We start from the raw sequence: 57,671 nt of genomic DNA on the forward strand, positions 1-57,671 counted from the left end.
GCATTCGTTGGAATCGTCATAAAAACCTGTTGCATCTTCCAATCGTTCGTACCTACCAATTTCGGGGTTGAGGGACCATCTCCAACTTTGCTTGCATTATAAAATTGTGTTCGGAAGTATGCACCTGTACCTGTTACATTCTCCGTTTTCAACCACATTTTCAATCGATAGGATCTCCCCGCGGCCACTGATGTTACCGTCTGATTAATCGAAACTCTGCTTGTTGCAAAGGCATCTACCAATACGGACTTACTTCCCTCATGGGCTGTCGTGTTATCCAGGGTGACATTGACGGTTTTATTGGGCGCCTTCCCGCTTCCCGTAGGTATCCATAGCCCCCAACCCACAGGAGCACTCGCACTGCTCCAATTAGCATCCGTGGTCGTTGCCGCCTGTTCGAAGCTTCCGTTCGTCATCAGATTCACCGCAGCAGCTTCCGCCTTTTTGGTTGCGCTTTCATAAAATGGAGCAGATGAGGCAACTAGACTCCAAAGCAAATTAACAGCTAGCAGCATACTCACTTTCTTTTTGACCTTCTTCATCAATTCATCCTCCCGTGATCACATTCTTCTTGCACATATCCGATCGTACCTGACCGCTTCTGCAGTGACAATGACCAATTATTGCTTCGGAAATAGGAGAAGACAAATACAAGAGAACCCCGTTGTTACAGGCTTCTCTATCGATGCAATGCACTTTTTTTAACCTATCTCAATCCTTCATATCCTTTTAAGTGCCTGCTAGACTGCACGGGCGACACGTTAGCAAGCCTGCTTTGAAATCGTTATTGACTATAACGGCTAACCCGTATAATATAAATGTCAGTGACTACTGACATTTTGTTCGGAAGAGGGATAACGCTATGGACAACAGCAAGATGGGAAGCGGCGATAAACTGCTATTAGCAGCACTCCATTTGATCGCGGAAAAAGGCTATAACGGAGTAACGACGCTGGAAATTGCCACCGCGGCTGGCCTCAGCGAGAAGACCCTATTTCGCCATTTCGGCACGAAACAGAAGCTTCTTGAAGCGGCTTTCGACCGTTATCATTATGCGGAAGAGATGAAGAAACTGTTCGCCGAGAAGCTCGTCTGGGATTTAGAGAAGGATCTTCTTCTCGTGAGCACGACCTATCATGAGATCATGAATCGGAATCGGAAAATGATTCAAATCTCCCTCAAAGAGGATGAGGGGCAATTGCCCGGCTTTCGTGCTCGCACTCAGAAGCATCCGCAGCAGCTACTTGAGATATTAACCAACTATTTCATTGAGATGTCCCACAAAGGGAAAATCGTGACATCGAATCCTGAGCTGCAGGCATTTTCATTTATCATGATGCACTTCGGGGCGTTCATGAACGATCTCGATCAACATAAAAGCTATCCTGGCATCGGCTTAACACCTTTCGTACAAGAGAGCATCCAACTATTTGCTAGGGCTTTACGGCCTTAGTTTTTTTCTCACCACAATGTCAGTAAGTACTGACAGTCTTTTTTTGAAAGGAAGTGTCCTTTTATGGCAACCAAAATACCACTGCAAACCGCTGACAAATTAATGCGCGTTCTCATGTTCACCATGACCTTCTCCATGATGAGCGGCGTCATGTTCAACATTGCCCTGCCCAAGATCAGTAAGGAATTTGCGCTGACGATAGCCCAAGTGAGCTGGTTATCCTCTGCTTATATCATGATATACGCCATTGGCGCCGTCACATATGGAAAGCTCGCTGATCGTTACAGGTTAAAAGATATCGTTACTTTCGGACTCCTCTTATTCGCACTAGGCTCTGTCATCGGACTGACGTCGCAAACCTTTGGCATAGCGCTCGTCGGACGCTGCCTACAAGCTGCCGGTGCCGCGGTCATCCCTGCGATCTCCATGATTATCCCGTTACGCTACTTCGCTCCTGAACGACGAGGTGCCGCATTTGGTATGACGGCTGTCGGCTTAGCTTTTGGGAACGCGCTTGGGCCCGTCATTGCAGCCCTCATTATAAGCACACTTCACTGGCGTTGGTTATTCGCTGTTCCGCTCGTTGTACTGGCTGCACTTCCCTTTTACCGCACTTATTTAGGCAATGAGCAGCCTGGAAGATCCAGCAAGTTCGACTGGGGTGGCGGCGGATTGTTTGGCATCACCATTGCTTTACTACTGCTCAGCGTAACTAACGGCTTGTGGCTTTTGATCGGAGCGCTGCTCGTCCTAAGTTTATTCATGGTGCGAATTCGCACTGCGGGTGAGCCCTTTATTGCACCTAAACTATTCCAAAATCGAAAATATACACGGGGACTTACACTCTCTTTCCTTATCAGCAGCAGCTGTTGCTCACTCTATGTGCTTAGTCCCTTGTTGTTAACGGATGTTCAACAGCTTCCTTCCTTATGGATTGGCTTTGCCTTGGTTCCCGCTGCTGCTGCGTCTGCCATATTTGGCCGCAAAGGTGGCAAGCTTGCCGATGCCAAAGGTAACTCCTATGTCGCCTACATGGCTTCCGGCTTATTGCTCGCCTGTTTCCTTCTACTTGCAACGTTTGCGGGCAGCTCCCCCCTGTTCATTGCCGTTTTCCTTGTTCTTGGCAATGTAGGTCAGTCCTTCATCGTCATTGCGGTGAATAATTCTGTTTCGCGAACCCTGCCGGCAGATCAGATCGGTGTGGGTATGGGCATGCTCTCGATGGCCAATTTCATTGGGCAAGGCATCGCCATCAGTTTGTATAGCAAGGCCGTCGATCTGGGATCGGCTTCGATGAGTAACTGGAATCCCCTTTACAGTCATGGATCCGGTGTTATTTTTAGCAATATCTATGTCGTGCTTGCGGGTTCGCAGCTCTTGATTCTAGGAATTTATTATGTGTCGTTTGGCAGGCAAAAGCTACATCGCAAGGGAGTAGTGAAAGAGGCTACAACTGCTTCTTAGTGTAGACAAACCATTGGCTTACTCCTTCCCAACACCAAAAACACAAAAGACCGTCCCGAACAATTGCTTGTTCAGGACGGTCTTTTCACTCTACTCCGCTTCGCTACCCGCTGATGCTGCTTCGCGCATTGCGGACAGTGCCTCGTCGATGGAGTCGCCGTTACCGCCGCCAACCGCGCTCGTCATCTCCGCACTATACGCCCACCAGCGCACGCGCACATTGCCTTGCTCGCCGGATTGCTGCACTTTCACGCCGATACGGAATGTCCCCTTCTGCGGGTACGCGATCGTTCCGATCTTCACCTCAGGTGCATCTGGCTCAAACTCACTGCCTTTGAACACGTCGGAAGCACCGCCATATACGCGATCTCCGCTAGCAAGAATATCAGAGAAGGAGTCGCCGCTTCGCTCTTCTAAGCTCGTGATGATCAACACATTCCCCTCGCCAAGCCCGTGTACAATCTCTCCAGAATAGAAACTCTTCATCGCTCTTCCGAATGGAGATACAGCAATCTTCGTGAATGGTTCAATCGGGATATCCACATATCCACTTACAATGCCTGCAATTCCACTGCCACCACCAGCTGGAATCCCCAAATCGAAAGACAACTCACTAATCAAAGGGTTATAGTTGACGTTCAGCTCTGGTGTTTGGCCTGGTGCCAACGTTTTTACCTTCGACTTCGTTACGAATTGTCCTGCTGTTTCTTCGCGATACTGAGCTGCTTGCCCGAGTCGATACATCACGGACGTATTGTAGACATATTCACCGAACGGTACTTGCTCAACACTTTCAATGACATATGTAGGTCCAACTTGGATCAAGCATATTTTGGCCAAATAAATACATGGCTCCGATGGCGCCTCTAAGGACGCTTCCAAGGATTGCTTCACGAAATCCGACATTAACCGCTCTTTCACCGCTTCGGTTACGATGCTAATCTCACCAATGGATTGTGCTTGCAGCTCCAATTGTCGATCGTCAAGTTTCAAAGCCGCTGTACCAGCTTTCACACCGACTGTCGCTTTGACAGAAGCCGTGCTATCAGCGCGAAGCAGCACCTTCATTTCGTACTCACTCTCTTGCGCATCCTGCGGCTCTTGGAACACGATATTCGTTCCATTGATCGCCTCGACGCGGTTAGCATCCAGATCATACTTGAAGGACAATCTTCCTGCTTTCAACGTTTTCTCGAAGCGCAGTGTCATCTCGAACAACTGCCCTGGATTCACATACCGCGGAGTCGTTTGCAGGACACGTACTTGTTTATCCTGGTACAGGACAATCGTCTGATCTGACAACGTAGCCAGCGGCAATGAAGCCGGGTCCGGCGCATCCTCGCGAATAAATAGACGGTAGCTTTCTAACACACGATTATAATCATTAATTTCGTCCGAACGGACGGAAGAGTTCGCTACAGCGTGAACGGGTTCTTTTTCTTTTTCATCATAGGCAATGCACAAGTATACGTTCTTCGCGTACTGGTTGTTACTGAATCCATCCATCATGGACAGTTTCATTGTCATCGGAGATGGTACGACAATTTCACGTCCTAGGGCATCAATAGCAGCACCCATTTCGACCGAAACGGACTTCTCATCCACCGCTACAACTTGCAATCCTGTTAGAACGCCGGAACCATGCAGCAACCGATTCATCATGCGGCGCTTATCATTAAAATACTTCTGCTCAGACTCGAAATCTCTGACCGTCAGCAGCTTCCCATAGAAATACCGATTGCGTTCAAACGGGTAATAACGTGATTTTTTCATAGGGATACCCTCACCTTCTCTACCATTTATTATTCGATTTCGGAATCCAGTCCCAAGCGCGTATGTATATCCATCCGTTTATCACGATCCACATCGATCAACACCGTGTTATAAGGCATCGATGAGCGATGATCGAGGGTCAATAAGGTTGGCTCAGATAAGTACGTATTAATACCGAGGTACGTATGCATATCCGCATACATCCAAGGTTGCAACACAATTAGTTTGCCTTCCGTATAGGCTGGCTTCTGATCGTCGATAATTTGCTCAATCACTAAGCGCTGTTCATCCGTACGCACGCTTTCTGGCTTAAGGAGGACACAGAATGTATACGGATTATCACCATATAACTGGGTGAAAAGCTGTCGCAGCTCTGACGTCTCTTGCATTTGCTTGAACTGAAAGTACTCCAGTATGAATGGCTCTGCACCTGTGTAAATCTGAAGCATATTCATCAAGCCTTCACGCGTGCCCCGCAGCTTGTATAATTCAGGTGCTCGCTTAATGAGCTCTCTAAGCTTCTTCTCACCCCAAGCCTCGTGCTCCGTAATGGCTAGCCAACCGCCTAACCACTCCAAATACGGCCCCGACACAGCATCCGGATCAAAATGACCTGAAATCTGATCAATCGTATTCTCCATATCGTCAAAAAACGTAGAAAACATCGCTAGAAACCGCTCCAAGAATGGGCTATGCTCCTCATCCTGCTGGTACATCGGCGGTAAATAGGCAATCAACGAAGTCCGCGGGTAGTACACTCGCAGTTTGCGAATAAAAGGTGATTTCTGCTCGCTGCCGACCAGCTCAATCTTGAACCAGAGATAACGCCCCTTCGCATGCATCAGCAATGCATCCTTTGGATTCAAAATCGGTTCAGACCATAGGTCACGGCTCGCTCTTAGCTTTTCTTTGACCGAGATCGTCGGATCTGTGAAATAGTCAGTGAGATTGACATAATCCCCATCAACCATCCCTTCACTTTCATCCGAGGCAAAATACGAGAACCGAACCTGTGTCTCCTCTGGAATATCTGCTTCGAGCCGGATTTTGTGCCACGTCGTCTCCGTCTCCGTCGTATCCAAATCAGCAGAGAAGTACACCGCCTCTGGCAATTGGGTATCCTCCAGCAGCATCGTGCGCGCCCTAAGGTCTAACAAGCTGATCTGCCCACTTAACCGATCAAACACATACAGGCGATTGCGTCCATCCTGTACCAATTTATCTGTTCGTCCTCGAAAGCCCGTTACTTTATCCAAGGGGTCGCCATTGCCGCGATATTTTAAAATAAACCGCTCTGTCACACCTTCTTGTTGCGCGTAACCGCTATCCCCTATATAGAGATTATGATTCGTATCAATGGAAATTCCGGCAAATCGGCCCTCATGCTCCAACTTGAAATGAAACGGCTCTCGCCCATCTTCATGGAAAACCGTCACAGATCGTTGCTGATTATCCAGCAGAGCTATGGTTCCATCTGTGGCCGCCGTATAGTAACGCCCCTGCAGCTCCGCAATCGGAACCGCCTCCGTCATACGGTGTGCCTCATGTTCATACACATGCAGCATCTCTCCAGCTGAATTCCACTGTATAATGCCAATCCGCCCGTCTTTCGGGACTTCGGGACTTCCATTCATACCAACCGTAATGTCCAAAGGTACCGCTATATACAGCATATTCGTAGCTTGTAACTTCGTATTCAAGGAGAGCGGATATAAACTCAAACCTTCCCAGGACTGTATCGCCCACATGGTCTGACCGTTTGAGATGGAGTAGAGGGCAAGTCTTCTCTCTACCCCTTCGCTGGCATCCGCAATCACAAGAAGATCCGACATCGATGCCAGCATCGCTTGTGAGCTAAATAATTCATGGCCCTGACGAAATAGTAACTCTCTGTGTCGGCTTTCGTCGTCATAAATCCACACATTCGCTGTCTCGTCCAACAAGATTAGCTTTCGCCCAGGTCCCACCGTCATCTCATGAATCGGAGGAATACCTTCAAGCTCATCCGTACGAACGATGCGATGAATGCTGTACTTCTCCGTCTGCTGAATCGACAATCCCTGCTCCAACATATGAATATTAGCCTCAAAGCCCTCTTCCCAATCCATCCGCTTGTTTAGCGAAAAAAACGTTTGTCCATCCTGCATCGTTCGTCACCTCTTTTCTGTACTTCAACATCTACAACCACTGCTTCCCTCACATCACCAACCGACAGCCTCACCGGTACCTACAAATCCGTCTGACTAATCGTTTCGATTTCGTGAACGCCTGAATACACCAGCGCATACGGCGGGATATGAATGTCCCCAGCGCCATCCTTATGGAAGCCTGTTCCTTCAGCGTCCAGCCAAATGTCCTGCACATACACGACACCTTTAATTCGGGAAATGACGCCGTAAATATCTCCCTTATACACCGTACGCCCAAAACGCCAACCTTCCGCGCCTTGCCCATGATCCATGGGTTGAAGCAGATTTCGGAGCTCGATCGCGATCCGCCGCTGCTCGTTCTTATACTTCGGCTCCATCACCACAACTGCGTGTACGGTGATCTTGATATACTCCGCTGGAATGACATGCAGCTCCGTTGTCAAAAGGCGATGCCGATCCAGATGCTGCTTGATCGTCTGCAAGAAACCTTTGCCAGCCTTAGGCTTATCGCTCTCGCTGTAAGGCACAACCACCACGGTCATCTGCGCCGGCGCCGATACCCGAGGGAAATCCCGCATCCCCGGCTTATACAGCGGGATCGCCTTCACCCGCGCGACGCGAAGCCCCGGCGCCGCCTTCGCGATCGCCTCGTAGTCCTCGGCGGTCACCGCGCGCGTCGGCGCAGCCAGCTCGCGCTGCACGCGCAGCTTCGCTTGCGCGAGCGTCTCCGCCTCCAGGCCGCCTCGCGCCGGGAACGGATTCGTCACGCTCACGCCTGGCTCAGCCGCGAAGCCCAAGCCCGTCACGAGGCCGTCCTTCACGTTGCCTCGTACGCCCCCGCCTGCCTGCAAGGCCAGGAACCGAATGTTCGGTTCCCCGGACTTGCGCGGCACCAACCCCGCTTCGTTATTCCCGAAGCGGATCGTGCCTGCAGCGGCGTCGTAGACGTAGTGCCGGTCTGTGGACTTCGAGTTATCGAAGTCATCCACGGCCGTCCAGTCGTCCCAGACGACGCTATCTTCGCCGCGCGGACGATAACCAACCTGCAGCAGCATGCTGCTAGGTACATACACGCGTCCGCGACTGATCTCGAAGGTCTGCCCAGGCAGACCTTTGCTGCCTCCCACAAAGCGGCTGTAATCAAACTCAGCCGAGTAAGCAATCAGCCGCACCCGCTTCGCGCCCTGCGGCGGGATGCTGCCATGTACCCCGTCGCCGAAACGAAGACGGGTTGTCCGACGGGCCGAATCCTGCTGCAACTCGCAGCATAGCTCGTCAGGCCCGCAGGTACTTAAATCAGCGACAGTGTGCCAGTCGCGCCAACGCCCACGCTCGTCCAACACCTGGACGGTATGCAGTCCGTTATAGGCAAGATAAGAGCTCAGCTCGTAGCTTTGACCTGATTCGCCTGAGCTATTGAAACCAGTCACCTCGCTAAAGGTTTCCTGCTCCACAGCTCTTACCGTGTTCAGCGTAATCTTTTCAATCTTGGGAGCCAGCTCGTAGCCGTCCTCCTCCAGTGTACAGCAGATCCAATAGCGACTGCGGTCATCTGCCGGATACAAGGACATCGGCTTCATTTCGGAAGTGACGAGAAACTTGAGCTCACCACTTTGTGATAAATGAACGGTATTATCCACCGTTGGCTCAATCGGCAGCCAGCTCTCCGACTGTCCATCCGTGTCAGCACCGGCAAATGACCAAGTCACCTTGGCGGATGAGATCATCGGCGCTGTTTTCTCAGCATGATGGCTCACCCTCACAGGGTAACGATCAAATAAATTAAAATAGATCGAAATCTCCGTGTCCATTGGCAGTGCCCGATCGAATCCGAGATACAGATGCGCTCCCTTGCGCGCCTCAGCACCAAAGGCGTAGTAGGCAATTTTGGCCTGATTGTTAGAGGTATAATCGGCGGCTGCCGTTTCTGTACGCACCAGCACTTTCTCCAAAACAGCAGGAACAAACTGTATCGTTCCCTGTGTCTCGAAGCGTAGATCCATCGCGGTCAGCGGTGTCCCTTTAGGGAGCACAAGCTGCTGCGTAGCGCCTGTAAAGGTCACATCGCAAACGGCGGATACCGCATCGCGCGGACGAATCCCCAACAACTTCAGAAACTTGCGTTCACTGCGTTCTGTCACCCGATTTAAATAATACTGCTGCATCTCGGTCATCCAAGACATTAACTCTAGCAGTGTAATCCCTGGGTCATGCTCATTCTCATCTGTCCATTCTGGAAATAGCTTCGGAATCGACTTCCGCGCCTCCATCACCATCTGTTCGAACATCCGGTCATCTAAATTAGGTATAGGCAGCACTTGTGCTCACCTCCTTCGTTTATAGTACGTTCACAACAACCTTGTGCTTTCCACTCACAATCATGCCATGCGGCAGTGTCGGCAGACGATTGACATCCAACTCCACACGTTCGCCGTCTTCGATTTTGTAAACGGTCATGTACAGCTTCTCGACATGGCTGATTGCCCGAATCGATTTTAACAAGGCATAAAAGACAGAAGGATGAATTTGTTGACCGATCGCCCAGCCCTTGTTATCAAAATTGCCCGTTAACGGATCAAGGAATCGATTTAATTTCTCCAAAGCTTGAATTTCTGTCTGAACGACGGCGTCCATCCCCTCCACAGCAACAATCGCTGAGACGGAGATTTCCATATACACAGGCTCGATAACCTGCAAGCGCTCAGGAAAAGCAACCAAGCTTGAGGCACGTCCAAGAATGTATCGCTCGACTTGCTTTTTCAACTCTGGGAACGTCGAACTGCCTTGTTGTCCTTCTTTGGGCAAAATGACAAGCGTCATCGCTCCAATTTCTTTGTGCATGTACGCATTCCGATTCGGAATACACGTCACCTTCGCGATATTCGGATAGGCTTCTCTAGCCAGCCACTCGTAGTCTTTGGACGAAACCGCTCGATTACGATGCTTCAAAAGCTCCGGCCCCCGCGCTAGCGCGGACTCCAACTTCTCCGCCTGACACCCGCCCGATGCGGGCTCCGGGTTATAAACCTCCCCAACAAACGCAATCGAATCCTGCATCTGATTGATCTGTCGAGCGGCAACATTGCCAATTTTACCCATTGTCACTTGATACGTGACCTTCAATTGCTCCAATCCGCCCTTCGGCGGGTGCATTCCATGAACACCATCACCAACTCGGATACGACCGAAAGTATGATCAATGAGATAATGCCGATCTCGGTTACCCGATAGCGTTAAATCACGAACAGCCGTCCAACGAACCCACACCTGTAGAATGTTGCCTTCCGAATCGCGACGGATATCCATCAGTGGTGCTCCGGATACCTCGTACTCCGAGATCTCCTCTTCGGTTACAAAATCAGTTTCATCCACCCATACTTCCTCAGATACAATTCCTAGTCTGCTGAGTTGGTATTCCGTTTCGTCCAGCCCTTTGACATCAGGAACTTCACCAGTAATTGTCTCCTGCTGGAGGACATGTACCGTGTTCATATAGACGCCCTGAATGGTCGGAATCTGGACACGATCCGTCACATCATCGTAAATATCATCACGATTCGTTGCACGAATCCAGTAGCCATCCTGCCCGAACAGCGATACGCCTGCAAAATCGGATGGACCTACGAATTGTACGGTTCCACTCTGCGTCAGGCCATTCGTTTCATCAATAACCTTGAGTGCCACCCACTCTGGCGGAGTTCCCGGCAGCAATCCTGCTCGTAAGTATTCCCACTCCAGCATAGGAACGTCATGCTCCGAGAAGCGCTGCTGTTTGATGGATACGAATAGGGAGATCGGACCTCTCACCGGTGGTGTATCGAATGAAAAGCATAAAGCTGGATGGCTGCCTTCCAATGGCTGAAAAGGTTCAAAACCGCCTTGCAATTGACGACTATGCTTCGTCCGCTCTTCATAAACGGTATTATTAAAAGCTAAGCAGCGTTCCGCTTGATATAAACGATCCTCATATGCATACGTTAAAGCTACTTCATCTATCCAAGGTGACAAATACAACGCCTGCGCGATATACGCATTTTCGATATGCAAAATCCGTGCTCTAATCCAGCGATTCTCATTCCCGTTCACATACGTAGGCTGCAGGTCAGATGGGCATTTGAAATGGATCTCCTTATGAACCTTTTGCTCCACTGGGTAGTAGAAAAGCTTCTCGGCATCCTTCCCCACATCGAGCCTCACCCAAGTCGTACCATTCCAATATTCCCAAGCCACTTGAAGAACCGTTACATGCACGACAGGTGCTTTATCGAACTTGCTCTTCTTCATGACCATTTTCCAATCGATAGGATCCGTCTGTTCCGCCCCAAAACGATTCTCTCGCGCCTGCAATCCGAAGCTCAGCTTAATATCGCCATCGGTTTTCGTAAATACTTCCTGACTTCCAATATAAAAGGAGCCATACAGGGCGAATTGATCTCCGAATGGGTAAAAACCGGACGGGTCAGCATCAATGTCATTGTAGAACATTTGATCAGGCGGGATGCCGCCAGTCTCGAGTGTATCCACATAGTCTGTTTTGAAGGAGATGTGATCCATGGAAAGTCTGCTATCAGCCAGCGTTTTGCGATCGGTTACGTGTGGCTTTAATCGACATTGAATCCAACGCCCCGTGATGCCATTCACTTCTTTCGGAGCAAGTTCTTCACGCATACTTTTGAGCAAAATAACTCGATTATCCTTCGCCTCTACCTTGTCGAACAGTTTCCAACCATCCGCTGTAGCGTATAACCATTCGGTAAGATTAGGATCTGCGAGTTGACTAGACATCCCAAATTCTTCAAAACGTTTCGTCGAGTTACGGAATTCGATCTCAATCTGCGCCGGATGAGTGACGGTGAAAAGCGAGCTGTGCTCCAAATACAAGGCATGTTCCTGTAAATTATCGCCATCTTGCAGACGGAATAACTTCTTCGGCATCGATAAGCCTTGACGGCTGGCGGTTAAGAACTCATCCGCGACCCGAACGATAATGTCCTGCTTACGGCTCGTTACGTAGATGCTTGTAAGTACCGCTGGCGTTAACAGCGCACTTCGTGCCGTTTCATAAAGAACCGTATCCGCTAGAACAGCCGCTGCAATCTGTGTCCCTGCGGAAATATACACCGACTCTTTCGTTCCTTCATTCAGCGCGAACGTTAGATACCCGCTTGCTGGTCTAGCTGGTAACAACGTGACATCGAACATATTCAGAAATGATATCAAATTCTTCGTAGGCACGCGATTCAATCGCTTAATATTGTCATGAAACATATCGGCAAACATCAGGAATAGCGCTGAACCTGGATCCGGGTTCTCAGGCGTAAATCGCCACTCTGGCGTATAATACGGGGCCATTTCCTTCATTTGAGCGATCAGATCAGGTATGTCTCTGGGATCAATTTTGGGAGGCTGCACAGCTCCACCTCCTCTCTACACGTCTCGTCATCGCTTCCGCATCCTCTTTCTATTTCGAACCTTCCCATAAATAAAACGGATAAACTTGGTTAAACAAGTTGTTCGTTGTACGTACCTGATAGGCAATATGAATCATTACTTTAGCGGGATCATCTATTTCGGGTACAGCTTTCACTTCAACCTCATGAACCCGTGGCTCCCAGTTTCGGATGGCTTCTTCAATATTACTTTGCAGCAAATGCAGCGTTGTATCATCGGTTAAGCCAAATATAAATTCTTGAACTCCGCATCCAAAAGAGGGACGCATCACGCGCTCTCCTTGTGTCGTTCCCAAGATAACGCGAATCGCTTCTGCGATGTCTTCCTCATACTCGGACATTCGGATCCTTCCTGTTGCAGGATCAACCTGAATCGGGAATTTCCAGCCCCGTCCCAAAAATGCTTCCGACATCTCGCCACGCCCTCTCGTTAATTGATCATAACGTTAGTTAATTTTCACCATACTACCTTTGATATTAATGATGCCATCTGACTTCAGATCCAGCGTCGCCCCTGCCTTCAAAGCCATGGTAGCAGAAGCTTCTATATTAATTTGCGTAGATTTAATTTTGATTTCCTTCGTGCTTTCAATGCCGACTTCACCTTTGGCGTTCAATGTGATCTTAGATGTTTGGCTGACGACAGATATTTCATTCGCAGACCCGCCCTTGATCAGAATCTTATTGTTGCCACTGGAATCAGCAATTGAAATGCTTTGATCCTTATCTTTAAGTTCAATAATTTGACCTTTTTTAGTCTTCAAGGTGATGCTCTCGTCACCACTTTTATCATTAAAAGAGAGCTCATGACCAGAACGTGTCTTAATCATGCGCAAATCATTTTTCTCAGCAGGTGGAGGTGGCATATTCTTCGGATTCCACAGCATACCGATGACGAAAGGCATCCGTAGCTCGCCTAAATGGAAGGCAACTAACACTTCATCCCCTACTTCAGGGATAAAAAGACTGCCCATTTCCTTACCGCCCATCATTGTTGCGATGCGTACCCAATCGGTCTCCGTCTCCGTTTCTTGCATCGGAAGCTTGAGTTTTACTCGTCCCATTTTATCGGGATCCGCGTTATTCGTTACAACAGCCACCATGACGCCGCCAATCTTCTGGCTGGAAAAATCGGAGATGCCGCCAATTGTAATATCGGGAGTTTTGAACATTAGACTGCATTCCCTCCCAGTAAAAACCGAGTCGTGTAACCTTCGTCATCCAAAATGTGGGTTGCCCCTGTCACATAATAAGGCTGATCAAACGTCTTGCCTATACCGCTCAGCTTAATATAGCGCCCCGCGCGAATCTCTGGAATGCCAATGCATTCCCCGCTGCCGCTTACGAGCTTCATGGCTCGGCGATTCAGTATCGCATCCGCATAGCTTTTAGCTTCTTCAACGGAGCTTACATTTGTATACATATGCTCGACGAAATCGCCCTTTGAAGCTAAGATGTCCTTGCCCGTCTTGCTATTGGAACCAAGCTTCGTCACGCTGGCTGATTTGCCTTCGATGACCTTTAACTCTTTATTATCCCAAGCTCGAACGGTTACGCCCGTAATTTGCTCGGCCAAATTGTGATCGATCATTAAACTGCGGATTGTCTTTCCCATCTCCAGTGTCATCACAGCTGTCATTGCCGTTAATGGCTTACGGAAATATAAATTCTTCCCCACTATGAAAAAATCATAGTTAACTAAATTCGCTAAGTTTTGAATAAAATGATAATCATTGATCTGACTCTGCGAAAGTGCTGGAAATTCGGTTGTTGTTGCATCTATATGTGTCTTGAAGCCATATGTCTTGGCAATTTCTTCAACAACATCACTATATTTCTTCTTATTCCAAGAACGAGACTTCGTCCCCTTCATCATCAAATAAGAAATATCCATCCCGCGTACCACGAGACCAGGAGCACCGCCTTCTGGAAAATCCACAACCACGGAAGTAATTTGGCCTGAAAAGACGGCGGTGAATTTATCAACATATCCCAAACCAATATCAATGGCTTTACCTAGTGAGAAGATAGAAAGCCATTGAAATTCATTTTTCGTAATATCATAAGCATTGGCTATTCGAAAAGAAAAGGAGTCTGCTGTTCCATCAATCGATGTCTCCACCCGCAGGTTGTCCAGTGCGATATCATCCGATATCTTAGTGCCATCTACTTTAATATCATAGTAAGGGGCATAAAAGTCGCCGTACTTCTTGGCCAAATCGTCAAATGTAAATGAGCTTGTTTCTAGATCTAAGGCCATAGGCTTAATCCAACCTCGGAACTGAAATGCGGCGTCCCGTGGTCACTTTCATTGGATTATCGATACCATTTGCCTTCGCAATTTCGCGCCAAAGCGTAGGATCTTCGTACTCATTGGCAGCAATCGTCCACAGTTGATCGCCTTGGTTGAGCATCTTTAATTTCGTTCTATCTGCAGAATGGCGTGGGATTTGCTTCAACTGATCTTTCTTACTGAGCGTTGATTTAAAAGTCACTTTCAGCTTGGCACGCACGGGAACTCCCGTATCGAGAAACATAGTGAACTGTTGGTTGACTTTCTCGACGACTCCCTTGAAATCCAGTGAACCCCACACAAATCGACAAAGTGGCGGTGCATGAATCTCCTTTTCAACATCCAGAAGACCTGAAATCTTCGTCGTCAACTGACGAACATCCGTCCCTTTCTCATAGGTGTCAAAATAAAGATCCATCGTGAGTATCGATGTTCCTCCACTCACGAATTGTGCAATCGGCATGGACAGACCCGGCACTGTTTTCCAAGAATAGCTGTTGCCGGTGTCGAGCGTATACTCGCCCGGATTGAACATCACTTGCACATTTTCGGTTTTGCTGCCTTTATGAACAATAATCATCGCTTTCTTGAGCGCCATAGGTATCCGTCCTCTCTGCCATTATGTATATAATTAACGTTATTAACGATTCATATGATTACACATTATACACCACGCCGTTGCCGCTCGAACTTCATCTTTTTTTCAATTTCGCGGTAGACTTTCTCCGCAATCTTGGCGATGTCCAGCTGTGGAAGCTGCTTAACCAGCTCTTGCAGCTGCTCTTCGCTTAGCTCCGGTGGTGTCTGTTCAACCGGTGCTGCTGGCATTGATTCTTGATCCGCGACCGCTTTGGTTCGCAGCCAATCCATCTCCAGCGGTGTATCTGCAAGCTGACTAGTTATAGCTTGTTTATGCTCCAGCATGCTGATTGGCGAAGCCAGCTGCTCTTGCCCTGCAGCCGGCACGGACAGCCCCGTTGGCTGTATGCGCGACTGCATAGGCACGCTCCTCACAGGCGGGCTTGCCTGGCTCGCGCCGATTGGCGGCTGCGGCGTTCGCGCCTGCATGAGCATGCTCATTGCGGGCATGCCTTGGCTGCTGCTGTTCGTGAGGCTGGCGGCGCGCTGCACGCCAGCTGTTGGTGCTGCGGCTCTGCCGGAGGCAGCCGCTTGAATGAGACTGCCCATCCCGCGGGAGGGCAGTCGTTGTGCCGCTGCGGCGGGCGAAGCCGCAGCCATGCCCGCAGGAGCAGCGCGTAGCGCTCCTGCGCTGCTCGCCAGCACCGGCATGACACGTTGTGTCATGCTTGCGCTCTGGCGAGCCCTTGGCGCGCGTGCAACGCGCGTGCCTGTCACGACCTCTGCGGCAGGCGAAGCCGCCGCAGGTTCAAGGGCTTGTGCGCGCTCTTCCACTTGCGCGCTGATCATAGCCCTAATGGTTTGCTCCGCCGATTCCACTTGAAAGCGGTCCGCTTCCAAGTGGCTCTCCGAACCACGTTCCTCTCGCTTAGGCTCGCGCTCACGATCTTCGACGATGACTCGTCTCTGAACGTGTTCGGCTTGCGCCTTTGACCAAGTTACCGTACCGTTTCGTGAGGTTTCTGACACCTCAGATCTTGGGTTAGAACCTTGCCTACTATCACCTTGGGTTGCTCTATTCATTAACTGCCTAATTCTCGTCTCGCTAACTCGTTGAATAAGATTATTCGCGCTTTGCATGGTAGCTTTCTGACTTGGCAACTGACCTTGTGCTTGGATAACAGTTCGTCCTGCTTGAGCAGAGCTTGTCGTGCTTACTCCTGCAGATTCATTCACAGAGCCCGAAATGGCCTTCCTGGCTATCAAGTTACCAGACGATTGCTCTACGGAACTTCTTCGAAGGATATCACCTGATTGTTTGCGTTGGTCAAGAGTGTCAGCTGTTACTAGATTAGCTCTTCTTGCTTGAATACCACCGTTCTCGATGCCTAGGGAACGTTGAACGAGCGAGCCTTGTTCTATTCTCCGCATTCTCCTCAGCTGCAGAGAATGGCCTATACGATTATCTTCCGATTGCCTGCTACGATTCCCAAAATCAGAAGTCCGTTGTACACGCTGCCCACGTACAAGCTCTCTAGATGGTGGATTAAACTGCGCGTTCCTATCTCCATCTACACGATCAGCTTGTAAAGAATTAGCTAAATCTGAACGATGTTGTTCTGCTTCTACGTTTTCTTTATTTCCCTGGATCTGATTTGATAAAGAATTCTGTTGTATAGGATCGTTGGTTAGGGATTCCTGTGCCTGTCCTGATTGTAGATTTCTACTTTGGCTATCCTGCTCTTTATCCGTGGATCGTATCTCCTGCGCGCTTAATTCAGACACACTGGAAGTCTGTAAGGTTGGAGCATGTTGCTGCTGATCCACAGCACTTATTCGTCTAGTTACCGTGCCATCTTCTACTCGGCCTGCTCGAAGTGTTAACAGACTTCTCTCCCATGTTGGGGATGATCGGGTTACCGAGGTACTCTTCTCACCACTTAATACAGATGATGATTGCGTACCTATCGGTGACTTTTGTGAAGTAAACTGTCCTAAATCAATTTTACGCTGAATTGTAGCTTGCTGCTCTCTCACACGATTAACGCGAGACTGACTTCCAGCCCTTCTAACCATGTCCAGAGGTGAAAGTCTCGTTGATTTGCCATTCGTACGTGCACTAGTTGTCTCATGCAAGCTTGATTCGTTCACTGATTCGTTGACAAGCGATTGCGTCTGGCTTGAAGCAACAACACGACCACTTAACCTATTGGCACTCGACATCTCCGTTGAAACGTTCTTTATACCATCTTCGACTGAACTAGTTGGTCCGAGCAACCTGCGCTGAAGCTGACCTGTTCCTTCTCTAACCTTAGACTTATTACTCGAAGTCACATAAGTGATGCTGTTGCGTGCTGCCTTCGATGCAATTTCAGCAGCTAAAGTTTGTTGAACCGTCGTTCCTTGCGCTACTGATGGGAAATTAGTTTCAGTGGAGCCTGGCTGTGCCTGACCTGTTAATTGGCTAGTACCTGCTTCAGATTGGCGATGCGCAGAACGCAGCAAACGCACAACCTCTCGGCTAGTGTTAGTTTTACTTTCCCCCTGCTTAACTGACATTGGAACTAAGATTCCAATGGAGCGAATGCTTGCATCTGCAACTCTAGCTGCAATCTCTTTAGCTAATTCCCCAGCAGGTCGATTGTTCTTCCCAACTTGGGATTGATTAGGGAACTGCTGATTGTCTGGCTTAATGGTTTGCAGCCTGTCGTTATCAGCTTGCCTTCTAAACGTAACTTCTGAATGAAGGGTATCATCTGCTTGTGCCATAGGTCTCATCTGAACAACACTCGGAGCTGCTTCTTCCAATTGCTTTTGTTCTTGTTGGAGATGGGAGCCTCGGCTCACTTGATTTTCTTTTTGACGATTCTGACGATGCAGTGGCTGACTACCAAGCAACTGCTCATTTCTCTTGGCTGATTGACTTAGAATCTTCGGAGCCATTAGTGATTCTCTAAAGCTTTGTTGAATAAGCTTACCTGCTGATTTAGTTCGTATATCTGTGCCTTTACTAACACTATTTGTACTTCTAATGAAGAAATCATCAGAAGAGGGTTGTCTTTGTATGGTAATGAGTTGCTGCAACCAGCTCTCGTTGCTTTGTATTTTCTGTGATGCGCGCCTCTTCTCCATCCGAACAGGCTCTGTGTACACCTGACTTGGGTAGGCCGTCGCACTCTTAACTCGTTTGGAAGCTGCTGTGTCCTCTTCTGGCTCTTGATACGTTCCAGGTACAGGTACTGCATCTTCTGTTTGTAATCTTATATCCGGAAGACTAGCGATGGATTCATTAGTGACATTAAACGAAGTACTCGCCGCTTCTTGCGTCGTCGGAATGCCCCCGCTATTTTTACGTGGTCTTCCTCTCTTTTGCTTAACCGGTTGTTCCACGGGTTGCAACCTCACGAATTCTGTGAAGCCAACATCCTCATTCATTTCTTGCTGATCTAATTGCGCTTGATAAACCTCATTGCCTTGTGGCGATCCCACACTGTCCTTACTTGGTGTTTCTTGCTGTTCACTCTGTTCGTACAAACTACTTTTGGGTTGTAATTGCTGTCTTTCTTGTTCTATCTGATTTTCTTGCTGTATCCGCTGTTCTTGCTGTATCTGCTGTTCTTGCTGCATCTGATTTTCTTGCTGTATCTGTGTTACTCGTTGTTCCAGTTGTTCTTGCTGTTGCGCTAGACCTTGTCTGGCAGCCAATAATTCAATCTGCTCATTTAACTGTGAGGTTTGATGCTGCTCTTGTAACTGGTGCAGTCTCTGAACAACTTCCATTGTGCCAGAGCCCTGCTCTTGCCGTTCACTGGAAAATGCCTGTTGCTGCAAAGCTTCTTCTTGCCCAGTTATTTTGCGCCATACTCTTGTCGTACTGGAATCAAATTCTCTCATCCCGCTGCGACTAGGACTAGCCGTTCTGGTTGAGGCATGCATAGATCTAGGTAAACGCGAAGTTAAGCTCGCAGCATTAATTGCCAAGGGTTGTCCACTTGAGGAAAGAAAACCTTTTGCTAATGCTAATGAAGATCTATTACTACTTTTACGTGTAGCATCCTCAGTCTCAGCTTGTTCAAGATAAGCTTGCTTACTTGCTTGTGCTTCCTGCTCCTCGACGTGTTTAAGCAATAAACTGCGAATAAAACGCACGGCACTCGGAGATGATTTCCCCGAAAATGGACCCTCGCCAAGCTTCAACGACTTTCTTGTTTCAATTGGCGATATTTCCTCTGTAAAGCCTGTTTCTAGCACTTCAGCCTTACGCCTAATTGGCGAACCTGACGATGATGTTCCTCTATGCTGAATTGGCGTTTGTGTTACCTCTTGTAAAATAGCCTTAGCCATTCCCAAAAGCGATGCACTTGCCGGCAGACTTGCCTGCTCAGATCCGAGAGCACCATTGAATTTATCTTCGCTATGCCCCAAAATCAGTTTCCCCGATTGGAATTGTTCCAACCAATTGGACGTATTTCGTATCGCATCAACGTGATTAGCAACATTGGAATGATTGGACTTCTCTGCCTTCTTCTCATCACCTTTGATTGCCCGGGCTGAGATCTGAGCTCCGTCACTCGATGCCTGTTTATATAATAATTGCAATGTTTTTCGCTGAATATTCGTTGTAGGACCTGTATGTTGAACGCCATTCACCATCGGGCTCGGTTGATTCGTCTTGCTGCTTGTAGAATGAGCTAGCATACCTATCGAAGCAACGAGCTGCCTCATTGAACGCTGAATAATCGGTGAATTTCGTTTATTAACGACGTTAATTCCTGCTTGGACAGACTTCACATCGCCATCTTTAGCGACATGAACGTTCTCTTCCCTAGTCAGGAGTTGACTTTCTAATGCCTTGGATTTGTTGCTTTTGCGTCCTCTCTTTTTCTTGATTGGCAGTTCAGCAACTGCTGGTGCCAGTTCAGAGGACAATCGTTTCATTTCTTGTTGTTTCTCTTCTACAAGCACTTGCTTCGGCAGACGATAACCGCTTTGTGCGACTAACTTCTGTATATGTTCAATCGTTTGTTGTTTTGTTATTAAAGGTGCTGACTCTGGGTGTTTCAAGCTTTGCAGCTGTACTTGCAATTGTAAGATCCATGCGCGATCACTTGGGTTCTGAATGGTTGCTAATTCTTTATCCGTTAATAATCCCTTGCCCTTAAAAATCAGAGCAAACATGCCTAAATAGTTATTTCGATCCCATCCATACTTCCCCATAATGCCAGAAGCAAATTGCTTCGCCTGACGAGAAGTGTGACCGACCGTTGTTGTGCGATAGCCTTTAGCAAAGCGCAATTTACCTTTACTCTTCTTACCAAGGGGTTTATGCGATTGTCGAGATTTCATGAACAATCCCCCTAAATGTTTTCATAAACTTATTTCTTAAAAATCGTCTTCAATCCCGCATGCACGAGCTCAAGCGACTCAATCGCGACATTCGCACTTCCCGCATTCAGATCTGGGCCGTTCCATTTCACAGGGAATGCACTCGTAAATTCCCAACGACACATTTCTTTACCTTCAACATTGTACAAAAGAATGGAACCATTCTTACGGCTGATTTTGCCTTGAGCAGCGTTATTGTACCAATCCCATAGCTCGCTGGCATTGCTAATGCCCCTTTTGAGCACGATATTCGGGTACTTCGTATGTTGGACCATGTAGTGTGGATGGGTGTTCAAGCCACCTTCCCAATACGGCTTTACTTCGATCTCTGACTTCATGCCCGTCACTTCGGAGAATCCTCCAACGATCAGTCCATCAAGCTCAACGAGAAAACGAAAGTTACCGCCTACATTATGCAATTTGGATGACTTCGCCATTATTTGTTACTCACCTCTTACCGAAACACATCAAACGGATTATCTGGCTGTTTTTTACCTTCTTCGTTCAAATTGCGATTGATGCGGGAAATCTCCTCGCACCACGTACGGCGTTCACGGTGTTCCATCGACATAATTTCATCATGTGACCAATGAAAATAGTAAGCGATGAAGCCTACTTCTTCATATATTTTGTCTATGGGATAGCCCGTTACGCCATCTCGTCCAAAAAAGACACGTCCACATCAAACTCATGCTCACATTTTGGACAGCTTGTATGAACTCTTGGCGCGTCCATTTCGTTAATTTGACGATAAAAGTTTTGCAAGAATGCTAAATCTGCTGTAAAGAACTTTTCAACGACACGTGTATCAATCGCACGCAAGTCCCCTAAATTGGTAATGACACGTGTAAGCAAAATGATCGTTAAGTAGCCTGGGTTTTGCTGAACACGTTGGTCACGCATCGGTAAAATTTCATCCGCAGCTGTCGCTAAGCGCATAACACCTTTTTTGTGAAGCGTACCGTTATCATCAACATATCCTCTAGGAAGTTCAAATTCATATTCTGTTTTGAAAGCCATGTTGTTGTTACCCCCTTCGTGGTGATGAGGCTAAGCCTCTTAACAAAAAGAAGAGTTAGGAACCGGAGACATACGCTCCGGCACCTACTCTAACCTTGTATTACTTCGTACGTGTCATACCTTCATGAGCAAGCTCTAAGCTCTCGATAGCTACTTCGTTCCCAGTCCCTTTGAAGCTTGGTGCTGAGTACTTGGATGGCCATGCTTCGATTACTTGCCAAGTAGCTACATCTCCGCCCTCTTCGTTGATCGCGATAATCGTGACCGTTTTGCGGGAGATTTTGCCTTGAATGGATTCTGACATCCAGTTGTACATATCCATGGAGTCTGTAACTCCCCATTTCAATGAGATGTTCCCGTATTTTGCAAGTCCCGGAAGCTTCCGAGGCGTGATAGTTTCGTTTCCTTCGCGGTATTCAATTACCGATAGGGAAGCATCAAATCCAGAGATTTCGCTGAATCCAGCTTGTTGAATACCTTCTACTTCAATTCTAAATCTAAAATTGCGGTATGGATCCCTACGTTCGCCAGCCATAGTATACCCCTTTCCTAATATGCGTGATATCTAACGTTAGACTATTCTTCTCTTGTTTTCTGAGTAATGCGGAAGATGACGAACTCGGCAGGTTTCACCGGTGCAACCCCGATTACGCAGATGAGTCGACCATTATCGATGTCGTCCTGCGTCATGGTGCTGCGGCCAATATTAATGTAGAACGCTTCTGAAGGACTTCCGCCCATTAGAGCACCATCTCTCCATACCCGCGTTAAGAACGCATCAATCGTCCGCTGTACACGTGCCCAAAGCTGTTCGTCATTCGGTTCGAAGACAACCCAGTTCGTGCCGTTCTTGATGGACTCTTCGATAAAGATGAACAAACGTCTAACGTTCACATATTTCCATAAACCGTTCGACGATGTTGTACGAGCACCCCAAACGCGAATACCTTGTCCAGCAAAATGACGGATCAAGTTAACGCCTTGTGGGTTAAGAATATCTTGCTCGCCTTTGTTATATTGGCAATCTAGGCCAACGGCACCGCGAACGACTTCATTCGCAGGCGCTTTTTGTACGCCACGAGATTGGTCGGAACGGGAGTAAATACCAATGACAGAGCCAGATGGCGGTATGTAAATATTGCGTTTGTCTAATGGATCAAAAACTTGTAACCATGGGTTGTACATAGCCGCATAAGAACTGTCGAAGATGTTGCGGTGTGTCATAACATCCGCTACCTTCGTTTTCTCACGTGGAATATCGAGAACCGCGAAGCGGCTGCCCAAGTTTTCACAGTGCGCTACTAGGGATAATTGAACCGTAGGCTCAGTTACACCTGGAATCGCAATGATGGACACAACATCGTTATCGATGAAGGATTGAATCCCTGTACGCTTGCCTGGACCACGATCAACACCCATGTAAATATCTGGTGTTACATTCGCGATGGAACCGTTGCTACCGCCGGACAAAGCGATTTGGAATTTGCCTGCGGACTCGTTCTCGCCGGAAAGCACCTCGAAAGGAGCGATTGCGCCAAGATCTTGACCTTCTGTCAAATCCTTCACTGTAATAATGTTCGAGCGGGAAACAATTTTTTCAATGTGATTTGCTGCCGTAATGTTCAGGGATACCCGCTCATACGTCTCAGCCTCGTCACCGTAGAATACGTGAAGTGTAAATTCACTTGTCGTCAATACTTTTGCAGGCAGTAATCCGCTATCAACAACATCACCTTCAAGTGCCACAGACAACTCGATAATGTTATCTTGGGAAGCGACTACTTTGCTGTATTGTTTCGCGCCTGCTGCTTCGAAAGCAACTACGTCGCCAACGTTAAAGCCAGCGTTGTTTTTCACGCGATATTGTGTTTCACTTAGCACTTCATAGATTTGCGTCTTTGCTTTGCTAGCTGGCACAACAACGATACGTACTTGGTTCCCCCATGTTCCAGGGTTCTTGGAAGCAATTTCAATAATTGCTGATTCTTTATTCGTAGCCGCTTTGTTCGTTGCAACTTTCGCGTCAGTTGGCGCTACACGCATAACGAAACAGCGATTACCTCCGTTTAAGTAGAAATGCTCTACCGCGTAGGAAAGGAAACGATATTCGCCGAATTCATTCTCGGACAAGTAGCTACCGAATAAACGGTGGAAATCAGCTACGCTCGTAACCAGTTGAGGGACACCTTCAATTTCCCCTCTTTGCGCAAGCCCTATAAACCCGGCCGTACTTGTGCTTGCACCCTCAAGCGGTTGTGCTCCGCTGTCAAACTCTTCCACATAGACTCCAGGTGATAAATAGTCAGCCATTGTTCCCCAGTTCAGTCAGATGGCACTGCTTACTCAATAAATATGGCCAAAGGACATGAAACCAGTTCTCTCCTTTCTGCTTGTCATTTTGTATAGAAGATGGACGTGTCCATTCTACTAATTAGGGTTACGCGAGACGTATCGTGCCAAGATTAGTTGTTGTTCCTTCAGCTACTGCGAGATCTTGGATACTGTGACTGTGCTTGCCACCTGCCCCATAAGTAATGACCAAGTCCGTCTGAAACGTCGGAATTCGATTACCTCGAAAAGCAATGGCAACCTCGCCACGCTCTGTACTTCGGGTCTCTTGCACAGGTAACAGCATAGCGCCACGGGAATACGATTGGGTCAGAGGATTCAATAATCGAAATCTTTTTTGATGCTCGAGTACTTCAGAAATCCGAATGACCTCTTCCGAGGCTTGAGAACCTCTTCCACGCAGCAGATACACATCACCAGCCACAATGCCGCCTGTAAATGAGCCTAAGGTCATTTCCATCGCGCCTTTGTCAGCTTGATCAACCATTAATCGCGCGCGCGCGCAGTCCTCCGTTAGCACGGTCGACTGTAAGTGAGCATCACAGATCGGAGCCCCTGCTGCATTCTGCAACATGACTCGAATAAGTCCTGCCCCTTGGGAAAATGGGTATGAAGGTAACGGTTTCAATTGAACGACTTCAATAAAATTGTGTGTGCCAACCGTGATGTTCGTTTGTTCTTGAAAATAATACTCGCTCTGTACCGATAATCGGTATTCGCCGGGGGATAAATCGTTGAATATATAGGAACCATTCGATTTGCGAATTGCTTTCGAACGGGAGCCTTCTAGGTGTACAGTGGTCTTGTTGCCAAGAGGAGCCCCAGAGGAGAGTGCGTCTATCACACACACAACAAGGGATACACGGGATCTCAATTGTGATATTCGAATCTGATCCACAGGTGGATCCTCCTAACCTTGAATACGAAAATCGGTTTCCGAAACCCTTTTAGTTGTTTTGATACGAGTTGAATCAATATGTACTGGCCCCACCGTATAGGCGACTGAGAGTCTGTATGGGGTATCTGAGAAATTCCACATATTCATGAGACTTTCACCTTTAAAAGGATCCATGACGATACGAACTTCTTCATCTTGCTCAGCTAACGTACCGACTGTCATTGAACCTCTAAGGATGGAATGATCGTAGAATACCTGCATGGCTCTGCCAAGAATCCGATGTTCATCCAGTGCTCGCGATGAGAGTTCGGCCGGCGACTGCACGGTAACTAGATAACATAAATCGACAACCATAGGAGGAAACTGAATTTCATTCGTTCCTCTAGCAATCATATGGGTTTGGCGATTATTGCCACTCTCACGAACATTATAAAGATAGAGAGAGAGATAGAAGTCCCCTTTATCTACTGGTGATGCTAGACCAATCATTTCTGGTTGCGGAATGGGATCTGGGGTCATGTTTTCTCTAAGTAGCTTAACTAATGATGCACTTACATCAGCGATCACAGAATAATTGCCTATGAGTGTCACTTCCTGCCTCTAAATACCTACTAAACTTGTAAAAAAGATGATCTTTATGTCGCATTGTGTATCTTTTTCTATTATAGATGTAAACCCTCAGGTTGACTATAGGAATTATATTATTTATTTATGCATTTTCCTCGAATTTTGGCGATTTTTGACCAAAAAATGGCGTATACAGCATACAAAAATGAAAACTCACACATCGTGTGAGTCCTCCTTTTTACTTACATATTCTAGTATATCTAGTAATCTTCCCACTCTTGTCGTGCAAGGATTTTACCTGATTTTTGAAGCTCATGTCGGATCGACTTGATAATATGCCCCATCCGAATAGATTCACCTGATTCCGCCGCCAAGAAAGCGGAAGAGAGAACGACATTCTTGATGTTCCCCCCTGCTATCTCGTAACGCTGGGCTAGATATTTGAAATCAACATCATCGTTAAGAGGCGCTGCTGGCGGAAACATGGACTGCCAAATTTTCTCCCGGTATTCAGGGTCCGGAAACGGAAACTTGATAACATAATTGATCCGCCTCAAAAAAGCTTCATCAATGTTATTTAATAGATTGGTAGCCAGAACCGTGATGCCCTGATATTCCTCCATTTTTTGGAGTAAATACGCGGTCTCAATGTTCGCATACTTATCATGGGAATCTTTTACCTCGGAGCGTTTCCCGAATAGCGCATCCGTCTCATCGAAAAACAGCACCGCATTACTCAACTGCGCCTCTTCGAAAATTTCGTGCAGGTTCTTCTCGGTTTCACCGATGTACTTACTGATCACCTGGGAGAGGTCTACCTTGTACAGCTCCAGCTGTAAGTCCCCGGCTACAACCTGCGCCGACATCGTTTTCCCTGTACCTGGCGGCCCGGCGAAGAGCATGCTGAGCCCCTTGCCGTAGGCTAACTTCTTCTCGAAGCCCCAATCGTTGTACACGACGCCGCGATACTTTACTTGATTACACGCGTTGCGGAGCTGATCCTTCTGCTCTGGGGGGAGGATGACATCCCCAAACCCATAGCGAGGCTCAATACGCGTTGCCTTACGCTCCAGCTTATGCTGCACTTGCTGGTAGCAAGCCTTATACAGCGCATCGCTGCGCAGTGCGCCGGCATTGCCCGTCCCGGCAGCTGTCGTCTGCCAGGACGAGTACCCGCGCGCCAGCGTGAGCGCGCGGCGAATTTGCCCTGGGGTGAAGCGGAATTTGCCGCTCATCACCCGGTAATCTACATCGCCAGCGACGCCGAGCTCCTGCGCGAATGCCTGCCACAGGCGTTCGCGCCCGCCTTCGTCTGGCACGGCAAGCTCATGCTCAAGGAGCAGCCGCTCCTTGGGCTTCCAGCTTAGCCGGTTGAACTTACCGGCTAAGAGAAAGACCATGCCGCCATAGCCGTCGAGCAGCTCATGGAACCGACCGAGCCGCTGCTGGGCAGCCAAGTCCGGCTCATCGGGGTAAAGCACCTCCAGCTGTGTAAAGCACAGCACAGCTTGGTGCAGAATCGCTTCGCGCACGATGATGCTGATCTGCTCTTCAAAGCTCACCGCATGCAGAAGGACATCTGCCAGATTCACAAGCAGCAGCGGCTTATTGAAGGAGCGGCTGAGATGCTTCACCTGCAGCTTTTTACCAGATCCTGCATTTCCCCATAAGTGGAAAGCAAGGCGCTTGCGCTCCGTCACGGGCACCTCGTACATGTCTGCAATAAAACCACGCAGTCGTTGCTGAAAATCTTCTTGAACCAGCAAGGGAGAGAGTTCATCGTCCGGATACACAATCTCAACCGCCGGCTTCAGCTTCGGATCTAACTCCCCTGAATCCAACAGAAAGGTCACAATCCGTTTATCCAGCTGCAAGGGTTTGGACAATAAGGTCTGACCACCCGCGACAAGTGTGTCTGGATGCAGCACATAGCGGGCTAATCTGCCATCCGGTGCCATAAATGTCGTACGCGCAGCCCGCATGTCCTCCGGACTTTGGCAAGCAATTTGCAGCGCCAAGCTAATATTAGGCGTTTTGTTAGTTAGATCGTCTAACAGAAAGCCGAAAATGCGCTCATATTTCCGATCCAGTTCCACAGCAAGCCCCAGCATAACGAAACGCTCTTCTATAGAAGAAAAGCCGAAAACCGTAGACAAATAAGCCAAAGGCAGAAAAACACCTGACTTACGGCTATGGGCCAGGCGATCGGCGATTGCACTGTCCAGCAACTCTATTTGTCCAAGCAGTTCATGCTCTTCCTCATCGATTTCTTCTTCCGTATTGAATCCGCCAATAAGACGAATAAATTCGTCTTCCGATACAAACATTCCGCGGAATGAATCCGTTTGCGGATCAGGCGTCAGCTTTTGACGGCGCTTATAGAGAAGCTCTAGCTTTTTATCTAGCAGCAGAAGCTCGTCCTTATAATGTTCCCATGCATGCACATACCCTAGAGCTGTCATAAGCCTCCCCAATGACTCTGTATATTTTTATAAACAAATCGGTTAACATCATTAATTGCTTGCCTAAAGAGGGGGTTATTCTTTACAATATCAGGATAAGGCACAAATCATTTCGACACCTTCTGCCCTGAAAGGAAAGTGGCCTCCTTTTGATGGAACAATTTCCAGCACATGATCCAACTTGGAATCGAAAGCTCATTCGAATGCTGTGGTGGATCCTCATCATTTATGAAATAGCTGCTACGATTGCTTTAGGCTTTGAAATTAGTGAGCAACCGACGAATGGGTTCGATAGCTTCATTCGCTTCCAACTTGTTCCTACATCATTGCAGCTACTTGTTATGGGCTTAGGCTATTTGGCCATGCACTATTTAAAGTACTATAGCGATTTTATCATGATCACATGGACCATGACCATGATTAGTATATTCATCCTTTGTATACCTGAAATGACACACAGTTACGAGCTGCTCAGCATGCCTATTTTGTTAGCATCGATCTATTTTCAGAAAAGATATGTTATTTTCGCCTACAGTCTCGGTATTGCTTGTCTTCTCTTACTGCTATTCATCCAGCTGGTTAGAGGACAATCAGCAAACCCCTACGAGATCATTGTATCCCTCACGATTATTACCGCAACATCCATGCTTTGTTTTGCGATTATGAGCCGCGGGCTTGACCTGCTCGCCAGGCTTCAGAATTCAGTCGTACGCGAGCAAGATCTACTGATTCGCAACGTCATGATTGACCGTCTTTCCAAAGTTGATGCGCTTACGGAGCTCTTCAATCATCGCTCTTTTCAAGAGCATACGGATCACCTTATTTCCCATATGCCCCACGATACACCTCTCGTGCTCGCCCTGATGGATATTGATAATTTTAAGCTCATTAATGATAATTATGGTCATTGGGTTGGTGATGTTGTTCTCAAAACCATCGGCAGCCTCCTCAAAGACGTGCTTGGCCCGGATGATATGTCTTTTCGGTACGGCGGTGAGGAGTTTGCTGTTCTATTCGTTGGGAAGTCGGATCAGGATGTGCTGCCCATTTGCGATACAATTATGGAAACCATTCGTGGTACCGTCATTCCAGAAATGCCTGATTACAAATTGACCATGAGCATCGGACTCGCAACGTATAATCGAAACACGATGAAAAAAGCTTGGTTTCAGCTTGTTGACGAATGCCTATACACCGCCAAACGCAACGGCAAGAATCGTATTCACGTCCATGCAGCAGATATTCAAGTACCGATAGCTGAATAACCCTTACACCCAGGAGCAAAATGCTTCTGGGTTTTTCATTTGGAGTTGCCGTGGAAAAAAGTGTTAAGCCTCATACATGAATTGGTTGCATTAGGAAAATAATATACCAAAATCTAATGAGGTGATAACCATGTGTCATTCCATAGCCATACTGGCTGATGTGCACGAAGTCATGAAGCAATTCCGCGTCGATCGGCTCTTATCTTACAGTTCCAATCGGTATGAGGTGCGACCTACTGAATCTGTGTCTGCGGTGATGATTAATCGCAAAGGAGAGCGTCTGTTAGATGAATTCCGTTGGGGACTGATGCCTTTCTGGGCCAAAGATGCTGTCTGCGGTGAACGCAACTCCATTTTCTCCAACATCGTATTCGAGCGTATTGTCAAAAAGCAACGTTGCGTCATCCCTTGCAGCAGTTTCTACGTGGGGCGGACAGAAGGGAAGGAGACCGAGTGGATTCGTTTCAAAATGCGGAGCGGAACGTTCGGTATCGCAGGGCTCTACGATATTTGGCAAGCACCTTCCGGTGGAGAGGAGCTGCGTACGTGCATGATGCTAATGACGGAATCCAACTCCGTTGTATCTCCGTATCACGCTAGCATGCCAGCTATTCTCGATGAGGAACATATGGAGAAGTGGCTGCAGCCTGATCAGAAGGACAGCCGTCAGTTACGATCTTTTCTTCAACCCATCGATGAGATGCGGATGGTCGCTAATATTCTTACATCCCCTGCAGAGAAGATGGAAGTGGGTTCGGATGTCAGTATTTTTGTATGAGATCAGTGCCTTCCTTTAAGATGGAACATTAGTCGACATGCAAAATAAAAAAACTGTCCTCATGTAGACAATCGGATCTACGTGTGGACAGTTCTTTTTATTTTTTCTTCGGTACGGGCGGCAAGGCGCCACCCTCTCCGATGATTCGCACACCATCCGCACATACGCCATAGGGTTCCCAGCGGCAGGTTGCACATAAGTTGCTGATGTCCGCAGGCCGCACTTCTAGAGCAACTTGACCACATATGGTCGCCCACGTCCGCTCCATACCGACAGCTAACCCAAGCTTGGCAACGATTTCGGCGTCACGTTGATACACGGTCCGGTTCTCACAATGCGCAACTTCATCTTTGGGAAATTCGGCGCATAAATCATCCGGCCCCAGCACAACGCGAATCATTGTCTCAGGCTCAGTCCGCAATTGCTCGTACACCGTCGTCATATTCTCACAAAATGCAGGGGAGTACCCCATCCCTCTATAGCCCAGTAGACATAGCAAATGGTGGCCACGCAGCTGGATGATAGGTTCGATCATACCGTATTTACCCTGGGTACACGGTACAATCCGTATCCAGGCATCGTAATAACGGGATCCGTATCCTCTACGAGCCCATCTCCTTTGGAATGCATGGCAACATCGATGAGCCACTTGGTAAAATCGGCTACAGGCATGGAAGCCATTTCTTCCAGGCTATAAAAACCTGCTGCATCTACCTCTACGCCATCTGGCTGAGGGGTTCCACTGATGTAGTCCATTTCAAAAGCAATGTACACATTATGTATGCTTCTTGGCAAATCACGCAGAGCAACTAGACGTGAAACGGAAGCTTCAACACCGCACTCTTCCATCACTTCACGGGTGATTGTATCCTGAATGAGTTCATGCTGCTCAATATAGCCGCCAGGATTTGTCCATCTTCCTTTACCTGGCTCTTGTGCTCTACGAACAAGTAAAATCTTCTCATCTTTCATCACTAGTGCGCCAACCCCAACGCTGTAGTTCCCCCAATGAACGAAACTGCATGCTGTGCAGGCTCTTCGCTCGGTTCCATCCACATCACGCGTCTCCATGGCAGCTCCGCAGCTGCTGCAAAATTTCGCTTCCATCTGTTCCCAGCTCCCTTTGGAAATCTTTCCTTTATATGCAAGCTTACTGCGAATGATAGACAATAGGCAACTTCCATTTAGAGGATCTTACTGGTCATTTGGCGGAGAATAAGAGTGGCTTTCATCGCTTGCGCTGCATTATCGTTGATTTTCAAGTTTTCGTATGTGCTGAAGTCGATGGAACGTGTTGGGGAGAGTGGGTTAGTTTGATGGGGACTAGTGTGGGGGCGAGGGGCAGCTTGTGGTGCGGAGGGGAGCGGTGTGTAGTGCGAGGCGGCTGAGTAGTTACTCGTATTCAGAAAAACCTGCGAAAATGCAGGCTTTTTTTAGAGTTTCTATAACAATCGGCAAATTGCTGCGAATATGCAGTTATTCAAGGATTTTTCATCTATCTAGGTTAAAAAGAGGAAAAAAAGATGTATATTTGCAGGAATCCCCATCTGCAGGGGGAAATCGGCAAAAAAACCTGCATATTCGCAGGTTTTCTGCTTTTATCCCCACGTCTAGCCCCAAACCAAAGAACACCCCAACATGGAGGTGCCCCATTTTTTCCATTTTTTGCGGCTACCTACACCAAAAACATCGCCACAATCGTTGTCACAGCCAATCCGATGAGCACAGGCTTCAGATTCCGTCGCGCGAGCTCGAACGGACTCACACCGCAGATCGCCGCGGCTGGAATAAGCGCCCACGGGATCAATGTCCCGCCGCCGACCCAGATGGCGGCTACTTGCCCTAGCGCAGTCAGAACTGCTGCGCCTGAACCAATGGCGGTCGCGAACAGCTGCGCGATGGAGCCCGCCAAGGAAATGCCCGAGAAGCCGGAGCCATCGAGGCCTGTAATGGCGCCGACGACGGTTAGTGTCACGGCACCAATGGCTCCATTCAAAGGCACAACGCCTGCGAGTGCCACGCCTAGATCGTTCACAAGACCGTGTGAACCTTCAGGCAGGATTTTACCGAATAGCTCCGTAATTGCGGAGTCACCTAAATAGAAGAAAGCCGCAATCGGGATGACGGGTCCGAAGACTCTGAAGCCGAATACAAAGCCTTCAATTAAATACGATGTGATTTTCTCCACACCCGCATTGCGATGAGCGATTAAGGTGACTGCAATTAAGATAAATACCGCTGTACCACCCACGAGAGCGGTTGCATCACCGCCTTGCAAATTCAAGACAAACATGGCAATAACATCTAGCGCGAACAGCACAGGAATTAGGATCGCCAGCGTTCGTTTTAAACGCTCACCAATCAACACTTTGGTCTCTTCCCCTACAGGAACGAGGCCTCCGCTTTCCTCTAATCGGGAGTCGACGAGCCCGCTGCGCCATTTGCCATTTCGCATATCACGCCGCATCAGCCAAAAAGCTGTTATTGTCGTCACAAGCCCCATCACAATGACAAGAGGAACACTCGCTTCCATGACGGCAGATACCGGTAATCCTGCTGCATCCGCTGTCAATTTAGGCGCGCCTTGGATAATGTAATCACCAGATAGCGCAATCCCATGACCGAAGAGGTTCATCGCCATCGCGGCACCAAGTGCCGGCAAGCCAACGCGAACAGCGACGGGCAACAGGACAGCGCCAATCAGCGCAACCCCAGGGGAAGGCCAAAAAAACCAAGACGTCACCATCATAATGATCCCAATACCCCAGAATGCGAGTGCAGGTGTTCTCAAAAATTTGGTAAGCGGCGCCACCATCGTTTCATTAATCCCCGTGCGAATTAAGACGCGGCTCATGGCCACGATAATGGAGATAATCATAATCGTCCCCATTAACTCTTTGGTCGCATAAATAAAGCTGTTAAATACGCCTGATACGGAGCCGCTCAACGTTTCCGTCGCTAGCAACCCTAATGTAAAAATACCCACCACACAAATCATCGTCGTATCTCTGCGTTTTACAAGAAGCGTAAGAATAAAACCAATAAACACTAAATAGACCCAATGAATCGGTAAAAGTTGAATATCCATCCTGCACCACACGCCTTCTCTGCCCTAGCAGCAATTGGTGCTACATTCTATGCTAGGCTAGGCATAGGCGTTCGTCTAAATTCGGGCATTTCGTCACCTTGTGGTACAATAAAAAGAACTATTTTAATGTGATAAGGGGAACATACATACATGGCAAGGAATCAACGTTTACATACGGATGCAGATTTTCAGGAGGTCATTGACCGACAGGGTGTTGTTCGCATTTTTAAAGATGATCATATCGTCGATTCCAATGCAGTTGTTCTACGTTTCAGTGATACGACCGTCGTGGTGCAAACGCGCGTCAGCGATTTGACCTATTATGACCGAGCAGCTTGTGAGTTTTTTGAAATGAAAAAAAGATAGGGTTCTGTTCATGAACAAAAAGAAGCCGCTGCAATGCGGCTCCCAATCATTGGTTTACTTTTTATGATACAACTTCATTCGCCACATCAAATCATCTTCAGACATATACGACGTGCCTGCATGGATTCTATAAATTTCGTTATTTCCTTTGGTATTAATCCCCTCTTTGGTCGTGAAGAAAAGCTCAATTCCCAATTCCTTTCCTACCCCAATAACCGTGTCATTATAGGAACCAAAAGGAAATGCAAGCAGACGATACTGTGGTCCTAACTCCTCCACAATACGATTTTCAGCTTTTAACAAATCCTGCTTAATTCGTTTGCGATACTCATCGTCCGTTTCCATTCTTTTTTCGTTTTCCAAATAGATAGGATTGGTTAGCATTGGCATCAGTGTATTGTCAGAACCCGCCTTGACCTTATCATGATGATCGTAGGTATGAGAGTAAAAACTCATCCCGTTCTGTTTCATTTCTCTCATTTGATCCCATGTCAAACGGGGTGCCTTAGGATGATCAATCGAATCAACAACGATAAATTTAGTAGCGTGGAAACCAAAGTTAAGTAATTCAGGATACGCGTGGGTATAAAATGATTCATAACCGTCATCAAATGTAATGACAACCGCATTTTGAGGTACCGCAGCGTCACCCTTCATGAAATGAAGAAAATGTTCCATCGAAATCACATTGTAATCTTCTTTTTTCAACCTCTGCAGGTGACTTTTAAATCTTTTCGGGGAAATGGTAATCCCGTTTTCTTTTTCATCAATGTGATGATAGGCCAGTACAATGACTTTGTTCGTGTAGTGAACCTTTTGCTTACTATAATCCCCTTGATTAAAGGCTAGTGCATTTCCTTGACGCTGTAGGGGTTGTTGTTGCGTTTCGAGTTCTAACTGCTGAACGACAGGTTTCACTTCTTGCTTTACTTCTGGTTTCACTTCTTGTTTCACTTCTTGTTTTACTTCTTGTTCTGCAACTAGTTCCGTTAACTGTTCATAGGATGGCACAAGATGTTCTTCACTACTTACTTGTTCTGGACTGATGGTCTGCTCCAAGGACTTCAACGATGCGTTCGGCAATACAACATAGAGACAAAATAAAACGCTAGAAACTAATAAAACAGTAAACGCCAAGTTCGTTGGATTTGCCAATTTTAGTCCATTCATGCTGACAACAACCCCGTAAATGAGATAATGATAAATTACGAAGATAGTATCATGAAAACGCTTTCTTGTAAACTATTTATTACGGCTGCTTTGTCCTCCTAATCGTTAAGTTCCATAGAAGCAAGTTGCACGAAATGGAAGCCCGCTTGTTGCAGCACCGGAATCGCTTTGATGACACCCTCCGCTGTATCCTTCTCGGGATGATTCATGTGTGCGAGAACGATGGACCCGCTCGTGGCCTTTGAAATCGCGTTGTACACTTGCTCCGTGTTATACGTCGCTCCCGCATCACCAAGCACAGAGTATCCCGCTATCGCGAATCCTAAATCATGCGCAACAGCTACCGCAATCTCATCGTAAAATGCTGTGCCTGAACGGAAAAATAGGGGCCTTTTCCCCGTCAGCTTCTCGATTTGATCCGCATTATCATTCATTTCATGAATGACTTCTTTGACGCTCTTCGTACCCGCAATACCGTATGCTGGCTTGCCTGTGACAGATAAAGGGCGGTGCTCGGTGCCATGATTTTCAATCTCAAACAAGGGATTCGCGGCTAAAGATTGAAAAGTAGACGGATTCGCAGCCATCCATCTAGCATTGATAAATAACGTAGCTGGAATCTGCTCCTGAATTAAATACTGGATCAGCTTCTCATCGTAGCCACTGCCATCCTTCCCACCGCAGGCATCAAAGGTAAGGGCAATCACTTTGTTCTTCGTTTGTAAGCGTGTTTGGACACCAGGGACACGCTCTCCCCACTTCGTTGGGCTCGCAGAGGCATAACGAGCAAGCAAGGTTTGTTCCACCGTTGCGAAAGCTAGGACAGGTGACGCAGTTGGGCTACTCACTGGTGTTGTGTTTGCCGTTGGTTCGGCTGTTGGCAATAGTGCCGGTACCGGTGTCGAAGCAACCGCCGTTTCCACTTCCACAGCATGCTGCTCCACCTGACAACCTGCAAGCGCTAACATGGCACTCATGAAAAAAAGGAGGCACATCGTGCGCCCCCTCATTTATGTTTCCGCCAGTCTAATCTACTTTTCTCCAGCTGATAGGCAAAATCGTTCTCAAGACGCTTCTCTTCCGCCTTGCGTGCCGCCTCTACCTTGGCTCTCTCTGCGTCCTTCTTCGCTTGCTCCTCCGCTTTCATCGCGTCAGCCTGGGCTTTGAGTCCTTCTAGTATTTCTGGACGCAGCAAATCTTTCAACGTTGCAGGTTTATCTTGCACGCTAGCCGCAGCTGGCGTCATTTTTGCTTTCTTTTTCACCATAATAAGGTCACCTCGTCTACAAGTTCTCCCTATTATTGTACACCTCTATTGATGTAAATGATACGGTACTGTCGCAACAACGATATCCTTATCGGCTTGAAGCTTCGAACGAATCCGCGCCGCAGACTGATTATGGAGCAGACGATGCCACCATTTCTTCGGCATGAATTGCGGAAGAATAACCATGATAGACTGCTTCTCAGACACATGCGTGTCGATGCGATCAATGAATTCGGCCAGCGGCTTCAGGATCGTTCTATATCGCGATTTGAACACAACGAGTCGAACGCCTGGATCCCAGATCTGCCACTTCTCCTGCATCGATTCTTCATCCTCATCCGAGAAGGACACATAGAACGCAATAACGTTAGGCGAAAGCGATCTGGCATAGTTCAGGGTTTGCTCTACAGCTTTATGAATCCCAGCTACGGGTACGATAATGACAGGTTCTTTGGTACACACACGGTCTTGTGTGATATCGATACGCAGTTGTTTAGCCACGTCGTCGTAATGATGGCTGATTTTCGTAATAACCCATAGGAGTAGCGGTGTAATAACAATGACAATCCAAGCGCCCTCGCTAAATTTTGTGACAGAGAAAATGATAAGAACCGCAAGGGAGACGATCCCCCCTAGGCCGTTAATGATCAGCTTCCCGATCCAGCCGGATACGCGTTCTTTGAGCCATTTTCGAACCAAGCCCGTCTGAGCAAGTGTAAAAGATAAAAATACGCCAATCGCATAAAGCGGAATAAGTGCATCGGTTTTACCTTTAAAACCAATCAGAAGCAGACTCGCCAATACGCCCAGCGTAATGATGCCATAATGATAGGAAAGACGATCCCCACGGAAAGAGAACATGCGCGGGAAGTTTTTGTCCTGAGCCATGATCGATGCCAAGATCGGGAAGCCATTAAAGCTCGTATTCGCTGCAAGCACTAGAATGAGCATCGTTGCGATTTGAGTCGCATAATACATCGTGCCACGGCCAAAAGCTTGCTCCGTCACCATCGATAGAACTGATGTATGACCATTCGGGTCAGGCGCAATCCCATACCCTAAAGCAATCAGCGTGACACCACCGAAGACGATAGCCAACAAAAAGCCTAAGGAGAGCAGCGTTCGTTGGGCATTTTTCACGGAAGGTGTTCTGAAATGGGGCACGGCATCCGAAATCGCTTCGATCCCTGTGACTGCTGAGCAACCAGAAGAGAACGCCTTAAGAATAACGAATAAGGTCAATGAGCTCGTTGCTGCACTGGGTGTGAATTCGATAGCGTGTGTATTCAGTGAACCCGTGAGCAAATCGAAAATGCCTTTTCCAACTAACAACAGGATACATAGGATGAAAAAATAAGTAGGTATGGCGAATACCGTGCCTGACTCAGAAGTACCTCGCAAATTCAGCCACACCATGATCCAAACCAGCAGGATGGTGAGCGGAACAATGTAAGGAACAGCTGATGGGAAGGCAGACGTAATCGCCTGGACGCCAGCCGAGATCGACACGGCAACCGTTAGGGTATAGTCAATCAGCAAGGAGACTCCTGTAAGTCGACCCCATACCATCCCTAAATTCTCTTTCGTAACCATATAAGCGCCGCCACCCATAGGGTAGGCTTCAATCACCTGTCTATAGCTCAACACTAGCAAAAGTATCAAAGCGATGATGGAGACCGCAATCGGCAAGGAGAAGGCAAATGCAGCTACACCAACTGTTGCAAGCTCTAAAAGAATTTGCTCTGTCCCGTATGATACGGAAGATAAGGCATCGGAAGACAGGATGGGAAGTCCTTTCCAGACAGGCATTTTCTCCGACTCAATCTCACTCGACTTTAGCGGCTTACCAAACACAATTTTTTTCAATGATTCACTTGTCATTTCGCGATTGTTCCTCCAATAAAACGAATATCACGCACCACACTTGAAAAATGGACGCAAAAAAACACAAGGAATGACCTTGTGTTTTAAACACATGTTCTCCTTTCTCACGATCGCTTACGAGGTTAGCTGCCGGGTTCGGGCCGCGAGAAATCCGCCCTAAAAGGTACTTGGTATTCGTACCCCTACTCACCCCATGATACTTGTGGTTCCCCCGCTTTTCTTAACAGAAAATTAAGCGAAATATTCAACTGTTCTAGTACGTGTTGAATACTACTCTCTTCTACTCACATAGTAAAGGATGGAAAAAACGTAAAAAGCCCCCTCCCACCTCTTGTATCACGCAATAATTCGCTTACAATTACATGATTCTTTGATTTTCTTCCATTATCGTACGTAATCGGGGTATTTGATGAAAAGAAGTGGCTTGTATCCTTCAGAGGTTGTTCCATTCATTCCATCGTCCCTTCAAAAGGAGGAATTTCGGGGAAGGACACCTCTTAGGTGCCCGGAATGAGTCGTGAATAACTGGAAAAACTATGATAAGGTGTCCCCTTATATTCCTCACTCATCTTTTTGTATAGTAATACGATTATTTGGATAAATATACAACATTACAATGGTCATATACTTAAATTCATTGACACACCCTAACCCTCATGCTAAACTGTCACAAATAAAATTATAGTTCAGATCGGATGGTGTACCATGTCAGACAACGCAAACTCTTCAGCACAAGGAACAACACATGCGCAACCTGAGATGCCAGGTCGTTTACGAGAAACGCCGGTATCGTGGTTGCTCTGTTTTACCATTGTACTGGTGATCATGAATACGATGATGTTCAACCTGGCACTTCCCAAAATCTCAGTGCAATTCGAGCTCAGCCCCTCGACAGCATCGTGGATTGTCACGGGATATTCCATCATTTTCGCCATTGCATCGATTACCTACAGCCGCTTGTCCGACTTCGTGCCGATTCGCAAACTCTATGTCATTGCTCTGCTTTCACTAGGCGGCGCTTCCGTCTTAGGACTGTTCACGAACAGCTTCGGATTGTTGCTGCTTACCAGGCTGATTCAAGCATCTGGCGCAGGCGCGATCCCATCGCTTGGCATCGTTCTCGTCACCCGTTACATCCCATTGTCTCGCAGAGGCAGAGCGATGTCGCTCATCTTATCCGCGGCCTCACTCGGCTTAGGGCTCGGCCCCGTCGCAGGCGGTTCTATCGTTCAGTATTTGGGCTGGCACTTCCTGTTCGTGATTACCGGGATTACGCTTCTGCTTATCCCTATATTTTTAATCTTGCTCCCAAAAGAAAAAGCAGAAAGCGGCTCGTTCGATTTCATCGGTGCGCTGCTCCTTGGCGTTGGAACGACTGGCCTACTGCTCTTCCTAACGTCCAAGAGCATCGTTGCCCTCTTAGTAGGTATACTCGCGATTGCCCTATTCACTCTGCGCATTCGTATGGCGTCGCAGCCATTCGTTCTGCCCGCGCTATTCAGCGACAGACCTTATATGGCGCTTAGCGCGATCGGCGTTTTTTCCTACATGATTAGCTTCGGCTTCCTGTTCCTTGCGCCACAGATGCTCGCTCGTGTATTCGGTTTAGCTCCGCTTACCTCAGGACTATTGCTTTTCCCAGGAGCACTCCTAGCCATGCTGGTGTCGAATCGTGTTGGACGTATCATTGACCGTTATGGGAACTCAGCTCTACTTCGTTACGTGCCATGGTTGATGCTACTCTCTACCGTGCTATTGGCCCTGACAGCCAGCTACTCTTACTACTGGATTGCTGCACTCTACATCTTGGTCAGCATCAGCTTCACGACACTCTCCAGCGCAGTATCCAATGAGCTCTCCCGGCAATTGCCGAAGGAACGCATCGGCTCCGGCATGGGCTTGTTCCAATTGCTGCAGTTTTTCAGCGGCGCATTCGCCGTGGCGCTCTCGGGGAGCGCGCTCGTGTGGCAGAAATCACTGCCGCTTGAACGTGCTTTCGATAACCTGATCTGGGGGATGGCGGTCATTGCGTTCCTAACCATTGGCAGCTCTATCTTATACAACAATTATGCAAAAAAGAGGCTTACCGATCTCGCCGCAACGGAGTCCGTTGGAAGAGCGGCGATACCTAAGACGGCAATCAAATAAGTGCTTCCAGATCGCTCAGATTAAGATGATGGCATCATCTTAATCTGGGCTAGGACATATTCTCACTTGGAATAAAGTGATGGCATAACGTTAAAGTGGTGAAATACGAAGAAAACTTCGACTTTGGGGCTAATAACGCTATCACGTAACGTTATTGTGTACTTCGTAGCCTAATTGGTCTGAATAGCGTTACTCTATAACGTTATCCGAAGTCGTTGCTCCCCCTTTCCACAAGAAAAGGCTGTCCCTCCGTCATCAAGTTATGACTTCGGGGACAGCCTCTCTTATTATGTCTATAACTCCATGCCATCCCATGCCACCGTAATCGGGCATGGGAATTGCTGCTCTTGAAACCAGCCGACCAAATCGGCATGTGTAGAATTAAAATGATTAATATGAGTCAGATAAATACGCGTATTGACGTGAATCGTCCCTTGTTCTAACAGCTTATGGAATAGCTCCATGCAGCTAAAAGCGTCCAAATGGCCATTTGGATGGAGGCCGCGTCCAGTAGTTAATCCAAAGGTGCATTCACTAATCAATACATTCAGTGAAGCATTCTCCAGCTCCTTGAACGCGTCCGGCAAGTACCAGCCTGTATCTACGCCGTAGTATAGCTTCTGGCCATCTGGTTGCTGAATGAGATAGTTTGCACAATTTTCTCCCATATTGCCCTTGTGATTCCCGCGCAGTGGCGTTACTTCCATACCAGCGATAGTCACTGATTCGTTAAACTCCAGCTTATGAAAAGCTACAACGCCGCGCGCCTCCAAATCGGCAGTCATGCCTTTCATGATCGGTCGGCTTTGACGATAGAATTCGACGATGTCATACGCTTGATCTGTAAAGTAAAAATGCAGCGGCTCCTTCAAGCGTTCAATCGACATGTTTCTAACATTCATCATCATATAGTTGAAATGGTCTTCGTGCGTATGGCTCACTAAGACATGCTTAAGCTTAGTAAAATCCCCATATTCAATGGCTTGTTGAAAAGAATCCGCGCCTAAATCAATACACATCTCCTCATTGATTCGGAACATCGAGCGGCGGCGAATCTCTGCACCGCCTACTTCCCGTGCGTTGTTACACACGGAACAGGAGCAGAATGGATTCGGTATGCCTTCGGCTGCACTTGTGCCATAAAATTTCATGCGTAGTCCCTCCTTCTATATGCAGATTACTTCTGATTCCAGCGGTCATAAGCGGCTTGATAGATCGCTAAATATTTATCAAGCTGCATTTTATTCAGCGTGCTTACATACTTATCCCACTCGCTAAGCGGTTTAGCGCCCGTTATAAATTTAACAATATTCTCATCTGCATAAGCTTCGATATCCGTTGCGTATGAGCTTAATTCGATATTCTCTTTCTCCGTAAACGTAGGAATCATCAGTTTCTCATCGGGTACTAAATTAGGTCGAATGACATCTTTATTCGCAATCATCTCTGGAAGAACAGCCGCACTTTGGTCGACCTTTTGCGTTACACGCTGTGGAATGCCTCCGCCTTGGAAAATCGTATAGTCCGATAGCGCCTCATCGACTGTGAGTCCGTTCGGATTTTTGGCAAACTCATCCTTCAGCTTATAAAACCCATCACTGCCGATCGTATATGTCACACCTTCGATACCAAGTCGAGCCAGCGCTGTCCCTTCTTCGCTCAGGAAATAATCTCCCCAGCGCAGCGTCGCGGCGGGATTCGGGTTTTTGTTCGTAATCACGAATGAGCCTAAATCCCGAACTTTCGGGGAAATGCCCGTCCAATACACTTTGCCGTCAATCCCTTTTAAGACAGGGTTCTGGACGTAATTATTCCGATTTTTGCCCAGCCACAAATTGTTATTGCCCTTCGCCACAAAGCCGACTCGCTCATCATCAACCTTCGCGATCTCCTGCTTCATATCCTGCGATAAAATTTCTTTATCAATTAAACCTTCCATCCAGAGCTTATTAAAGAAAGTAATCATGTCTTTGAAGGTGTTGTCTGTTGCGATATATCGCACTTTGCCCCCGTTATCGATATCCATAAAAGGCGCGATGATGCCAGAATTCGCTCCGAATCCCCAACTGCCATAAAACGATTTAATAAATTGATCACCGTAGTTCTTGTTGCCCTCTTTGTACCCCGAAATCGGAACCTCATCCGCTTTGCCATTCCCATTAGGGTCCTGTTCCTTGAAAGCTTTCAACACTTTATAAAACTCATCCGTTGTTGTCGGCATTTGAAGTCCAAGCTTGTCCAGCCACTTCTTATTGATCCAAGAGGAAGAAATACGTCCATCTGCTTCACTAATATTCGGCAGAGAATAAATATGGCCGTCAGCCGAGGTAATTGATTTGCGAATCCCGTCATTCTCTTTCATAAGTGCTGCCAGATTCGGCGCATAGCCAGCCTCAATCAAAGGATCCAACGGGATAATCTGACCCGCTGCGGCATACGAAGTAATCAATTGCGGTGACAAATTCGCCCGCATGACGAAGTCCGGCAGATCATTGGAAGCAAACATCAGATTTCTACGCTCATCAAAGGCGTTCTGCGGGACTGTATCCCATTTAATAACCACATTCGATTTGGCCTCGTAACTTTTCAACCCTTTATGCTCGTTCCAATCTTTGACCAGCTCATATTTGGAGACAAGCCCTTTCAATTGAACAGGCTCGCTAGCAATGGGCATACCTGTTTTCGTAATATTCGCACTTGTTTTATTCGCACCCGTTGCAACAGGCTCAGTCCCCTTATCCTTATCGCTGCAAGCGCTTAGCACTGGAATTGACGTGATCAGCATAGCAGCTATCAGCACAACTAATTTTCTTTTCATATCGTCAGTCATCTCCTCAATTATTAATTATTAATCACATTAACCTTTAAGCGCACCAATCATCATCCCTTTGACGAAATACTTCTGAAGGAAGGGATACAGCATCAGAATGGGTCCGCTGGATACGATAATAACGGCATATTTAACACCTTCCGCAACGAGAAATTTGCTTGTATCCATCTCAATGGAATCCATCATCACGTTATCCGACTGATTCATGACTAGAATTTCCCGTAGGAAGAGCTGCAGCGGATACAGCGAACGTTCCTTCAAATAGATCATCGCCTCGAAATAGGAGTTCCAATGATACACGGCATAAAATAACACAAGAACTGCCATGATCGGCGCACTCAGAGGCAGCACAATGGAGAAAAACGACCTGATATTGCCGCTGCCATCCATATAGGCGGATTCATAGAGTTGCTCATCAATGTTGGTTTCCAAGAACGTACGAGCGACAATCATATTGTATACACTGATCGCCGTTGGCAATATTAATGCCCACATGGAATTATAAAGTCCCAGATTCTTAACGAGTAGATACATCGGTATCATACCGCTGCTGAAAAACATCGTAATGGTGAAGAATATCATAAGCCCGCGGCGCCATCGGAAATTTCGGCGTGACAACGGATAAGCCCCCATCATGGTCAATGAAATATTGACGAACGTTCCTATGGCCGTGTAGAGCAATGTATTTCGATAACCAATCCATATTTCCGTATTCGTAAATACGCGTCGGTAGGCTTCCACGTTAAAGCCGCTCGGGATCAGCCCGATTTTGCCGGCAATCACCAGCTTGGGATCACTGAATGAGGCACTAACGACATAGATCAGTGGGTAAAGCACAATTAATACAAGAATTCCGATAAGTACATAAGTAATAGCCAGAAAGATCCGATCTCCATTAGACTCTCTAATTTTGTGGGAAACGGCCTCCATGTTCACCTCTCCTTTTAGAACAGACTGCTGCTGCTATATCGTTTGGCAATCTTGTTGGCTGCAAGCAGCAAAATGATGTTGATGACATTGTTAAAGAGACCCACAGCGGTAGAGAATCCATAATCCATATTGATTAGACCCGTCTTATAAGCGTAAGTGGAAATGACCTCTGAGGTTTCCATATTCAAGCTATTTTGCATAAGAAGAATACGCTCGTAGCTGAGAGTCATCATTTTCCCCATCATTAAAATAAACTGAATAACAATAACCGGCATAATACACGGCAGATTCACATGAATCATTCGCTTCCACCGACTAGCCCCATCGATTTGCGCAGACTCATGCAGTTGAGGATCTACAGCAGCTAACGCCGCGATAAAAATAATCGAATTCCATCCGCTATTCCGCCAGATGTCAGAACCAATATATACGCCTGGGAAATAATCCGGACTGGTCAGAAAAGGAATCGCATCGATTCCGATCATCCCCAGCAGATGATTCAAGTACCCATTTTCCCCACCGAGAAACAAATTAATAATACCGACAAAGACGACCGTCGAAATAAAGTACGGAGCATACGTGATCGTCTGCAGCGTCTTCTTCAATCTCTCTTTTCTCATCTCATTGAACATGAGGGCGAGCATGATCGGAATGGGAAAACTAATCAGTGTTTTAAATAGATTAATAACCAGCGTGTTCTTAACAATGCGATAAAATTGAAATGAATTGAAAAGCCTTTCAAAGTTATCCAAACCAATCCAAGGACTACCCATGATGCCGTGAATCGGGTTGAAACGCTTGAAGGCAAGTTGTACACCATACATAGGTCCGTAACAGAAAATTAGAAAGTAAAGGACAACAGGGATGACAAAGATTAGATAATCCCAATTGTTTTGCAGCCCGAACCTTTTATGGTTAGACCTTGGTAAGGGTGCCTGTGCAGCTTTGGTCTTCGCAGTCATATCGCTGCCTCCTTCGTCGAACGATAGAAAAGTGGATATCCAGAATTGATTCGGCGCCTGAATCGTTTTCCTATGGCTCCGAGTATACGTAAGTTTGGAACCTCCGACAACGCTTGATAATCGGCTTTTCACAGCAAAAAATGGTTTCAGCCCCTAAATGGCACCCTGCATTTTTCTCAATATCTAGTCAATTTTCAGCTTTTTGCCCGCCTTGAATTGATAACATAGCGCAAAATTTATATACTCTTAAGAAATCAAGGCCTATTCGACCAGGGGATGTGTTCAGTTTGCGGAAAGCGATTCAGTCCAAGCTCTATCGAAAATTTCTTCTAAGGCACCTTCTAATTCTGGCCGTAACTGGTCTATTATTCTTGGTGACCAATATCATTTCGCTATCCAATACCTATAATCGGCTAATGGATAATACTCAGCGCTCTATGGCCAATACGACCAGCCTGCTGGATACGCGTATTTTGGACCTGCAGAAATTGACTTTAACTTTGTCACGAGATACGAAATTGCTTCCTTATCAATTACAGGAATCGTTACAATATCCGTATTTAATTGCCGATGAACTTGAAAAGTTAAAAGCTCTGTCTGCCGATCTCGATTCCATTGGTCTGTTCTATCGAAACACAGCCTATAGCTCGCTTAAAAACACGATTTTCACCGATACGGGCATCTATTCACCTGAAAGCTACAGTAGACTTCTCAGCGATAGCCGAATCCCGCCAGAAATGCTGCAGAGCAAGCTCGAACAGCTAAAATCACCCATACTTCTGTCTTCACTGGCTAATGAAGATCATCCTGACGGCAAAGAACAAGTGCTGCTGCTCTTAGTCCCGCTTGACAGCACTCCTTTTTCGAGTGGCATTATGATCTACAAACTGAACTATCCGGCGTTGATTAGTAATTTTCAACAGACCATTGACAGCGGCAGCTCCCTGATTGCTTTTGACCAATCCAACATGCCATTTCTCTATTTAAAAGGATCTTCCAGTCTCACGTGGAGTGAACTTTCAACAGCGGCGCAAAATGCGAAAGCACGAATTCCTGGCTATCTCCTGTTGCAGGAATCGTCGTCGAGACAGAACATACATGTCGTAAACGCCATTCAACGCAGTGCGTATTTTCATGAGTATGATGTAGCGCTCACGATTTCACTAACCATTTTTGTGATATCTCTCGCTCTCGGCATCGTGCTTGCCTTCCGGTCCGCCCGCAAAAGCTATCAACCGATACAGGAGCTTTCCAATCGTTTTCCAACCTTGCCATCGGACAAGCAGGTGACAGACAATAACGATGAATTAGACCAGCTTACTCGCTACATTGAGCAGATGAGAGATGAGAGCATCCATTTGTCCCATATGATGCATAATCAGGAGGTTTTGACGAGGAACCAGCTGCTGCTAGCGGTATTAATGGGGAAGTTGAACGTAGACAATACGACGCAAGATAACCGAAGTGCGTTTCATAAACTATTTGGTACACGGCATACAAGCAACGTGCTTGTCATTATTTTTGACGATTACAATGCAAAGGTAAGTAAAGAGCCGCTTAGTGAACAGTGGTTAATGAAATATACCATTTGTAATGTGTTGGAGAATTTATCTGGCGTCCATAGCGTGAATTATGCACTTGATCTAGCCATCGATAATGGGATTGTCGGCATTGTTTCGTGGAATAACGAATTCGCGGAAGAGTGGGAGACTCGCAGTCGCGCCTTTTCCGAGCAGATCATTGCGTTCATGCAAAGGCATTTTTCTCTTTCGTTGTCCTGTATGGTAGGTGAACCTCAACCAACAAATGACTTGCATCAATCGTTCAGTTCAGCCACATCTCTTGCGGAGTATCGTATTTTTGCCGGTAAGCAGTCCATCATCACCCCTTCTGAAGGGTCTCAGCAGAAAATGGAGCATACGACGATCGATAAGCAGCAAATTTCCGATTCTGCCGAAGCGCTTCATGCGGCGGTCTGCTCCAAGAGCTCCGAGCATCTGCAACTGCTGATTCATGAGATGGAAGAAAGTTTTACTCGTTTGGAGGACGCGCCAACATTCCGCTTAACGTTTCAACAAATCATTTTCACCCTAAATCAACTCGTCAATAATATTCCGCTCTCTCATCGCGAAGCAATCAAATATAAACTGGACTCACTAGCGGAGTTCCAATCCAAAACCGTTGCCGAAGCTTGTGCCAATCTGCTTGATGCGGCACGCAGCATTCAAGACAGCTTAGGCGAAGATGCCAATAATAATCGCTTATATGCGTCTATGTTAGAGTACGTATCCCAGCATTATATGGACTATAATCTAAGCCTCTCCACCGTTGCTGAGGAGTTGTCCCTTACACCATCGTATGTCACACGTTATTTTAAAAATAAAAATGGCCTTCCCTTAATGCAATACGTCTCAAAAATTCGCATTGAGAAAGCCAAAGAGTTACTCGAAACCACCCATCTCTCCATTAAGGAAATTGTGGAGCAGGTTGGTTTTGTGGATGAAAATAATTTCTCACGAGCGTTTCGCAAACGTGAAGGCGTATCTCCGAGCCAGTATCGATCCAATAGCTATAGTTAGTGGTACAAAGACTGAAAATCCCCTCCAAGTATCTACTTGAAGGGGATTTTACGTTATAAGCACATTAATTGGGCACATGATAATTGCGGGTTGTGGACTTTTGCTTCCAGATCATTTTCTTCCAAATGAGTGGAAGGCCGCCGATGAGGTATAAATACCGGGCATCGATCATTTTTTTGATCAAAGAAGCCCGACGTCCTTTCACTTTCTTGACTCTTAGTAACCCCACTGCCTCACCGCGTCCCAAGGATGCAACCGTCCCCCTGTAATCATACACAAATGGCTTCAACTCTTTGCCTCGAACCGTTTGCATGAGATTCCTTGCTGCATTATAGCCCTGTTGAACAGCAATCTGCGCATTAGCAGGGTAAGGTGTGCCCTCTGGGCTCGTAACGATCGAGCAATCACCGGTGATGAAGACCTCCGGGAATTGATAGGAGCGCAAGCAACTATCTACCTTAACGCGGCCCCGTTGCACATCAAATCCAGCTTGCTGCAGCAAGGAATTGCCACGGATCCCTCCAGACCAGACGACAGTGCCTGCGCGGATGAACTCGCCATTGCCCAGAATAACCCCTTCCGATGTGCATTCCTTGATCGCGGTTGATAACTTATACTGCACCCCTTTGCGGCGCATCACTTCCATGCCATAGGCAATCAGATCCTCAGGCAGTCCGGGGGGCAGTGCCGACGGGGAAGCTTCCACATTATAAATTCGAACATCTGCCGGATCAACGTCATACGTTTTGCACAGAACAGGAATGCGATCCGCCAACTCCCCGACGAACTCCGTACCTGTGAAACCCGCGCCGCCAACAACGAAGGTCAGATAATCCTTACGCTTCGGAACCACCTTGGACTTGGCGAACATATATTCAATGTGTTGCCGAATAAAGCGGACACTGTTAATGCTTTTGATCGACATCGCATATTCATGCATACCTGGGATACCGAAGGTCTCCGTCTCACTCCCCAGCCCTACCACAAGATAGTCATAATCGAGCGTCGAGTCCTCCAAGACCACCTTTTTCTCACTAGGTACGATCTCTTTAACCGTCGACTTCATGAACCGAATCTTCCGCTCATCAATCAAATCCGAAATGCTCACGCGCGCATTATCATGATGATCCGTGCCGGCAGCCGGCATATGCAGATGCGTCGTAATAAAGTGATAGTCATGCTTATTGACCAGTGTCACGTCCATTTCAGTTTTTCTCATTTTCTTCTGCAGCCTTATCGCTGTGACTAGTCCGCCATAGCCTGCGCCTAGGATCACAATTCTCGGTTTACTCATGGCCTCCACACTCCTCCGGTTGTGAAATTAATCACATATATACTTGTGAAAATAATCACAATTTTCCACAAGATGAGCCGGTAACCGGCCCTCTTTCTAATATATGCGCATGCGCGCCGAAAATAACTAGGTAGGGCAGGAAACAGGCTATGGATTTATAGGAGCCAGTATTGGCCCCCTGTCGTGGAGAAAAAACTGCAAATCTACATCTTTTTCTAACAATTGGGCCGGTTAAAGACTAATTCCTGCAAAAGTGCAGGTATTTCTAACAAATCATCGGTTTTGAGGAATCATATCGTGAAATTCCTGCATTTTCGCAGAAATTCATTGCTTTACGGTAGTTTCTGAGTAAAAAAACTGTATTCTCGCAGGAATTTGCTCATTCACAGCGGTTCGAACAATCTCGTAAGATCACCTACAACATCAACCGTCACTCTACGTTTTTATCTTGCAGCCAGCGCAGCCGAAAGCAGTTCATCCCGGCCACACCGAGCTCCTCCAGCAAGCCAAAGTTCGCCCACGCGCCAACGACAGCCCCGATGCCGGGGATGAGCTGCAGCATTTTGCGAAAATCAATCGTATCCCGATACTCCTGCTGCAACTGCTGCCAATTGACTTGCTTCATGTAGTCCGCGGCTGGCGGGAATGTCTGCGAGATTATAGGCCAGCTTTTAATCGTCTTGAGCAACTCAGGCTTCTTCTTGGAGCTGGAGAATGCAAGTTGAAATACATAGAGGATGAACAATCTTTCCCTATAGTCCTTGGTCGAGTAGCCGTACACATGGGCCAATTCGAAAAGGAATTTCAGCTTAATCCCGATCAGAATCGGGAAATCCGCTAACCCGAGCAAAATACCGCCAGCTCCCGTTCCTGCTCCTTCGGCGGCGGCGATTTTTTTGTACAGTGACAACAGCTCCTCCGCTTTCCCATCTCGTTCCGCCAAGGATAGATCGCGCAGCGGCTCGGAAGCCGGTATATAGGTAATCCCGAATAGCGTCGTTTGCACAATCCCCTTCACCGTTGCTGTAATCGTGTTGTGAACTTTCTCAGGAATAACTTGATTAATCCGATTTTGAACGGATTTGGAGGCCCGCTCGATCAGGTTCGGCTCCTTGAGCAGCCGTATTTCCCACCGTTTCAACTTTCGCTGCATTTGCTCTTCGTAGATCGTGTACGGCTGTTCCATGGCTTCACCACCAATGATTAGAATACGTATATCTTCATTTCCTTTTCGGTGATTTCGTCTGCGCCTTTTCACTATTCCTTGCAACTCGATATTGCACGATCCTGCTGATTAACGCTAGGGGCAGCGGTCGATCATGCGGAAATTGGACAGCTCCTTTGGACCTCGGATACTGCGCCAACTCCGCCTCAAATTCATCAATACCATTCGGCGTGGGATAAAAGCCTATATGATTTTTGAATGCCGCAAAATGTACCAAATTGCCATGCAGATCAAAGGTAGGCATTTGGTAGCTAATCTTCTCCGTTGCCTCTGGAGCAGACTCCTTAATGACCGCTCTGATCGTTTGAAGCTTCTCCTGCAACTCAGGTGAAAAGGTTGCTATGTAAGCGTCGATAGATTCGAAGGTTGTTTTGGTTTCTTTCATGCACGGCATCTCCTTTATGAGGATAGTTAGTTGTATTATACACGCTAGGCGGGGGAGAATTCGAGTTCTATCCAACCCCTCATTTTTCCCGAATTATGACAAATCGTGTCGTTTACAACCCAAAAAAAGTGCTGTAATCTTATTTTATTGAAAGGTGGCGATTATTCCTGCAATTCCTACGAACACTACTGTACCTTTGGATTCCCTATAAGCGACTAACGAGTATTTTTTTATTTTGTCTTTTAATCGAAGTCGGATATTCGGTAGCAGCTCCTATCAGCCTAAAATATTTGGTGGATGAGGCTTTTACACCCAAAAATCTCCACAATTTTGCCATCATCCTTATCGTGCTGCTTTGCAGCGGATTTCTCAACATTTGTGCAAGTATTGGCGGTGAATATGCGTTAGGAAATCTTGGCGGCCAAATCGTCAAGAAACTTCGGATCCAACTGTTCACTCACTTGCAGAAGCAATCACTTCCCTTTCATCAAAAATACCGTGTTGGCGATCTTGTCACCCGATTCTCGACAGATATGAGCTCCGTGGAACGAGTGGTTCGCATCGCATTCCCCTTTTTTCTGAGGGAGGCTTTAAGTGTCCTGCTCGGACTTATTCTATTATTCTCTATTGAATGGAAGCTCACACTGGCCATGCTTGCTGGTTCCACGCTCATGTTTATTGGGCCAAGACTGCTTCAAGGGCGTGCGGAGACCGCTAATGTGAACTATAAAGAATCGCAAGAGCGATTCACCAATACAATTGATGAGATGGTTAAGGGACATAAAACGATAAAAAGTTTGCATCTGCAAGCCAGGTTCGAGGAACGCGCCCGTAAACAAGTGCATGAACTCTTTACCTTCGGGCTGAAATTGCAGCTTGCTGGTTCTATGATGGAGCGGCTACCTCTTATATCTCTTCTGGTTCTGAATGGGATTATGATCGGCTTCGGCGGATATTTGATCTTCCACGACATGATGAGCATCGGCGGTTTCATGGCTTTTTTCACCTTATTTTTAAGCGTAGGACAGTCGGGTTCGAATTTAGCGTCTCTCATCCCGAGCCTTATCGATTCAAGTACCAGCTTTCAGCGGATACGGGAAATTCTTGATCACCAGCCAAGCGTTCTAGAGGATGCTCACCCACTAGAGCTCCCTTCTTCTCTTCCTTCCATCCGGATGGATGAGGTGACTTTCGGTTATAGCGAAGAGGCGAATCAATTACATAACGTAAGTTTACAAATTGCTCCTGGGAGCTATGTGGCATTCATTGGACCCAGTGGTTCCGGGAAAAGCACGGCACTGCAGCTGCTGTCCCGCTTTTATGATCCAAAGATGGGGGCTATCTCTATCGATGACTACGACATGCGTGCCATAAGTGAGGCTTCTTTACGCAAGCAGTCAACACTCATTACTCAGGATACCTTCTTATTTAATACAACAATTCGAGACAACCTGCTGCTAGATAGTGGTGCATCGGAGAATGAAATGATAGAGGCTGCCAAGCAAGCGAACATTCATGATACCATTGTAAGCTGGCCTGGCGGATACGATACACAGGTGCATCATGAAGGAGGATCGCTTTCTGGTGGCGAACGCCAGCGCTTATCGATTGCGAGAGCACTTCTAAGGAAACCGAAGCTGCTGCTGCTTGATGAGGTAACGTCGGCATTGGATCCAGCTACTGAGGCCGACATTAATCAACTCATTGATCGTATGAGATCCGAGAAAACGATTGTTGCCGTAACACATCGGTTGTCCTCCGTTATGAACGCCGACTGCATTCATGTATTCCAAGACGGACGAATCGTGGATTCTGGTACTCACCAAGAGCTTCTACATAAGAACAGTCTATACCGCAGCCTCTGGGATAAACAGTACGGATTCAACCTGTCTCTGGATGGTCTCTACGCGACAGTAGATATGGACAGGCTTGCCAAGCTTCCCTTTCTCGAAGGCATTGCACTCCCGCTGCTTAAGAACATTGCTACCTTGTTTACAACTGAAACCTGTAAAGAAGGCGAAAGTATTGTAAGCGAGGGCGATGAGGGCAACAAATTTTATATTATTGTCCGAGGTAAATTTGAAATTATAAAACGTATGCCTGATGGTGGGGAACGGCGGGTTGCCGTCCTGCAAGATGGGGATCATTTCGGCGAAATTGCTCTGCTTCACAATGTCCCTCGAAATGCGACCGTTAGGGCAACGGGAGCATCGGTGCTGTTGTCTGTCAGACAAGATGCTTTTCACCGCTTAATGGCCGATTACCCTCAAATTAGGCAATCTTTGGAGCATACGCTTCAGAAGAGAATTGGATGACGACAGGAAGCCAGAGAAGGTCTGGACATCAGGCGTTTAGGAAGGAGGAACACAATGATGTTAAGTTATCACAAGTGTGTAAGTGATGACGATTTCGCTAAGGCCAGTATATTTCTGTTAGCCCGGAAGCGCGACCTGCACCCCGCTTATTCTACTTTGGAAATGGTCACCCTCATATATTCCTACGTGACTCAGGGCCACCTAATCTGTGCTAAGGATGCTGAAAACCAAGTGGTGGGAATCGCGGCCTACTACTACGGAACACCAGAACAGGAATTTCACGATACGGATATTGCCCTGGTGGATGTGGCCATTGCTGATAAAGCTTATCGAGGGTCTCGCTTGTTTATTCAAGGGCTGTTGTATATGGTCAACGAGATTATTGCGGGAGGTCCAGAGGTCCAGGAACTCAGGCTTGCAGCACTAGCCGAGAACGATTATATATGCCGACTGTATGCCAAATTTACTAGCATAAGCTCTGTTCGTGAGGGTACACATGGGAAAGAAGTCGTTTTTTGTGAGAAAATTAACATTTTAAGGGATACCCTAAAGAAATTCACTAGGATATAATGGAAGAAGAAGTACAAAAAACGACAATAAGGAGGCTATCCGTATGTTTCCAGTTCCCCCTACGATCGACAAAGGTTCCAAAAAAGGAAGCGGCTTCGGTAAGATCGTTAAGGTTAACGATTCCCTTCGCGTACAGCCACAATAATGTCTTTTCAATTTCGAACAAGCGAATTTGAAATGGATCATGAAGCCTATATGGACTTCCTGCTGCGTCATCACGACGAACTGAATTTGCCTTACACGTTCGGCATGAAACTCAGTTTCATCAGTAGCCCGCTCTTACTAGGTAAAGCCATGCTCATCATCAGCGAAGAGTCCTACGACATCGTCGGCGCGGCCGGTTTCGGTTACGGCACAGGCCCCGCAGACTATGAGGACCAACATATATGTCAGATCGAAGTTGCTTTTATTGAGAAAGAGCTGCGAAAGTCACCTTTATTCGTACAAGGATTCCGTGCACTGATACATGCCATCAAAAAAGGCAATCCCGACGTCCGGCAGGTTCAGTTCTGGACTTCAGCGGCCGAGGATGATGGGCTGGATCGGCTTTTTGCCAAGTTCCTAGCTTTGCCCGGATCCACCAAATCCATTGTGAACCACTTAGCCCTCTTTACGATACCGTTCCACGAACTCGAAGCTTATTGTAATCGTTTGAGGTAATGGTGTGAATTGCTGAATAGGATGAAAAGGAGTTAGCCTCTGAAATTTGAAATTTGGGCTAGCTCCTTTTATTGTCTAGACGTACGGGGATAAAAGAAACGGCTCCCTAATTGGTTTTCTGTAGCTTGTTAATGAACGCTTTCAGACTCTCTTCCCCGTTAACAAACAACCTTTTCAGCAAGTAGGGGGACTGCTGATTCGTCGTGAAACCTTGGTCAATTGTAAACGCGTAACGAAAACCGTGCTCTTTCAAAAGCTTCAGTGTTGATTGGTTATATTCCCCATAAGGATAGCAAAAAACATCTGCTTGTGTGCCTAACTTCTCCTCAATTAACCTTCTAGCTTCTTTAATCTCATACGCTTGTTGTTCAGCAGAAAGCCTAGGTAAATGAGGATGTGTCATGCCATGCGGTTGGATGTCCCAGCCAGCTTCTTGCAGCTGCTTGACCTGTTCCCAATTCAAATAACTGGGATCCTCGACCATGCCTGGTGACATGAAAAGTGTAGCTGGAAAATGGTATTTGGCCAGAATCGGCATCGCCTCCTCCACATTATCTATGTAGCCGTCATCAAAAGTGAGCAGTACAGGCTTATTCGGGGCTGTAATGCCGCTTTTATTTTCAAAAAGATCAGTAAACATAGAGAGAGAAATAGGCGTATACCCATGGTCATGCAGATATTTCATCTGCGCCTCCAGCTTGGCGGGAGAAATAACGACCACATTCCCAGGATCAATAGTGACGCTGTGATAGTTGAGGACGGGGATACTGACTTTGGATGAGGAAGGCATATATGTATTTGTTGTCACAGATGGTTTCTGGGGTGGCGTGTCTATGGTTAGGGTTGATGCAGGCGTAGGAGTTGTGTCCGCGGTCACGGTTGCGATAGGCGTTGGAGGTGTCTCGGATGGCATTGTTGATGGTGTATCAACATTAACCGAGGATGGCTGCTCAAGCTTGTCCTCCGTAAAGTCTGGAACCTCGACCTGATTTGCTTGTGGGGATGCTGCCAGTTCCTCCGCTTGTACTTCTAGGAGGACCGGAGCTGACGAAGGATTAAGACCGCTAAGTAGAAACAATGATAGAAGCGTAAGCAGCGCCGCTAGACACGAGTAAAATAGGAATCTCTTTCTTTGGATGTTCATAGCTCACCAACCATTTCTAGAGTAATTGTCTATTACTCTATGTGTAAGCCATGGTTGAGAGAAATATACCTAGATTTCGATAATGTGTGGGGAGTATTACATATTAAATACAACCTACTAGCATCTGCCTTATCCGTTAGCAGCCTGCTTGCTGGCTACCTACTAGACTACCGATGCTACTAGGTTGTTGATCTACTACGTAAATAGCAAAACTCCCCAAACCAGTAAAGCAACTACTACTAAGATGGTATCCCCTCGCTGCCACTTCAAGGTATTTTTCCTTAGCAGCAACGTTTTGCCATCCATTTGTTTCATCTCCATCGCGACCGTCATTTGCTCCGCTTTGTGGAACATTGCTAGCAAAAGCGGCACAACCAATGCAGGGATGTCGCGCACGCGAACACTGCCTGGATGGACAGATGCTTTGCCTCGTGCTCGTACAATGGCCGAGAATTGCTGCCACTCCCGCATAATGAGCGGTATGAAGCGAAAAACAAACGAAACCGCTAAAGAGAACGATGCCACGGGCAACTTCACCTTATGCAAGTACTTCAAAGCCCAGTTCAATCCCTGCACGAGTTGACCATATGGCGTCGATGTCGCAAGCCAATAGCCTGCCATCAACACGACAAATAAACGTGTCAGAATGAAAGCCGTGCTCCAGCCTTTGTCAACGGCGTAGCCGAACGGCGAGAATTGAATCCCCGCCAGTGCAATGGAAAAGATCAAGAAAATCGCATAAGACGCCGCGATTTTGCGGATCCCGCGTAACGCCGTGCGCGGGAGGCCGAGAAAGGCGCAGCCGAGGAGCCCTGCGGCCACCGCGAGGCTGCCCCACCCCTGCTGCCCCATCGTGCCGATGGCGAGCAGCAGGTAGAGCAGCCACTTCGCGCGCGGGTCCAGCCGCAGCCACCCGGCCAGCGGCGCGGGCGGCTGCAGCGGCCGCTCCGCTAGCGGCGGCACGCTTGCTGCGCGCGTGGCCGCTGCCTGCTCCGGAGCGCTGCCGCCGTCGCGCAGCGCGGCCAAGATCGCCGACGCGGCAAGCGCCGGCGTGAGCAGATCCGGCGCGATGGCGATGCCGACGCGCGCCAGCTCTTGTGAGGCCTCCGCGCAGCTCGGGAGGCCAACGCCTGCGCGCGCCAGCACCTCGGGCGCGCGGCAGAGCTCTTGCGGCGAGCCGTCGAAGACGAGCTCGCCATGGTCTAGAACGAGGACACGGTCCGCTAGCGGAAAGAACGTGTCCAGGTCGTGCGTGGCGATGACGAGTCCGCCACGATCGCAGCGCTCGCGCAGCATGCGCAGCAGCTCGCGGACGGCGGCCGCCTCGAGGCCGGCAGTTGGCTCATCCATGAGGAGCCAATCCGGAGCCGTGGCGAAGGTCGTCGCCAGCGCGAGCCGGCGCTGCTCACCGCCGCTGAGTGCGAAGGGCGAGCGATCCATGGCGAATACGCCATGGGGATCGAGCGCTTGCGTGGCATCATGGATGCGGCGTTCACGCTCTTCCGCTGACAGCCTGTATGGCCTAAGCGAGTAAGCGAATTCTTGTCGTATACTTCGTGCGAACAGCTGCTGCTCTGGGAATTGGAACGTTAACCCGAATCGAAGCAGCAGGTTCGAATCTACCTTGTTATTTTTCAGCCATAGGGGCTGCTCATCCAGTGTAACCGTTCCAGCTTGCGGCTGCAGTAGTCCCGACATGACTTGCAGCAGTGTAGATTTCCCGGATCCTGCATGCCCGATAAGCAGCGTCACGGTACCCTTTTCCAGCGTAAAACTTATATCTTGAATCAGCGTCACTTCTGGCGAATCTGGTGCAGTGACTCGGACTCCTTGTACGTCTATCGACATGAGATCGCCTCCGCCAGTTCTTCCATACACAACGGTAGTGGATCTAGAATGAGCCCCTGTTCTAGCAAATGCATCGCCGTTTGGATCGCAAAAGGCGGATCAAATCCAAGCTCCACACAAGGCGAAACTTTCTTCCCAGCCCCTTCAGCTTCTCCATAAAAGAACTTACGCGGCTCACCATCAAATGTAATTCTCCCATCGCCAAATCCGATTACCCTCGTCGCATCCGTTGCCTCTTCCAGCCGATGTGAAATCCAGACAATCGTCGTTCCCCGTTGATGTGCAAGGCGCACAGCTGCGCGGACTGCTAGCCGTGAAGCTGGGTCCAGCATCGCTGTTGGTTCATCCAAAAGCAAAATCTCTGGATTGGCCGCGAGAGCTGCAGCGAGATTGACTAGCTGTTTCTGCCCACCAGATAAGGTAGCCATTGTTCGCTCAGGCGATAACGTTAAGCCTACGGCAGCTAACACATTGGCATACCAGTCCATACGTTCTTCAGCTGATAACTGCAGTGACTGTGGTAGAAAATCCAGTTCCTCCGCTATCGTTTCTCCTATGAACTGTGCTTCTGGCAGTTGAAGTACGCCTCGCGTCATTGAAGTCCCCTCATCCGGACTGCGCAGAATGAGCCCCTCGGACAAAGGGTTCAACCCTAGCAGTACACTAGCAAGTGTACTCTTCCCGCTTCCATTTGGGCCTACAACAGCTATCCACTCACCTCTATGAATATCTAACGAGACGCCCGACCACACACGCCGTCCTTCTCCCGACTCCATTCGATAAATGATAGAAGCATTCTTTAATGACATTAAATTCTCACTTATAGGCATGTGTAAAAAAGTTCCTTTCACTTTTCAAACAGTTGTGCTATTATCTGTATTGTCAACTTGGTATTAATTGTTTGGTTGACAATAGATTAACAATACCAGAAACAGGAGTGATCGACAATATGAAACTTACGCTACGCGGTGTTATTTTCAGTGCCCTATTTGCAGCGATTCTCGTCTTATTCAGCTTTTTCAGTATCTCCGTTCCTAACTCACAAGTGCCCATTACCCTTCAAACATTAGCTGTTATGCTCGCTGGAGGTTTACTCGGTGCGCGTTACGGATTCCTTAGC

Annotated in this window: 46 protein-coding genes and 1 riboswitch (2 of these 47 cut by a window edge); of the genes, 11 read left to right on the forward strand and 35 right to left on the reverse strand. The window is 47.5% G+C overall.

Annotated features, from left to right (window positions below):
- Positions 1–542 carry the start of a polysaccharide lyase family 8 super-sandwich domain-containing protein gene (locus tag J2736_RS22505; protein WP_310500841.1) on the reverse strand. The gene continues 3,139 nt to the left of window position 1, outside the view, so the window shows 542 of its 3,681 coding nt (coding positions 1–542); the start codon lies at positions 540–542; the stop codon falls past the left edge of the window.
- A 320-nt stretch (positions 543–862) separates the two neighbouring features.
- On the opposite strand from J2736_RS22505, the gene J2736_RS22510 reads away from it, so the two are divergent.
- Positions 863–1,453: a TetR/AcrR family transcriptional regulator gene (locus tag J2736_RS22510; RefSeq protein WP_310500842.1), complete on the forward strand. Its 591-nt coding sequence runs from the start codon at positions 863–865 to the stop codon at positions 1,451–1,453.
- A 63-nt stretch (positions 1,454–1,516) separates the two neighbouring features.
- Entirely contained in the window at positions 1,517–2,917 is a 1,401-nt protein-coding gene (locus J2736_RS22515) for an MFS transporter (protein WP_310500843.1), read from the forward strand.
- Between the two features lie 90 nt (positions 2,918–3,007).
- Here the strand turns inward: J2736_RS22515 and J2736_RS22520 are convergent, their stop codons facing one another.
- The 17 genes from J2736_RS22520 to J2736_RS22600 all read right to left on the reverse strand — a co-directional run bounded on the left by J2736_RS22520 (position 3,008) and on the right by J2736_RS22600 (position 27,843).
- A complete protein-coding gene (locus J2736_RS22520; RefSeq protein WP_310500844.1) occupies positions 3,008–4,690 on the reverse strand; it encodes a hypothetical protein in 1,683 nt (560 codons plus the stop codon).
- 29 nt (positions 4,691–4,719) lie between these two features.
- Positions 4,720–6,837 (reverse strand): phage tail protein, encoded by a 2,118-nt coding sequence (locus J2736_RS22525; RefSeq protein ID WP_310500845.1) that lies wholly within the window; start codon positions 6,835–6,837, stop codon positions 4,720–4,722.
- 80 nt (positions 6,838–6,917) lie between these two features.
- Complete coding sequence (locus J2736_RS22530) at positions 6,918–9,158, reverse strand: putative baseplate assembly protein (protein ID WP_310500846.1); 2,241 nt, start codon at positions 9,156–9,158, stop codon at positions 6,918–6,920.
- 19 nt (positions 9,159–9,177) lie between these two features.
- Complete coding sequence (locus J2736_RS22535) at positions 9,178–12,252, reverse strand: baseplate J/gp47 family protein (protein WP_310500847.1); 3,075 nt, start codon at positions 12,250–12,252, stop codon at positions 9,178–9,180.
- 49 nt (positions 12,253–12,301) lie between these two features.
- Positions 12,302–12,703, reverse strand: coding sequence for a GPW/gp25 family protein (locus J2736_RS22540; protein WP_310500848.1), 402 nt, complete (start codon positions 12,701–12,703; stop codon positions 12,302–12,304).
- A 33-nt stretch (positions 12,704–12,736) separates the two neighbouring features.
- A complete protein-coding gene (locus tag J2736_RS22545) occupies positions 12,737–13,462 on the reverse strand; it encodes a phage baseplate assembly protein V (RefSeq protein WP_310500849.1) in 726 nt (241 codons plus the stop codon).
- Complete coding sequence (locus tag J2736_RS22550) at positions 13,462–14,550, reverse strand: phage late control D family protein (RefSeq protein ID WP_310500850.1); 1,089 nt, start codon at positions 14,548–14,550, stop codon at positions 13,462–13,464. Before J2736_RS22550 ends, J2736_RS22545 begins: the two co-directional genes overlap by 1 nt.
- Positions 14,551–14,554: 4 nt before the next feature.
- Positions 14,555–15,181 carry a CIS tube protein gene (locus J2736_RS22555; RefSeq protein ID WP_310500851.1) on the reverse strand — a complete coding sequence of 209 codons (627 nt, stop codon included), beginning with the start codon at positions 15,179–15,181 and terminating at the stop codon, positions 14,555–14,557.
- Positions 15,182–15,246: 65 nt separating this feature from the next.
- Complete coding sequence (locus J2736_RS22560; protein ID WP_310500852.1) at positions 15,247–20,508, reverse strand: hypothetical protein; 5,262 nt, start codon at positions 20,506–20,508, stop codon at positions 15,247–15,249.
- A 29-nt stretch (positions 20,509–20,537) separates the two neighbouring features.
- Positions 20,538–20,984, reverse strand: a complete 447-nt coding sequence (locus J2736_RS22565) for a phage tail protein (protein ID WP_310500853.1) — start codon at positions 20,982–20,984, stop codon at positions 20,538–20,540.
- Between the two features lie 17 nt (positions 20,985–21,001).
- Positions 21,002–21,184: a DUF6760 family protein gene (locus J2736_RS22570; protein WP_081787256.1), complete on the reverse strand. Its 183-nt coding sequence runs from the start codon at positions 21,182–21,184 to the stop codon at positions 21,002–21,004.
- 11 nt (positions 21,185–21,195) lie between these two features.
- The gene (locus J2736_RS22575; RefSeq protein ID WP_068664310.1) at positions 21,196–21,567 is read right to left on the reverse strand and encodes a hypothetical protein; all 372 of its coding nucleotides are present in this window, start codon (positions 21,565–21,567) and stop codon (positions 21,196–21,198) included.
- A gap of 100 nt (positions 21,568–21,667) precedes the next feature.
- Positions 21,668–22,102 (reverse strand): phage tail protein, encoded by a 435-nt coding sequence (locus J2736_RS22580; RefSeq protein WP_056612231.1) that lies wholly within the window; start codon positions 22,100–22,102, stop codon positions 21,668–21,670.
- Positions 22,103–22,143: 41 nt separating this feature from the next.
- On the reverse strand, positions 22,144–23,877 hold the full coding sequence (locus J2736_RS22585; protein WP_310500854.1) for a phage tail sheath family protein: 1,734 nt from the start codon (positions 23,875–23,877) through the stop codon (positions 22,144–22,146).
- A gap of 127 nt (positions 23,878–24,004) precedes the next feature.
- Positions 24,005–24,814: a carboxypeptidase-like regulatory domain-containing protein gene (locus J2736_RS22590; RefSeq protein WP_310500855.1), complete on the reverse strand. Its 810-nt coding sequence runs from the start codon at positions 24,812–24,814 to the stop codon at positions 24,005–24,007.
- 12 nt (positions 24,815–24,826) lie between these two features.
- Entirely contained in the window at positions 24,827–25,405 is a 579-nt protein-coding gene (locus J2736_RS22595) for a Pvc16 family protein (protein WP_310500856.1), read from the reverse strand.
- A gap of 236 nt (positions 25,406–25,641) precedes the next feature.
- Positions 25,642–27,843 (reverse strand): ATP-binding protein, encoded by a 2,202-nt coding sequence (locus J2736_RS22600; protein WP_310500857.1) that lies wholly within the window; start codon positions 27,841–27,843, stop codon positions 25,642–25,644.
- A gap of 152 nt (positions 27,844–27,995) precedes the next feature.
- Here J2736_RS22600 and J2736_RS22605 point away from each other — a divergent pair, with 152 nt between their 5' ends.
- Both J2736_RS22605 and J2736_RS22610 read left to right on the forward strand, forming a co-directional pair.
- The gene (locus tag J2736_RS22605; RefSeq protein ID WP_310500858.1) at positions 27,996–29,108 is read left to right on the forward strand and encodes a GGDEF domain-containing protein; all 1,113 of its coding nucleotides are present in this window, start codon (positions 27,996–27,998) and stop codon (positions 29,106–29,108) included.
- 130 nt (positions 29,109–29,238) lie between these two features.
- Positions 29,239–29,886 carry an SOS response-associated peptidase gene (locus J2736_RS22610; RefSeq protein WP_310500859.1) on the forward strand — a complete coding sequence of 216 codons (648 nt, stop codon included), beginning with the start codon at positions 29,239–29,241 and terminating at the stop codon, positions 29,884–29,886.
- Between the two features lie 97 nt (positions 29,887–29,983).
- Here the strand turns inward: J2736_RS22610 and J2736_RS22615 are convergent, their stop codons facing one another.
- From J2736_RS22615 to J2736_RS22625, 3 genes are all read right to left on the reverse strand, one after another.
- Positions 29,984–30,421 carry a DUF1284 domain-containing protein gene (locus tag J2736_RS22615; RefSeq protein ID WP_310500860.1) on the reverse strand — a complete coding sequence of 146 codons (438 nt, stop codon included), beginning with the start codon at positions 30,419–30,421 and terminating at the stop codon, positions 29,984–29,986.
- The gene (locus J2736_RS22620) at positions 30,418–30,993 is read right to left on the reverse strand and encodes an NUDIX hydrolase (RefSeq protein ID WP_310500861.1); all 576 of its coding nucleotides are present in this window, start codon (positions 30,991–30,993) and stop codon (positions 30,418–30,420) included. The genes J2736_RS22615 and J2736_RS22620 overlap by 4 nt, the downstream gene beginning before the upstream one ends.
- Positions 30,994–31,561: 568 nt before the next feature.
- The gene (locus J2736_RS22625) at positions 31,562–32,974 is read right to left on the reverse strand and encodes a hypothetical protein (protein WP_310500862.1); all 1,413 of its coding nucleotides are present in this window, start codon (positions 32,972–32,974) and stop codon (positions 31,562–31,564) included.
- A 150-nt stretch (positions 32,975–33,124) separates the two neighbouring features.
- Here J2736_RS22625 and J2736_RS22630 point away from each other — a divergent pair, with 150 nt between their 5' ends.
- Positions 33,125–33,340: a hypothetical protein gene (locus J2736_RS22630; RefSeq protein ID WP_173116080.1), complete on the forward strand. Its 216-nt coding sequence runs from the start codon at positions 33,125–33,127 to the stop codon at positions 33,338–33,340.
- A gap of 54 nt (positions 33,341–33,394) precedes the next feature.
- On the opposite strand, the gene J2736_RS22635 is transcribed toward J2736_RS22630, so the two are convergent.
- The 4 genes from J2736_RS22635 to J2736_RS22650 form a co-directional block, all read right to left on the reverse strand.
- A complete protein-coding gene (locus J2736_RS22635) occupies positions 33,395–34,510 on the reverse strand; it encodes a polysaccharide deacetylase family protein (RefSeq protein WP_310500863.1) in 1,116 nt (371 codons plus the stop codon).
- A 98-nt stretch (positions 34,511–34,608) separates the two neighbouring features.
- Positions 34,609–35,487, reverse strand: a complete 879-nt coding sequence (locus tag J2736_RS22640) for a polysaccharide deacetylase family protein (protein WP_310500864.1) — start codon at positions 35,485–35,487, stop codon at positions 34,609–34,611.
- A gap of 29 nt (positions 35,488–35,516) precedes the next feature.
- The gene (locus tag J2736_RS22645; RefSeq protein ID WP_310500865.1) at positions 35,517–35,777 is read right to left on the reverse strand and encodes a YqkE family protein; all 261 of its coding nucleotides are present in this window, start codon (positions 35,775–35,777) and stop codon (positions 35,517–35,519) included.
- 45 nt (positions 35,778–35,822) lie between these two features.
- Positions 35,823–37,658 (reverse strand): APC family permease, encoded by a 1,836-nt coding sequence (locus J2736_RS22650; RefSeq protein ID WP_310500866.1) that lies wholly within the window; start codon positions 37,656–37,658, stop codon positions 35,823–35,825.
- 99 nt (positions 37,659–37,757) lie between these two features.
- Positions 37,758–37,909: riboswitch (cyclic di-AMP (ydaO/yuaA leader) on the reverse strand.
- Positions 37,910–38,366: 457 nt separating this feature from the next.
- Between J2736_RS22650 and J2736_RS22655 the strand changes: the two genes are divergently transcribed.
- Entirely contained in the window at positions 38,367–39,809 is a 1,443-nt protein-coding gene (locus J2736_RS22655) for an MFS transporter (RefSeq protein WP_310500867.1), read from the forward strand.
- Positions 39,810–40,102: 293 nt separating this feature from the next.
- Here the strand turns inward: J2736_RS22655 and J2736_RS22660 are convergent, their stop codons facing one another.
- From J2736_RS22660 to J2736_RS22675, 4 genes are read right to left on the reverse strand one after another with little or no spacing between them, the layout of a single operon-like run.
- Positions 40,103–40,960, reverse strand: coding sequence for an MBL fold metallo-hydrolase (locus J2736_RS22660; RefSeq protein ID WP_310500868.1), 858 nt, complete (start codon positions 40,958–40,960; stop codon positions 40,103–40,105).
- A gap of 26 nt (positions 40,961–40,986) precedes the next feature.
- Positions 40,987–42,627, reverse strand: a complete 1,641-nt coding sequence (locus J2736_RS22665; protein WP_310500869.1) for a type 2 periplasmic-binding domain-containing protein — start codon at positions 42,625–42,627, stop codon at positions 40,987–40,989.
- Between the two features lie 39 nt (positions 42,628–42,666).
- A complete protein-coding gene (locus J2736_RS22670) occupies positions 42,667–43,569 on the reverse strand; it encodes a carbohydrate ABC transporter permease (protein ID WP_310500870.1) in 903 nt (300 codons plus the stop codon).
- Positions 43,570–43,583: 14 nt separating this feature from the next.
- On the reverse strand, positions 43,584–44,531 hold the full coding sequence (locus tag J2736_RS22675) for an ABC transporter permease (protein ID WP_310500871.1): 948 nt from the start codon (positions 44,529–44,531) through the stop codon (positions 43,584–43,586).
- A 287-nt stretch (positions 44,532–44,818) separates the two neighbouring features.
- Here J2736_RS22675 and J2736_RS22680 point away from each other — a divergent pair, with 287 nt between their 5' ends.
- Complete coding sequence (locus tag J2736_RS22680) at positions 44,819–47,110, forward strand: helix-turn-helix transcriptional regulator (RefSeq protein ID WP_310500872.1); 2,292 nt, start codon at positions 44,819–44,821, stop codon at positions 47,108–47,110.
- 64 nt (positions 47,111–47,174) lie between these two features.
- On the opposite strand, the gene J2736_RS22685 is transcribed toward J2736_RS22680, so the two are convergent.
- The 3 genes from J2736_RS22685 to J2736_RS22695 all read right to left on the reverse strand — a co-directional run bounded on the left by J2736_RS22685 (position 47,175) and on the right by J2736_RS22695 (position 50,014).
- The gene (locus J2736_RS22685; RefSeq protein ID WP_310500873.1) at positions 47,175–48,404 is read right to left on the reverse strand and encodes an NAD(P)/FAD-dependent oxidoreductase; all 1,230 of its coding nucleotides are present in this window, start codon (positions 48,402–48,404) and stop codon (positions 47,175–47,177) included.
- A gap of 430 nt (positions 48,405–48,834) precedes the next feature.
- A complete protein-coding gene (locus J2736_RS22690; protein ID WP_310500874.1) occupies positions 48,835–49,590 on the reverse strand; it encodes an EcsC family protein in 756 nt (251 codons plus the stop codon).
- Between the two features lie 34 nt (positions 49,591–49,624).
- Complete coding sequence (locus tag J2736_RS22695) at positions 49,625–50,014, reverse strand: iron chaperone (protein ID WP_310500875.1); 390 nt, start codon at positions 50,012–50,014, stop codon at positions 49,625–49,627.
- Between the two features lie 224 nt (positions 50,015–50,238).
- On the opposite strand from J2736_RS22695, the gene J2736_RS22700 reads away from it, so the two are divergent.
- The 3 genes from J2736_RS22700 to J2736_RS22710 all read left to right on the forward strand — a co-directional run bounded on the left by J2736_RS22700 (position 50,239) and on the right by J2736_RS22710 (position 53,559).
- Positions 50,239–52,329, forward strand: a complete 2,091-nt coding sequence (locus J2736_RS22700; RefSeq protein ID WP_310500977.1) for an ABC transporter transmembrane domain-containing protein — start codon at positions 50,239–50,241, stop codon at positions 52,327–52,329.
- A 54-nt stretch (positions 52,330–52,383) separates the two neighbouring features.
- Positions 52,384–52,899 carry a hypothetical protein gene (locus tag J2736_RS22705; protein ID WP_310500876.1) on the forward strand — a complete coding sequence of 172 codons (516 nt, stop codon included), beginning with the start codon at positions 52,384–52,386 and terminating at the stop codon, positions 52,897–52,899.
- A 144-nt stretch (positions 52,900–53,043) separates the two neighbouring features.
- The gene (locus tag J2736_RS22710) at positions 53,044–53,559 is read left to right on the forward strand and encodes a hypothetical protein (RefSeq protein ID WP_310500877.1); all 516 of its coding nucleotides are present in this window, start codon (positions 53,044–53,046) and stop codon (positions 53,557–53,559) included.
- A gap of 106 nt (positions 53,560–53,665) precedes the next feature.
- Here the strand turns inward: J2736_RS22710 and J2736_RS22715 are convergent, their stop codons facing one another.
- The 3 genes from J2736_RS22715 to J2736_RS22725 form a co-directional block, all read right to left on the reverse strand.
- Positions 53,666–54,703 (reverse strand): polysaccharide deacetylase family protein, encoded by a 1,038-nt coding sequence (locus J2736_RS22715; RefSeq protein WP_310500878.1) that lies wholly within the window; start codon positions 54,701–54,703, stop codon positions 53,666–53,668.
- 195 nt (positions 54,704–54,898) lie between these two features.
- Positions 54,899–56,551, reverse strand: a complete 1,653-nt coding sequence (locus J2736_RS22720; RefSeq protein ID WP_310500879.1) for an ATP-binding cassette domain-containing protein — start codon at positions 56,549–56,551, stop codon at positions 54,899–54,901.
- Positions 56,542–57,360, reverse strand: a complete 819-nt coding sequence (locus J2736_RS22725) for an ATP-binding cassette domain-containing protein (RefSeq protein ID WP_310500880.1) — start codon at positions 57,358–57,360, stop codon at positions 56,542–56,544. The genes J2736_RS22720 and J2736_RS22725 overlap by 10 nt, the downstream gene beginning before the upstream one ends.
- A 140-nt stretch (positions 57,361–57,500) precedes the next feature.
- Here J2736_RS22725 and J2736_RS22730 point away from each other — a divergent pair, with 140 nt between their 5' ends.
- Positions 57,501–57,671, forward strand: partial view of a biotin transporter BioY gene (locus J2736_RS22730; RefSeq protein WP_310500881.1) — the start only. The gene runs 444 nt beyond the window's last position; the window shows 171 of its 615 coding nt (coding positions 1–171); it begins with the start codon at positions 57,501–57,503; its stop codon lies off the right edge, out of view.

Source organism: Paenibacillus qinlingensis (assembly GCF_031455095.1).
GTDB classification, from domain to species: Bacteria; Bacillota; Bacilli; order Paenibacillales; family NBRC-103111; genus Paenibacillus_E; species Paenibacillus_E qinlingensis_A.

Coding starts and splice junctions, on each gene's coding strand:
- J2736_RS22620 (WP_310500861.1), bottom strand. CDS start 30,993: ATGGAAGCGAAATTTTGCAGCAGCTGCGGAGCTGCCATGGAGACGCGT.
- J2736_RS22645 (WP_310500865.1), bottom strand. CDS start 35,777: ATGGTGAAAAAGAAAGCAAAAATGACGCCAGCTGCGGCTAGCGTGCAA.
- J2736_RS22640 (WP_310500864.1), bottom strand. CDS start 35,487: ATGAGTGCCATGTTAGCGCTTGCAGGTTGTCAGGTGGAGCAGCATGCT.
- J2736_RS22515 (WP_310500843.1), top strand. CDS start 1,517: ATGGCAACCAAAATACCACTGCAAACCGCTGACAAATTAATGCGCGTT.
- J2736_RS22510 (WP_310500842.1), top strand. CDS start 863: ATGGACAACAGCAAGATGGGAAGCGGCGATAAACTGCTATTAGCAGCA.
- J2736_RS22565 (WP_310500853.1), bottom strand. CDS start 20,984: ATGGCGAAGTCATCCAAATTGCATAATGTAGGCGGTAACTTTCGTTTT.
- J2736_RS22630 (WP_173116080.1), top strand. CDS start 33,125: ATGGCAAGGAATCAACGTTTACATACGGATGCAGATTTTCAGGAGGTC.
- J2736_RS22520 (WP_310500844.1), bottom strand. CDS start 4,690: ATGAAAAAATCACGTTATTACCCGTTTGAACGCAATCGGTATTTCTAT.
- J2736_RS22550 (WP_310500850.1), bottom strand. CDS start 14,550: ATGGCCTTAGATCTAGAAACAAGCTCATTTACATTTGACGATTTGGCC.
- J2736_RS22720 (WP_310500879.1), bottom strand. CDS start 56,551: ATGTCGATAGACGTACAAGGAGTCCGAGTCACTGCACCAGATTCGCCA.
- J2736_RS22690 (WP_310500874.1), bottom strand. CDS start 49,590: ATGGAACAGCCGTACACGATCTACGAAGAGCAAATGCAGCGAAAGTTG.
- J2736_RS22695 (WP_310500875.1), bottom strand. CDS start 50,014: ATGAAAGAAACCAAAACAACCTTCGAATCTATCGACGCTTACATAGCA.
- J2736_RS22625 (WP_310500862.1), bottom strand. CDS start 32,974: ATGGATATTCAACTTTTACCGATTCATTGGGTCTATTTAGTGTTTATT.
- J2736_RS22605 (WP_310500858.1), top strand. CDS start 27,996: ATGGAACAATTTCCAGCACATGATCCAACTTGGAATCGAAAGCTCATT.
- J2736_RS22545 (WP_310500849.1), bottom strand. CDS start 13,462: ATGTTCAAAACTCCCGATATTACAATTGGCGGCATCTCCGATTTTTCC.
- J2736_RS22710 (WP_310500877.1), top strand. CDS start 53,044: ATGTCTTTTCAATTTCGAACAAGCGAATTTGAAATGGATCATGAAGCC.
- J2736_RS22615 (WP_310500860.1), bottom strand. CDS start 30,421: ATGATCGAACCTATCATCCAGCTGCGTGGCCACCATTTGCTATGTCTA.
- J2736_RS22525 (WP_310500845.1), bottom strand. CDS start 6,837: ATGCAGGATGGACAAACGTTTTTTTCGCTAAACAAGCGGATGGATTGG.
- J2736_RS22540 (WP_310500848.1), bottom strand. CDS start 12,703: ATGTCGGAAGCATTTTTGGGACGGGGCTGGAAATTCCCGATTCAGGTT.
- J2736_RS22725 (WP_310500880.1), bottom strand. CDS start 57,360: ATGTCATTAAAGAATGCTTCTATCATTTATCGAATGGAGTCGGGAGAA.
- J2736_RS22675 (WP_310500871.1), bottom strand. CDS start 44,531: ATGACTGCGAAGACCAAAGCTGCACAGGCACCCTTACCAAGGTCTAAC.
- J2736_RS22685 (WP_310500873.1), bottom strand. CDS start 48,404: ATGAGTAAACCGAGAATTGTGATCCTAGGCGCAGGCTATGGCGGACTA.
- J2736_RS22655 (WP_310500867.1), top strand. CDS start 38,367: ATGTCAGACAACGCAAACTCTTCAGCACAAGGAACAACACATGCGCAA.
- J2736_RS22580 (WP_056612231.1), bottom strand. CDS start 22,102: ATGGCTGGCGAACGTAGGGATCCATACCGCAATTTTAGATTTAGAATT.
- J2736_RS22660 (WP_310500868.1), bottom strand. CDS start 40,960: ATGAAATTTTATGGCACAAGTGCAGCCGAAGGCATACCGAATCCATTC.
- J2736_RS22665 (WP_310500869.1), bottom strand. CDS start 42,627: ATGAAAAGAAAATTAGTTGTGCTGATAGCTGCTATGCTGATCACGTCA.
- J2736_RS22715 (WP_310500878.1), bottom strand. CDS start 54,703: ATGAACATCCAAAGAAAGAGATTCCTATTTTACTCGTGTCTAGCGGCG.
- J2736_RS22575 (WP_068664310.1), bottom strand. CDS start 21,567: ATGGCTTTCAAAACAGAATATGAATTTGAACTTCCTAGAGGATATGTT.
- J2736_RS22600 (WP_310500857.1), bottom strand. CDS start 27,843: ATGACAGCTCTAGGGTATGTGCATGCATGGGAACATTATAAGGACGAG.
- J2736_RS22585 (WP_310500854.1), bottom strand. CDS start 23,877: ATGGCTGACTATTTATCACCTGGAGTCTATGTGGAAGAGTTTGACAGC.
- J2736_RS22650 (WP_310500866.1), bottom strand. CDS start 37,658: ATGACAAGTGAATCATTGAAAAAAATTGTGTTTGGTAAGCCGCTAAAG.
- J2736_RS22555 (WP_310500851.1), bottom strand. CDS start 15,181: ATGGCGCTCAAGAAAGCGATGATTATTGTTCATAAAGGCAGCAAAACC.
- J2736_RS22610 (WP_310500859.1), top strand. CDS start 29,239: ATGTGTCATTCCATAGCCATACTGGCTGATGTGCACGAAGTCATGAAG.
- J2736_RS22670 (WP_310500870.1), bottom strand. CDS start 43,569: ATGGAGGCCGTTTCCCACAAAATTAGAGAGTCTAATGGAGATCGGATC.
- J2736_RS22635 (WP_310500863.1), bottom strand. CDS start 34,510: ATGAATGGACTAAAATTGGCAAATCCAACGAACTTGGCGTTTACTGTT.
- J2736_RS22560 (WP_310500852.1), bottom strand. CDS start 20,508: ATGAAATCTCGACAATCGCATAAACCCCTTGGTAAGAAGAGTAAAGGT.
- J2736_RS22705 (WP_310500876.1), top strand. CDS start 52,384: ATGATGTTAAGTTATCACAAGTGTGTAAGTGATGACGATTTCGCTAAG.